The organism is Dyadobacter sp. 22481 (genome assembly GCF_052044875.1).
In the GTDB taxonomy this organism is placed as follows: domain Bacteria; phylum Bacteroidota; class Bacteroidia; order Cytophagales; family Spirosomataceae; genus Dyadobacter; species Dyadobacter endophyticus.
Genome location: NZ_JBQENV010000001.1, coordinates 288,358 through 346,028 on the forward strand (window position 1 = coordinate 288,358; position 57,671 = coordinate 346,028).

At 49.5% G+C, this 57,671-nt stretch carries 42 protein-coding genes (2 of these 42 only partly in view); 22 read left to right on the forward strand and 20 right to left on the reverse strand.

The window, feature by feature from the left end; translation table 11 throughout:
• Positions 1-747, reverse strand: partial view of a carboxylesterase/lipase family protein gene (locus ACTJJJ_RS01115; RefSeq protein ID WP_440701176.1) — the beginning only. 876 nt of this gene lie to the left of the window's left edge; 747 of the gene's 1,623 nt are visible here — the first part of the coding sequence; it begins with the start codon at positions 745-747; the stop codon falls past the left edge of the window.
• A gap of 62 nt (positions 748-809) precedes the next feature.
• On the opposite strand from ACTJJJ_RS01115, the gene ACTJJJ_RS01120 reads away from it, so the two are divergent.
• Positions 810-1,517 (forward strand): NUDIX hydrolase, encoded by a 708-nt coding sequence (locus tag ACTJJJ_RS01120; protein ID WP_426295165.1) that lies wholly within the window; start codon positions 810-812, stop codon positions 1,515-1,517.
• 110 nt (positions 1,518-1,627) lie between these two features.
• On the opposite strand, the gene ACTJJJ_RS01125 is transcribed toward ACTJJJ_RS01120, so the two are convergent.
• Both ACTJJJ_RS01125 and ACTJJJ_RS01130 read right to left on the reverse strand, forming a co-directional pair.
• Positions 1,628-2,857: a hypothetical protein gene (locus tag ACTJJJ_RS01125; RefSeq protein ID WP_426295164.1), complete on the reverse strand. Its 1,230-nt coding sequence runs from the start codon at positions 2,855-2,857 to the stop codon at positions 1,628-1,630.
• A 197-nt stretch (positions 2,858-3,054) separates the two neighbouring features.
• A complete protein-coding gene (locus ACTJJJ_RS01130) occupies positions 3,055-3,558 on the reverse strand; it encodes a cupin (protein WP_440701177.1) in 504 nt (167 codons plus the stop codon).
• A gap of 154 nt (positions 3,559-3,712) precedes the next feature.
• Between ACTJJJ_RS01130 and ACTJJJ_RS01135 the strand changes: the two genes are divergently transcribed.
• The 4 genes from ACTJJJ_RS01135 to ACTJJJ_RS01150 all read left to right on the forward strand — a co-directional run bounded on the left by ACTJJJ_RS01135 (position 3,713) and on the right by ACTJJJ_RS01150 (position 8,616).
• The gene (locus tag ACTJJJ_RS01135) at positions 3,713-6,070 is read left to right on the forward strand and encodes an ABC transporter permease (protein WP_440701178.1); all 2,358 of its coding nucleotides are present in this window, start codon (positions 3,713-3,715) and stop codon (positions 6,068-6,070) included.
• Positions 6,071-6,300: 230 nt separating this feature from the next.
• A complete protein-coding gene (locus ACTJJJ_RS01140; RefSeq protein WP_188931560.1) occupies positions 6,301-6,780 on the forward strand; it encodes a hypothetical protein in 480 nt (159 codons plus the stop codon).
• Between the two features lie 38 nt (positions 6,781-6,818).
• A complete protein-coding gene (locus tag ACTJJJ_RS01145) occupies positions 6,819-7,391 on the forward strand; it encodes an RNA polymerase sigma factor (protein ID WP_229221875.1) in 573 nt (190 codons plus the stop codon).
• Complete coding sequence (locus ACTJJJ_RS01150) at positions 7,381-8,616, forward strand: hypothetical protein (RefSeq protein WP_440701179.1); 1,236 nt, start codon at positions 7,381-7,383, stop codon at positions 8,614-8,616. Before ACTJJJ_RS01145 ends, ACTJJJ_RS01150 begins: the two co-directional genes overlap by 11 nt.
• A gap of 43 nt (positions 8,617-8,659) precedes the next feature.
• On the opposite strand, the gene ACTJJJ_RS01155 is transcribed toward ACTJJJ_RS01150, so the two are convergent.
• A complete protein-coding gene (locus tag ACTJJJ_RS01155; protein WP_188931556.1) occupies positions 8,660-9,682 on the reverse strand; it encodes an LLM class flavin-dependent oxidoreductase in 1,023 nt (340 codons plus the stop codon).
• 320 nt (positions 9,683-10,002) lie between these two features.
• Here ACTJJJ_RS01155 and ACTJJJ_RS01160 point away from each other — a divergent pair, with 320 nt between their 5' ends.
• The 4 genes from ACTJJJ_RS01160 to ACTJJJ_RS01175 all read left to right on the forward strand — a co-directional run bounded on the left by ACTJJJ_RS01160 (position 10,003) and on the right by ACTJJJ_RS01175 (position 17,006).
• A complete protein-coding gene (locus ACTJJJ_RS01160) occupies positions 10,003-10,617 on the forward strand; it encodes an RNA polymerase sigma factor (RefSeq protein ID WP_188931553.1) in 615 nt (204 codons plus the stop codon).
• A gap of 99 nt (positions 10,618-10,716) precedes the next feature.
• Positions 10,717-11,826 carry a FecR family protein gene (locus tag ACTJJJ_RS01165; protein ID WP_440701180.1) on the forward strand — a complete coding sequence of 370 codons (1,110 nt, stop codon included), beginning with the start codon at positions 10,717-10,719 and terminating at the stop codon, positions 11,824-11,826.
• A 202-nt stretch (positions 11,827-12,028) separates the two neighbouring features.
• On the forward strand, positions 12,029-15,355 hold the full coding sequence (locus ACTJJJ_RS01170) for a TonB-dependent receptor (RefSeq protein WP_440701181.1): 3,327 nt from the start codon (positions 12,029-12,031) through the stop codon (positions 15,353-15,355).
• Between the two features lie 22 nt (positions 15,356-15,377).
• Positions 15,378-17,006, forward strand: coding sequence for a RagB/SusD family nutrient uptake outer membrane protein (locus ACTJJJ_RS01175; RefSeq protein WP_440701182.1), 1,629 nt, complete (start codon positions 15,378-15,380; stop codon positions 17,004-17,006).
• A 79-nt stretch (positions 17,007-17,085) separates the two neighbouring features.
• On the opposite strand, the gene ACTJJJ_RS01180 is transcribed toward ACTJJJ_RS01175, so the two are convergent.
• On the reverse strand, positions 17,086-17,538 hold the full coding sequence (locus ACTJJJ_RS01180; RefSeq protein WP_440701183.1) for a VOC family protein: 453 nt from the start codon (positions 17,536-17,538) through the stop codon (positions 17,086-17,088).
• A 317-nt stretch (positions 17,539-17,855) separates the two neighbouring features.
• Between ACTJJJ_RS01180 and ACTJJJ_RS01185 the strand changes: the two genes are divergently transcribed.
• Positions 17,856-20,258 carry an FtsX-like permease family protein gene (locus ACTJJJ_RS01185; RefSeq protein ID WP_440701184.1) on the forward strand — a complete coding sequence of 801 codons (2,403 nt, stop codon included), beginning with the start codon at positions 17,856-17,858 and terminating at the stop codon, positions 20,256-20,258.
• Positions 20,259-20,292: 34 nt separating this feature from the next.
• Here ACTJJJ_RS01185 and ACTJJJ_RS01190 read toward each other — a convergent pair whose 3' ends face one another.
• The gene (locus ACTJJJ_RS01190; RefSeq protein ID WP_440701185.1) at positions 20,293-21,978 is read right to left on the reverse strand and encodes a sensor histidine kinase; all 1,686 of its coding nucleotides are present in this window, start codon (positions 21,976-21,978) and stop codon (positions 20,293-20,295) included.
• A 174-nt stretch (positions 21,979-22,152) separates the two neighbouring features.
• Complete coding sequence (locus ACTJJJ_RS01195) at positions 22,153-22,542, reverse strand: response regulator (protein WP_188931538.1); 390 nt, start codon at positions 22,540-22,542, stop codon at positions 22,153-22,155.
• 211 nt (positions 22,543-22,753) lie between these two features.
• Between ACTJJJ_RS01195 and ACTJJJ_RS01200 the strand changes: the two genes are divergently transcribed.
• The 3 genes from ACTJJJ_RS01200 (at position 22,754) to ACTJJJ_RS01210 (ending at position 26,111) form a co-directional block, all read left to right on the forward strand.
• Positions 22,754-24,040, forward strand: a complete 1,287-nt coding sequence (locus ACTJJJ_RS01200; protein WP_440701186.1) for a sensor histidine kinase — start codon at positions 22,754-22,756, stop codon at positions 24,038-24,040.
• A 115-nt stretch (positions 24,041-24,155) separates the two neighbouring features.
• Positions 24,156-25,244, forward strand: coding sequence for an MBL fold metallo-hydrolase (locus tag ACTJJJ_RS01205; protein ID WP_440701187.1), 1,089 nt, complete (start codon positions 24,156-24,158; stop codon positions 25,242-25,244).
• A gap of 219 nt (positions 25,245-25,463) precedes the next feature.
• The gene (locus ACTJJJ_RS01210) at positions 25,464-26,111 is read left to right on the forward strand and encodes an ankyrin repeat domain-containing protein (RefSeq protein ID WP_188931533.1); all 648 of its coding nucleotides are present in this window, start codon (positions 25,464-25,466) and stop codon (positions 26,109-26,111) included.
• A 43-nt stretch (positions 26,112-26,154) separates the two neighbouring features.
• On the opposite strand, the gene ACTJJJ_RS01215 is transcribed toward ACTJJJ_RS01210, so the two are convergent.
• The 6 genes from ACTJJJ_RS01215 to ACTJJJ_RS01240 all read right to left on the reverse strand — a co-directional run bounded on the left by ACTJJJ_RS01215 (position 26,155) and on the right by ACTJJJ_RS01240 (position 33,997).
• Positions 26,155-26,976 (reverse strand): hypothetical protein, encoded by an 822-nt coding sequence (locus ACTJJJ_RS01215; RefSeq protein WP_188931531.1) that lies wholly within the window; start codon positions 26,974-26,976, stop codon positions 26,155-26,157.
• A gap of 22 nt (positions 26,977-26,998) precedes the next feature.
• Complete coding sequence (locus ACTJJJ_RS01220; RefSeq protein ID WP_440701188.1) at positions 26,999-27,538, reverse strand: hypothetical protein; 540 nt, start codon at positions 27,536-27,538, stop codon at positions 26,999-27,001.
• 22 nt (positions 27,539-27,560) lie between these two features.
• The gene (locus tag ACTJJJ_RS01225) at positions 27,561-27,935 is read right to left on the reverse strand and encodes a hypothetical protein (RefSeq protein ID WP_440701189.1); all 375 of its coding nucleotides are present in this window, start codon (positions 27,933-27,935) and stop codon (positions 27,561-27,563) included.
• Positions 27,936-28,482: 547 nt separating this feature from the next.
• Positions 28,483-29,286 carry an SDR family NAD(P)-dependent oxidoreductase gene (locus ACTJJJ_RS01230; protein WP_440701190.1) on the reverse strand — a complete coding sequence of 268 codons (804 nt, stop codon included), beginning with the start codon at positions 29,284-29,286 and terminating at the stop codon, positions 28,483-28,485.
• An 18-nt stretch (positions 29,287-29,304) separates the two neighbouring features.
• Entirely contained in the window at positions 29,305-30,996 is a 1,692-nt protein-coding gene (locus ACTJJJ_RS01235; protein ID WP_440701191.1) for a TolB family protein, read from the reverse strand.
• A 112-nt stretch (positions 30,997-31,108) separates the two neighbouring features.
• On the reverse strand, positions 31,109-33,997 hold the full coding sequence (locus ACTJJJ_RS01240) for a TonB-dependent receptor domain-containing protein (RefSeq protein WP_440701192.1): 2,889 nt from the start codon (positions 33,995-33,997) through the stop codon (positions 31,109-31,111).
• Positions 33,998-34,488: 491 nt separating this feature from the next.
• Here ACTJJJ_RS01240 and ACTJJJ_RS01245 point away from each other — a divergent pair, with 491 nt between their 5' ends.
• The 7 genes from ACTJJJ_RS01245 (at position 34,489) to ACTJJJ_RS01275 (ending at position 47,107) form a co-directional block, all read left to right on the forward strand.
• Positions 34,489-35,268 carry an NUDIX hydrolase gene (locus tag ACTJJJ_RS01245; RefSeq protein ID WP_188931519.1) on the forward strand — a complete coding sequence of 260 codons (780 nt, stop codon included), beginning with the start codon at positions 34,489-34,491 and terminating at the stop codon, positions 35,266-35,268.
• A 142-nt stretch (positions 35,269-35,410) separates the two neighbouring features.
• Positions 35,411-35,986, forward strand: a complete 576-nt coding sequence (locus ACTJJJ_RS01250) for an RNA polymerase sigma factor (protein WP_188931517.1) — start codon at positions 35,411-35,413, stop codon at positions 35,984-35,986.
• A gap of 112 nt (positions 35,987-36,098) precedes the next feature.
• Positions 36,099-37,109 carry a FecR family protein gene (locus tag ACTJJJ_RS01255; RefSeq protein WP_188931515.1) on the forward strand — a complete coding sequence of 337 codons (1,011 nt, stop codon included), beginning with the start codon at positions 36,099-36,101 and terminating at the stop codon, positions 37,107-37,109.
• A gap of 238 nt (positions 37,110-37,347) precedes the next feature.
• Positions 37,348-40,746 carry a SusC/RagA family TonB-linked outer membrane protein gene (locus ACTJJJ_RS01260; protein WP_440701193.1) on the forward strand — a complete coding sequence of 1,133 codons (3,399 nt, stop codon included), beginning with the start codon at positions 37,348-37,350 and terminating at the stop codon, positions 40,744-40,746.
• An 11-nt stretch (positions 40,747-40,757) separates the two neighbouring features.
• On the forward strand, positions 40,758-42,224 hold the full coding sequence (locus ACTJJJ_RS01265; RefSeq protein ID WP_440701194.1) for a RagB/SusD family nutrient uptake outer membrane protein: 1,467 nt from the start codon (positions 40,758-40,760) through the stop codon (positions 42,222-42,224).
• Positions 42,225-42,230: 6 nt separating this feature from the next.
• Positions 42,231-44,114 carry a glycoside hydrolase family 97 catalytic domain-containing protein gene (locus ACTJJJ_RS01270; RefSeq protein ID WP_440701195.1) on the forward strand — a complete coding sequence of 628 codons (1,884 nt, stop codon included), beginning with the start codon at positions 42,231-42,233 and terminating at the stop codon, positions 44,112-44,114.
• Positions 44,111-47,107 (forward strand): ThuA domain-containing protein, encoded by a 2,997-nt coding sequence (locus ACTJJJ_RS01275; protein ID WP_440701196.1) that lies wholly within the window; start codon positions 44,111-44,113, stop codon positions 47,105-47,107. Before ACTJJJ_RS01270 ends, ACTJJJ_RS01275 begins: the two co-directional genes overlap by 4 nt.
• A 127-nt stretch (positions 47,108-47,234) precedes the next feature.
• Here the strand turns inward: ACTJJJ_RS01275 and ACTJJJ_RS01280 are convergent, their stop codons facing one another.
• From ACTJJJ_RS01280 to ACTJJJ_RS01295, 4 genes are all read right to left on the reverse strand, one after another.
• Positions 47,235-49,682, reverse strand: coding sequence for a TonB-dependent receptor domain-containing protein (locus tag ACTJJJ_RS01280; RefSeq protein WP_440701197.1), 2,448 nt, complete (start codon positions 49,680-49,682; stop codon positions 47,235-47,237).
• 97 nt (positions 49,683-49,779) lie between these two features.
• Positions 49,780-51,456, reverse strand: coding sequence for a M56 family metallopeptidase (locus ACTJJJ_RS01285; RefSeq protein WP_440701198.1), 1,677 nt, complete (start codon positions 51,454-51,456; stop codon positions 49,780-49,782).
• 12 nt (positions 51,457-51,468) lie between these two features.
• Positions 51,469-51,855 (reverse strand): BlaI/MecI/CopY family transcriptional regulator, encoded by a 387-nt coding sequence (locus ACTJJJ_RS01290; RefSeq protein WP_188931504.1) that lies wholly within the window; start codon positions 51,853-51,855, stop codon positions 51,469-51,471.
• A 66-nt stretch (positions 51,856-51,921) separates the two neighbouring features.
• Positions 51,922-52,926, reverse strand: coding sequence for a GlxA family transcriptional regulator (locus ACTJJJ_RS01295; RefSeq protein ID WP_440701199.1), 1,005 nt, complete (start codon positions 52,924-52,926; stop codon positions 51,922-51,924).
• 134 nt (positions 52,927-53,060) lie between these two features.
• On the opposite strand from ACTJJJ_RS01295, the gene ACTJJJ_RS01300 reads away from it, so the two are divergent.
• Positions 53,061-53,561: a DUF1569 domain-containing protein gene (locus tag ACTJJJ_RS01300; protein WP_440701200.1), complete on the forward strand. Its 501-nt coding sequence runs from the start codon at positions 53,061-53,063 to the stop codon at positions 53,559-53,561.
• A 100-nt stretch (positions 53,562-53,661) separates the two neighbouring features.
• A complete protein-coding gene (locus ACTJJJ_RS01305) occupies positions 53,662-54,201 on the forward strand; it encodes a hypothetical protein (RefSeq protein WP_188931501.1) in 540 nt (179 codons plus the stop codon).
• Between the two features lie 29 nt (positions 54,202-54,230).
• On the opposite strand, the gene ACTJJJ_RS01310 is transcribed toward ACTJJJ_RS01305, so the two are convergent.
• The 3 genes from ACTJJJ_RS01310 to ACTJJJ_RS01320 all read right to left on the reverse strand — a co-directional run.
• The gene (locus ACTJJJ_RS01310) at positions 54,231-55,250 is read right to left on the reverse strand and encodes a helix-turn-helix domain-containing protein (RefSeq protein ID WP_440701201.1); all 1,020 of its coding nucleotides are present in this window, start codon (positions 55,248-55,250) and stop codon (positions 54,231-54,233) included.
• Between the two features lie 145 nt (positions 55,251-55,395).
• Positions 55,396-57,570, reverse strand: a complete 2,175-nt coding sequence (locus ACTJJJ_RS01315) for a hypothetical protein (protein ID WP_440701202.1) — start codon at positions 57,568-57,570, stop codon at positions 55,396-55,398.
• Between the two features lie 19 nt (positions 57,571-57,589).
• Positions 57,590-57,671 carry the 3' portion of a TetR/AcrR family transcriptional regulator gene (locus tag ACTJJJ_RS01320; protein ID WP_440701203.1) on the reverse strand. 554 nt of this gene lie beyond the right edge of the window, so the window shows 82 of its 636 coding nt (coding positions 555-636); the start codon falls outside the window, past its right edge — the gene reads right to left on this strand; its stop codon occupies positions 57,590-57,592.

The following is a 57,671-nucleotide window of genomic DNA, read 5'->3' on the forward strand; positions in this document are numbered from 1 at the left end:
TCCGGAGCCACTCTCACCGATTGCACCGGCTATCAGGTTCCTCGATAATGGGGAGGCCATTTGCGCACTTACAGAAATTGACCCGGCGGACTCACCCGCAATGGTCACCTTCTTAGGATCGCCGCCAAATGCCGCAATGTTTTTGTTCACCCATTTCAATGCAAATGCCTGATCCAGCAAGCCATAGTTGCCGGATGCCTTGTAGGCGGCTTCTTTACTCAACTCCGGATGCGCCAGGAATCCGAACAATCCCAGGCGATAATTAACCGTAACAACCACAATTCCTTTCCTGGCCATAGCTGCTCCGTCATAACGGGGTTCGGAGCCATCGCCGGCAACGAATCCGCCACCATAGAAATAAACCAAAACGGGAAGCCCGGCTGTGTTGCGTTTAGCGGGGGTCCATACGTTCAGATACAAGCAATCTTCGCTGATACCGTTCGAACGGAAACCCATGTCGCCGAATACGGGTGCTTGTATGGCACGCGGGCCAAATGCTTTCGTTTGTTTTACGCCTGTCCAGTTGCTCGGCGCTTGCGGTGCTTTCCACCGGAGGTCCCCAACCGGCGGTTTGGCGAAAGGGATGCCCAGATAGTATTGCAGGCCGGTTTTAGTGTCAAACAGGCCCTCGATCGTGCCGGTTTCTACTTTTGTTTGCACCGCAAATCCATTGTTACCCTGTGCAAACAGGTTGGTGCTGTCAACGAGGCACAACAGTAGTGCCGCCAGGAAAAGGAATGTTTTCATTCTTATTGTCTCAGTTTGTGACAATAGTAATTGGTAATTATCAGAAGTGCTAACTATTTTTGATGAAAATTTTCAGAATGCCCAAAACGGCCTATTTACCCCATATTGCTTACGATTCAGTGATCTTTGGATTTTCAGAAGGTGACTTGAAAATCCTGATCATGGAATATCATAACACCGGCCTGTTCGCATTACCGGGCGGGTTTGTACAATTGCAGGAAAATCTGAACGACGCTGTGCTTCGTGGTTTGAATGAACGGACGGGCCTGACGGACATATACCTCGAACAATTCTATACATTTGGAGATTTTAGCCGTTTTGATCCCGAAGTCATGCGAACTTTGCTGGAAGCCAACGGTATTCTGCCTGGTGATGGATACCAATGGATGCTGGACCGGTTTATTTCCGTAGCCTATTACGCGTTGATCAATTACGAAGAGGTAACACCAAGGCCGGATGCACTTTCGGATTCCTGTGAGTGGTATCCGGTCAATGAACTTCCTGAACTTATTTTGGATCACCGGGATATCGTTGAGAAAGCCATTCAAACTTTACGGGATAATTTGGACAGAAAACTGGTGGGAGGGAACCTGCTTCCCAAAAAATTCACCATGAATGAACTTCAAAATGTGTACGAAGCCATTTTAGGAACCAAGCTTCGAAGAACAACTTTTCAGCGTAAAATGCTCGCGGCGGAGGTATTGACACGTCATGAGAAGCACTTTTCAGGAAAGGCACATATGGCTCCCTATTTGTATAGCTTTAAGTGAGGAGTAGCTCCGATAAAAATTTTGCTCATAGCGAGGCCATTAAAAAGCTGCCGCAAATGAGTTGCGGCAGCTTTTTAATGGCCTCTTATTTGCGTTATTTGAAATGCAATTTAAAGCGGCATAAACGAATTTTCGTACATCTGCGCGATAACCGTCGGATCTGAAATGTCGCTCTGAGGCGAATTGGCAAACACTGCTACCTGCACGGGGCCAAAGTCGATCAAGATCGTTTCGCAATTATAGCCGACTCCGCTTTTATAAAAATAGTTGCCTTTCGTGCCGGTAAGTTTACCATCGAAACCAAGCAGTTTGGATTTCATCAGGTTTAGCTCAGTAAGGGTGAGTAATTCATTTTTAGCAACTTTTGAGGAGAGTTTTCCGAATTGAGAAGCGCTCAGATATAAGCCGGTAGCGCCACAGTCCCAACGAACGATGGGCTTGTCGATTCCTGGCTCATCACCATTTCTGGACGGGTAGCCCTGCGTAGACAGCCCCGCACTGATGGGCCCCATTTGTCCCCAGGCATTTTGTCCCCAGGCTTGCCAATCGATTACTGTCGCATTTTCAAGCCCTGCCGGAACAAACACATTGGTGCGTACAATGTTGCGATAATGCTCGCCGTATAATGCGAAGTTTTCGGGTGTCGCATTCAATTCATTCCATTTAGCAGCATTGCCCTGTTTTTTTAGTTCAGTTGCTTCTACATAAGGAAGTATGATCCCCAGCAACAAATAGTTGATATTGTTATCCTGCTTTGTTTTTGAATTAAAGATGCTTTCATTGACCGGTCCTTCCACAGTCAGTTTAACTTTATCCCAATGATTCGGATAATAAATAAGGCCTGTTTTGTGTGCTAAAAATCGCTCAAAATCCAGCTCTTTAAATTTAGAACTGGGCACCCAGTTTTTAGGAAGATAGTTCCATACTTTTGTCGTAATGGGTAAATTGTATTTTTTAAGAATTTTTAATACCGTAATGGCAGTTACGTATTGTGTCGTGTTCAGTACCTCCTGTTTTACAATGGCACCGTGCAACTGAAAGTTTCCTTCGAAGTGCTTTCTGGCAAAGCCATCGCCTCCATTGGCGCGGTAAAATTCCTCTCCGTTATTGTAAATAGCATAGCCAAAACCAACCTCGCCTTCCAGGAGGTTTTCTATTCTGGTTGCAAATCCGTTGGCGTCAAATTTGGTCGGGATTCCCAGCTTGGCGTTGCGGTTATCTCCTTCTGTTTGTGCTGATAATTCCTCTGCCGGAATAAGGTCTTCTTTGCAGGAAGTAGTGAATAATGCCACTACTGCGAGAACGCCCAGGCTTAATGATTTAACGATGTGCTTTTTCATTGTTAACTGTCTTTGAGTATGGATAGTAGTTTAATTTATATCACAAATGTATAGTGAAGACTAAAACCCATTTTTTAACAGTTCTGTAAAAAGAATAAAAAATTATAAATGAAGATTCGGGATTGTGCCAGCACTGCCGGATTTCAAAATGACATGGTGGTAGCGATCAGGAAATTGCTCTTGCTCAACCCGGAACGCTACCAGTAACTTGTTAAACTACCATATTCACCATTGACTGGATCTGTGAAGGGAATTGGCACGCTCCTGATGCGGTCCAATGCCCTGTCTCTCCCTTCTTCATCACCTTTCAGGAGGTCCCACGCTCTGCCTTCCGGGTAGCCGCCGACTACTTCGTAATCGTGCGAAGTTGTCAACGCGCAATGGCCAACACCGGCTGGAAGTATGACGACATCGCCTGCGTTCAGGAGCAAGCGCTTCCCCAAACGTCCTCCGACTTGCAGCGTAACACTACCTTTGCCCATACCCAGCACTTCGTGTGTTGTGCTGTGGAAGTGATCATAGGGAAGAATGATGTCGCGCCAGTTATTGGTCCACCCGTTTTTAATAAAAGTAGATTCAAACCAGTCCGACTTATCTTCTACCATGCAAACTTGCCGGTAAACAAGGACAGGCAAGCTACTGTTAGGTATCAGCCCATCGTCTTCAAACCAATATTTCTCGACTTCAAAATCTTTTGACATAACCATCGAATGTTTATAACTACTTCTGGGAGAGTCGAATGAAAACTAGCGAAATTGACTTTATATAGCTTACATAAATCCAGTTTGCAGTCTGGATATTGCAACACAACGAGTATGGATTTAGTATTCACATAAATACTTCACTTCCTTCACTATGATCCGAAATTACTTAAAAATAGCCCTTCGCAATTTGCGCGCAGGCGGCTGGTATTCTGCATTGAACATCGGCGGTCTGGCGGTGGTGTTGGCTGTCAGCCTGCTTTTGTTCCGGTGGGTTCAGGATGAGCTGAGTTATGACAGCTTTCACGCCGATACAGAACGGATCTATCAGGTCAATGTTCATTTTGGTAAAGGCGAGGACGAATATACTTCTACCTCGACACCCGGCCCCATCGCAGTGGCGGCGCTCCGGGAAGTGCCGGAAGTAGAAAGCGCGGTGCGCATGGGTGATTATCCGTCGGCGACATTCCGCGCCAACAACAAAACATTTACGGAAAAGGATAACCTGGCTTATACGGACGCCAATTTTGTCGACATCTTCAACGGCTTCAAAGTGCTTTATGGCAACAAAAATGTACTTTTTCCTACCCCTAATGCCGTTGTATTGTCAGAGAAACTGGCTCGTAAGTTCTTCGGAACGGCTGATGCCATTGGAAAAACCTTCACCAATGTTGAAAGCAATGCCACCTTCACGGTAAGCGCAGTTTTGGAAAATGCGCCTGATAATTCATCGTTCAAAAATGATATCTATGTGAATCTGGCCATTCTGAAAACCCTTGATCCGGGAAAAGGAGGACGCCCGGTGGACGAGAATTGGGATGATTACGGGTTTGGAACCTATGTGAAGCTGGCAGCGAACGCAGATCCGTCGGCAGTTGCAAAAAAATTAACCTCGATACAAGCCAAAACGCGCGACGACGCGACTAATCCGTCAAACTTCCAATTACAGCCGCTTTCTGAAATCCATCTTTATGCTGTCGAAGGCAACGATTCGGCCGATAAGCAGGTGGGGATAATGGGAGCGGTTGCGCTGCTTTTGCTCAGCATTGGCTGCATTAATTATGTAAACCTGACCACAGCGCGGGCCACGAGGCGGGCCAGGGAAATCGGCATTCGCAAAGTCGCAGGCGCCGGCTCGCGGCAGCTGGCTATGCAATTGCTGGTGGAATCCTTGCTGACACTAAGCCTTTCCTTGTTTTTGTCAATCATGCTCCTACAAGGAATTCTACCTTTTTATGCGAGCATTACGGGCAAGTCGGGCCGCTTTTCCCTTTTCGATCCGCATACCTGGCAAATTCTGCTCGGCGCGCTCACATTCTGTTTTATTCTGGCAGGCGTTTACCCTGCGTTTTTGATTTCGGGTTTTAATCCCGTTCAGGCATTAAAAGGGCGTTCCAGCCACGTGAGTGGTGCTTTGCTGCGCAAATCGCTGGTAGTGGCGCAGTTCGCGCTGGCAACCATGCTCATTGTAGGCACCTTTGTTATCGGGAGTCAAATGCGTTTTATCAGAGATCGAGACCCGGGTTTCGACCGAAAACACACTTTTACATTCGACGGACGGACCTTTACGCCACAGATCAAGCAAGCGCTCAGCGGTGAGTCGAGCGTTCTGGGCGTAAGTACTTCAACAGATACGCCGGTTAATGTCTTGACAGGGACTTTATCAACGGATTGGGATGGAAAGGCTAAGGATAGGGCGCTTATTATGGCACAGCTGAATGTGGATCGGGATTTTATCCCGAATTTTAAATTAAAACTGCTCGCAGGGCGGAATTTCAGGGGTACCAAAGTAGATTCGACCTCTGTGATTTTGAATGAAACTGCCGTGAAGCAAACTGGAATTAAGGACCCGATCGGCAAGCGTTTTAAGCTGGATGCCACAGAAGGGATCATCATTGGTGTGGTGAAAGATTTCAATATAACCTCGGTCAGGATGCCTATCTTCCCTTTGGTTATATTTAGCCATCCGGGCCGAAATTTCCGTGTGCATGTACACACAACGGCAGAACTTGCGCCAGTCGCCATTAAAAAAACCGAACAGTTATGGAAGCGATACATGCCGGCCTATCCGTTCGAATATGCATTTCTGGATGCCGATTACAATGCGCTCTACCGCACGGAGGAGCAAACGGGTCGGCTGTTCAACTTTTTTGCAGGCGTGGCAATTGTAATATCATGCCTGGGACTACTGGGGTTAACATCATTTACCACCGAACAGCGTACCAAGGAAATTGGAATCCGGAAGGTGCTGGGTGCGACGGTTTTGAATATTACAACATTGCTGTCCAGGGACTTCATGAAATTGATCCTCATCGCCATCGTAATCGCGTCGCCCATTGCCTGGCTTGTAATGGATCATTGGCTGAATGATTTTGCCTATAAAGTGGAAATTCAATGGTGGATTTTCTTGCTGGCGGGGCTATTGGCCGTGATCACGGCGTTGCTTACCATTGGTTTCCAAAGTATCAAAGCGGCCATGGCCAACCCGGTTCAGTCAATCAAAGCGGAGTAACAAAAAACATTCAATCGCCCGGGTTACCGCCCTTGCCCGACTTTCAGCGGTGTGGCCTTTGCCGGAGTGCACGCCGCTGCATATGCCGAAAGTATTTCTCCCAATATATATTCAGCTACGGGAATTGTTCCCGGAAATGAAAACCCGGATTCCCGACCGGGCTTGCCTCCCCACTGTAGCGTTTGCTTCCGCTGATACGTCATGTGTTTGAAATCAAATCACTTAGAACCATGAAAAAAATCAGACTAGTTGGAACAGGAATGCTGTTGCTGTCATTGCTCTCATTCGTCGCCTGTGATCATAATAACCAAAATGTAAAGCCCGATCCGGGAAGCGAACTAAATGGTGATTACGAACGGATCATGAAGAGCAGGGCAGACTCCCGCGGTGTCCCTTTCGAAATCCCGAACATCGTACTTACCGGCAATACGCTGGCCATCGATGTGAAGGGCGGCTGTTCGGCGGATGACTTCAAAACAATCTGGAATGGAGAGATACTTGAATCTTATCCGCAGCAGATCAACCTGGTGGTAGCAAATGAGAGCAACAACGACGGCTGCGATCCCAAAGGATCCTACACGTTGCAGGTTGATCTTAAAAAGTTAATAGGTGATTCCTTCAATCCAACCGACTTCGTAGTGAGAGTGTCCAATGGGTCGAAAGTGGCCGACAAAGTGGTGGATGAAAAAGGGAGCGTGTCGAATTTGTAAACAAAACAAGGTAATCTCTATTAACCTATTCTTCTACTTTGAATACCCTTGTTCTGCAACATTTTCTGGAATCGGAATGGATTGAAGGCTGTCGACGCGGAGACGCGCGTTGCCAGGAAAAGGTGTTCAGGCATTTTTATGGGTTTGTGATGGGTATATGTCTGAGGTATTCCAATTCCGATCAGCAAGCCCAGGAAATTCTGAACGACAGTTTCCTGAAAGTCTTTGAAAATATCCTGATCACCCGGGAAATCTTAGTTTTCAGGGCCTGGCTGCGAAGAATCGTCGTGAATACCGCGCTTGACCACTACCGCAAAGAGCGGCGACGAATGGAAAGGATCACCACCGATTATGCCGAAGAGGATATGACGATCGCGGAGGATGTGATCGACAAACTTTCGGCTGAGGAGATTATCAAATTGTTGCAGGAGCTTCCGGAGAGCCAAAGATTGGTGTTTAACCTGTACGAAATCGAAGGATATAACCACCAGGAGATAGGAGAGATGCTTGGGTTTCCCGCAGCCACCAGCAGGACCTATTTGACGCGGGCAAAGCAACGGATAAAGTCGTTGATGTTACAACGAAAATTTGGAAGCCGATATGGGGAATGACGAAGGGTTTCGGAAAATAAGGGACAAATTGGCCGGGTTCGAAAGCGACCCCAGAGATGATTCCTGGCAGCTATTTGAAAAACACCGGCGCAGGAAGGATAGGAACCGAAAACTTGCCGGTGCCGCAGGCATCGGCATGTTGGTCCTATTCATTTTGAGCGTTTTGATTGGTTTCCGGGTCTTTTTAGAAAATGGAAAAAGGGCTGTTCAACAATCGAATAGCGTTAAGGGTGCCATTCAAAAGCATCGTGCGCAGGTTGAGAAGGGTAAGACCGATAGAAGCATCGATCTGCAATCCCGGGGAGTCGGTTATCAAAGAAATGCCCACGAAAAGGCAGTTTCGGGAAAAACACCTGCAACATTTCGGGTTAAAACAGGTACCGGATTAGCGGGCACCGCCTCCACAATTCCTCATTTAATGCCGTCGCACAACAATTCTCCATTCGTTATTTCCGGGTCGGAAGCCAATTTGCCCCGGAATCCGGGAGCGTTGCTCAGCAGAGGACCTTCATTATATGCCGTAAAATTGGGGCTACCGTCCATCCGGCTTAGCGAAATGAATGCGACCAGGGATACCGGAAATATCGGTCGTGGCTTTCACCTAAGCCTGGGGCCGGCCATGAGGGCAAACTATACCAGACCTTCCGAAAACAGACTTACATTAGGACCCGCCGTTTTTGCTACATTTCCTATTGCATCCAAACTGTCGCTGCGCGGCGGGCTCGCCCTACTGCGCGAACACGCGTACGTGAGCAACCCGGATCCGGAATTTAAGAAAGATGCGGTCAGATGGCTCACCACGGGCGATTACCGCTGGTGGGACCTGGATATTCCGGTAGATATCCAGGTAGCGCTTCATAACAGCCCAAAATTTAGCTTATCCGGTCTTTTCGGGGTGTCGTCGTCCTTAAATTGGGGTGAGCATTTCAAAGAATTGTATCGGAAAGATAAAATCGTTACGAATACGCTGGCGCTTTCCAACGGAGAAGTCAGGGAAGTTCAAGAACTGGTTTCAAAGCAAGAAAAGCCGTTGACCGGTGGGAACAGCGGGGTTGTTTTTGCTCCGGCGTCGTATTTAAGTGCCTCAATCCTGCTAGAAAAGAAGGTAACGACACGGAGCTCCCTGTTAATCGAACCGCAGCTTCGTTATCCCATTGGCGGTGTCACGAGCCGTAATCTGAGGTTCACATCCATAGGCCTTCAGATCAGAATACTGTATAAGTAAGAAAACGAGCCCGATGAATACAATTCACCATTTGAACAAGGATTTAGCGCCACCCCAATCCGGGGGCCACGTGCTCTAAAATAGAAGACAATACGTGTACGTTGTAGTCAACTCCCAGCGTATTAGGTATTGTCAAAAGGAGCGTATCCGCTTCCTGGATAGCCTCGTCCTGTGCCAGTTCCTTTATCAGCTGATCCGGTTCTGCGGCGTAACTTCTACCGAAAATCGCGCGTTTGTTCTGTTCGATCATGCCAATTTTATCGCTCCGATTGGATTCCTGTCCAAATAAATAGCGATCCTGATCGGATACCAATGCGAAAATAGACCGACTCACGGAAACCCTCGGTTCACGCTGGTGCCCCGCTTTTTTCCACGCCTCTTTGTACAATCTGATCTGCTCGGCTTGCTGCACATGAAAAGGCTTACCGCTTTCATCAAATTTCAAGGTTGAACTTTGAAGATACATTCCGTTTTCGGCCGCCCAAACAGCAGTGGCGTTGGAGCCTGCTCCCCACCAGATACGTTCCCGCAATCCTTCCGAGTAAGGTTCCAAACGCAGCAGGCCCGGCGGGTTCGGAAACATCGGGTATGGATTTGGTTGCGCAAATCCTACACCATTGAGCTTATCCAGGAATTCCAATGCCTTGCGGCGTCCCATATCTGCATCGGTTTCACCCTCAGCCGGTTCATACCCGAAATAGCGCCAACCGTCAATTACCTGTTCCGGCGATCCTCTGCTGATTCCCAATTGCAGTCGGCCCTCCGAAATCAAATCCGCGGCGCCGGCATCTTCTATCATGTAAAGCGGATTTTCGTACCGCATGTCAATGACACCCGTTCCAATCTCTATTTTACGCGTTTTGGCGCCGATAGCCGAAAGCAAAGGAAAGGGCGATGCCAACTGCGCTGCAAAATGATGAACCCGAAAGTAAGCGCCGTCCAAACCGATCTCTTCGGCAGCGACAGCCAGGTCGATAGATTGAAGCAACGTGTCGCTTGCTGTCCGGGCCCGGTAAGCCGGATGGTTTGACCAATGTCCGAACGATAAAAATCCGATTTTCTTCATAATGCATCTTTCAGGCCGTTTTCCGGGCCGGTTTAACAAGAGACAGATTATTCAGCTTTAAAAGTTCCTGATTTGGGATAAGTCGGGGAGCAATGGGCTTCGTGAGCGGAGATTTCTTCGATTAATCAGCTCTTTCGGCATACCACCACGTTGATGGAATACTGAAAGTAATAATTGTATATATTACAATTATTGTGAAAATAATTACAATATTTGTGGTGTTAGTCTTAATTAGTAGCTCCTGCATGCCGATTTGTCGCTGTGTTTAACAGGCCCGGCAATGCCAGTTCGCTAAGTAGTCGTGGCCAGCATTGAGCAAAATGGATAAACTGATCGAAATCCAGCAGGTAAATATCACAGACACCGTGGCCTGGGCTCTTTTTAAGAGTGGGGATGATCAATCCTTGAATATACTTCTGTCGCGCTATTTTCGTCCCCTGCTTCACTATGGAAGCAAATTCAGCAAAGATCGTTCGCTGGTGGAGGACGTTATTCAGGACCTTTTCCTGGATTTTCTTGAAAGAAGAACCCATCTTGGCAACCCTGTTTCAATTAAAAATTACCTTTTCAAATGCCTGAGGAATAACCTCATCAGGGCTATGAACGACAACATGGTTAACATCGAAATGCCCGAAAAGGAGGATCTTTTTGCGGATTTCGAAAACATCGAAAAATTTCTTGTCAGCCTCGACGAGTCAACAGAGCTTACTTCAAAAATCACCCGCTTCTTTTCTTTCCTTACCAAACGACAAAAGGAGGTCCTTTTTCTTCGTTACTACGAAAATCTGGACAATGATGAAATTGCCGAAATGATGGGCATCAGCAAACAGTCCGTTTCGAACCTGCTGTTGAAAAGCATCAATGTTTTGAGGGAAAATTGGATATTTGCACCTTTTCTTTTTCTTCACAAGTTATTGTTAATCAATTGGTTTTAGTAGACTAGTCGAAATTTTTCAAAAAACTTTTTGTGAAATAGGGTATAAATGATGCGATTCTTTCTAATCGTATCAGGAAATCAACAATACTTCAATTTCATGAATGAGTATGAAAATTTCAAGACGATAGACTTTGTGAATGATCCGGGATTTCGCGACTGGATCTTTCACAGGAAGCAGGAGTCTGGTCTATTTTGGAATGCATTGTCCGACAAGCACCCTCATCTCCGGGGGGAGATGGAAGTAGCCAGGTTGTTTTTGCTCAACATCGCCGACGGGCAACCAGCGGTGACCGACGATTATATTGAGCAATTCGCGAACAAAATTTTATCAAAACACCAGAAACGCCATGACAGGCAGGTGGTGAAACCGTTCTGGCAGAGATACTCCGTAAGTACATTCTCTGTGGCCGCTTCTGTTTTGCTGATACTGGGCTTTGCCTGGTTCTATTCCGCAGGAAGCAAATTCGCATTCGTTTCAGATCCGGAAACATCACAGGTTCCCGGGCAGGGCGAGCTGATTAAAGAACACAATAACTCCGACGTGGCCAAAATAATCAGCCTGGCCGACGGTAGTAAAGTTACCCTTCATCCCCACAGTTCGCTCACCTATCCCGCGGCATTCGACAAAAGTATCCGCGTTGTACGACTGGATGGGCAGGCATTTTTTGATGTCGCAAGGAACCCTGACCAACCTTTTCTGGTGCATTTCAATAAGCTGGTGGTGAAAGTCCTTGGTACGAGTTTTACGATCCGGTCCTTCGATAGTGAAGAAAAGGTACTCGTAACGGTGAAAACGGGGAAAGTGTCGGTGTTTGACAATGAGGAGTTAACCAAAACTAAGGAGGAGCCCAATCCTTCGCTCAATGGGATCGTGCTGACGGCCAATCAGGAGATTTATTACAAAAAAGACGAAAAGCAATTTCAGAAAAGCCTGATCGCCAATCCAGTCATTGTGGACCGTACGGTAAGGGAAGAGGACTTTGTTTTTGAAGAAACGCCGCTGATTGAAGTTTTCAGAAAGTTTGAAAAAGCTTACGGCATTCCAATCATCGTGGACGAAAACCAGGTGCAAAACTGTACCCTGACGGCTTCCATGGCCGACGAACCGCTGATAGAAAAATTAAACCTGATGTGCAAGGCCATTCATGCGAGTTACGAAATGATCGACGGACAGATCGTGATGAATGTAAGAAGTTGCAGGAAGTAAACCAACCATCTCAACCCAGAATCTCAGCTATATGAAAACATAAGCTCTACCCAATAAAAAAGACCAGCAGTGTTTGCGGCACTGCGGGTCTTCCATAATCCTCCCCCTTTTTCTACTTACGTATAAGGCTTTCTTGCAAAAAGCCCGGGGGATCGCTTTGTCCAAAATTTTCCCAAAAATTGACACAAAACAAATCAAATGTATGAAAGTTAACCCAGTCCTCCAACGCTTACTACTGCTTTCTATGAAGGTGACGTTGATACAATTCTGCACCATTGCATTGTTTGCGACCATTGTGGTTGCCCGGCCCGGACATGCACAGGAAATCCTTGAACAGCGGGTTACATTGAAGATTGAAAACCAGGATATTAAGACCGCTTTATTGAAAATAGAAGCTATCGCACATGTAAAGTTCATGTACAGCCCGGAGCTGATCCGGTCGAGGCGAAAGGTAACGCTGGAAGTCAAAAACGAAAGGCTCGCCCAGGTACTTGCCCGGTTTTTCAAACCCCTGGAGATATCATTCCAGGTCAACAAAAAGCATATAATTTTAAGCGATAACGAATTTGAAAACTCGGGCGCTGTCGAAGAACCCGCGGAGATCCCGAAACCGGAGGACTTGACGCAGTTTATGGTCAGCGGAAAAGTTACCGATGAAAAGGGGGACGGATTGCCGGGCGTAAATGTCGTCTTGAAAGGAACACAAACCGGGACGGCAACAGACGTTAATGGGAAGTATAGCCTGAATATCCCGGACGAAAAGGGCACGCTTGTTTATAGTTTTCTTGGCTACGTGACCCAGGAGAAAGCAATAGGCAACCAGAGCGTGGTGGACATCAAATTGGTGGTGGACGACAAGGCGCTGGAGGAAGTGGTAGTGGTAGGTTATGGAAGCCAGCGGAAGGCGGATGTTACCAGTGCCGTGGTGCGCGTAACCCCCGAAAATTTCATCAAAGGTCCAACCCTCGATGCAGGGCAGCTTTTGCAGGGAAAAGTAGCCGGGCTTACCATTTCGGCACCGAGCGGCGACCCTACGCAAGGCTCGCAGATCCTGCTTCGCGGAAACACGACGCTACTCGGTGCCAATTCCAACCCACTGGTTCTGATCGATGGCGTGCCGGGAGATCTTAAGACGATTGCCCCCGAAGATATCGAGGCCATTGATGTGTTGAAAGATGGTTCCGCTGCGGCCATTTACGGCACACGCGGTACCAACGGGGTGATTATCGTGACCACCAAAAGAGCCAGCGGGGACTACAACAGTGCAGTTGAATACAATACTTCGTTCAGTACCCAGACGATCGCCAGGAAGCTGGACCTGCTTACCGCTGCCGATTACCGGGGGCATATTTCGCAGGGTATCAGGGATAAATCCTGGGACCTGGGCGGGAATACCGACTGGATGAAAGAGGTGACGAAAAAGACGCTCAGTCAGATACACAACCTGACGTTCCGCGGTGGCAACCACAAAACCAATTACCTGGTCAACCTCAATTACCGCTTTCTGGATGGGATTTTTATTAAGTCGGAAAACACCACTTTCAATGGGCGCGCTGACGTAAACCATACCATGTTCAATGATAAACTGAACATCAATATCGGGTTTCTTAACTCCTACAATACTTATCCGACGACCGGCGACGGCGTGAGCTTCAATGGTTATGCATACCGCCAGGCGCTGATACAAAATCCAACTGCCCCTACCAAAAACCCGGATGGAACATGGTTTCAGCAAACCGGTATCTTTAATTACGACAACCCCCTGGCACGTCTGTATGAAAGCGATGGGAAAAACGATTCGCAAAACAGCCGCATCACCGGTAACCTGACTTATAATCCAATCAGCGGCCTGAAACTATCGGCTTTGCTCTCCTACAACCGCTACAATCAAACCCGCGGTTATTCCGAGACGAAGAACCACATTTCCACCTTGCGCGACGGCCGCAATGGCTATGCTTCTAACGGGTCCACTTCGTCTGTGGACAAATTGATGGAATTGACCGCGCAGTTTTCCAAAAACTTTGGGCAGCACAAGGCATCTGTTTTGGGCGGTTACAGCTATCAGGACAACTCGAACCGGAATTTTTGGATGCAAAACTGGGATTTCCCGACCGACAAATTCACTTACAACAACATAGGTATAGGAAACGCCATCAAAACGGGCCTTGCGCCGATGGGCAGTGGAAAAGCGGAAACCAATCTGATCGGCTTTTTCGCACGGGCTACCTATAACTATGATGACCGCTACCTGCTACTCGCCAGCGTAAGGCATGAAGGAGCTAGCCAACTCGTAGGCAGTAAGCATCCCTGGGGGACATTTCCGGCCGTTTCGCTCGGGTGGCGCATTAGCAATGAGGCTTTTATGAAAGGCCAACATCTGTTTGACGATCTGAAACTTCGTGCGGGCTATGGTGTAACGGGTACCCAGCCCAGCAACCTGTTTCTGGGGGTAGCGATCCTGAACTATCAAAAATATTTTTACTCGAACGGGAAGTGGATACAAACCCTGGTACCAGCGCAGAACCCCAATCCGGACCTTCGGTGGGAAGAAAAGCACGAGTCCAATATCGGTCTTGACTTCTCGATCCTGAAAGCAAGGATCAGCGGTAGCATAGACTATTATAACAGGCGGATTAATGGATTGCTATACGATTTTCAGGTACCCAGCCCGCCGAACCTGTATACTTCCACCCGCGCGAATGTGGGGGTGATGGAGAACAAGGGGCTTGAAGTGCTTGTCAATTTTGTTCCGGTTCAGACGAAAGACCTGGTGTGGAATTCGAGCGTCAATTATTCCACCAATACCAATAAGCTTGTGAGTCTTTCGAACGAAATTTATAAGTCCACAAATGACTATTTCGTAACGGGAGCAACCGGCGATCCGGTGCAGACCTTTACCCATATTGTGAGAATCGGTGATAAGGTCGGTGACTTCTACGGGTTCAAGGTGGTCGATATTTCGGAAGACGGGAAATGGATTTACGAGGGAAGGGATGGAAAACCGCAGGCTTATGCGGACTATCAGCATGCATTTGAAGATAAGCGGGTGCTCGGAAACGGCCTTCCCAAGTTCTACCTGAACTGGAACAACAACATCCGTTACAAGAAGTTTGATCTGGGGGTGACCATGCGGGGCGCATTCAAATATCAGATCCTGAACTTCCAGCGCATGTTCTTCGAAAGCACCGGATTGCAGCAGTACAACAATATCAAGTCCGCTTACGACAAAATATTCGACAAGGCCGTGCTAAGCCCCAGTATGCCGCAGGAATTTAACAGCTATTATGTAGAAAACGGCGATTTCTGGAAAATCGACAACATTACGCTGGGCTACGATATCAATGGGTTCAAGAATAAGTTCATCAAGTCCATCCGTATTTACGGATCTACATTGAACACTTTCACTTTTACAAAGTACAAGGGCATCGACCCGGAAGTGGACCGGCTGGGGCTCTCACCAGGGAATGACAACCGTGACAAGTACCCAACCACGCGCACATTCACCCTGGGGCTAAACCTTGTTTTGTAAAATTCTTAAACTATCTCCGATCATGAAGAACATACAGTTAATCATAAAAAGTAAGATTGCACTACTTCTTTTGCTTTGGGCTACCGCCTGCACCGAATTAAAGGACGAGAGTTTTGACAGGATCATTGCAAGCCAGTTCACGCCTGCGTCGGGAGACGTGGCCTCACTCGTTGGCGCAGCGTATACCAACTGGCGTGACGTGTTGCAACAATGGAACGGGCTCTTCAGGACACAGGAGGTTTCCGGCGACCAACTCGTGATGCCCGCGCGGCCCAACGGCTGGGTGGATGGTGGTGTTTATCGCCGGATACACGACCATAAATGGACAGCCGATGACGACATTGCCGTCAACAACTGGAACCGGTCCTATGCGGGGATTGCCAATTGCAACCGCATCATTTATCAGATCGAATCGGGCAGCATCCCATTCACCGACGGGAAAGAAGCGGTTATTGCCGAACTGAAAGTACTGCGGGCTTCGTACTACTACGTGCTTTGCGACATCTTCGGCAATGTACCCATCATTACCCAGTTTGATGTACCCGCCGGCTTTTTACCGGAGCAAAGTACCCGTAAGCAGGTCTTTGAGTTTATCGTAAAGGATATTACCGATAACCTGCCGCTTCTTTCCGACAAGAATGACCCTACTACTTACGGACGGTTCAACAAATGGGCAGCACATACTTTGCTTGCCAAGATGTACCTGAATGCAGAGGTATTTACAGGTACCGCAGCCTGGGATAAGTGTATTGAACATTGCAATGCGGTTATCAATTCCGGTGCGGGTTATGCACTGGAAGCTACCCAAAAAGAGGTTTTTAAAACAAACAATGAATCATCGAAGGAGATTATTTTTGCGATCCCCTTTGACATTAAATATGTGACGGACTGGAATGGTTTTTCAATACACATGGAAACACTTCAACCGGCCAACCAGGCTACGTATAATCTGCTGAATACACCTTGGGGAGGAATTTGTGCTATCCCGCAGTTTATCAATTCATTCGACAAAAACGATGAAAGGTTGACAAGTAACTGGATCCAGGGGCCTCAGTTTTCTGCCGGCGGAACACCGCTTAACTGCACATTGGGCGCTTTTGCAGGCAAGCCTCTGAGTTATATCAACGAACTGCCGGGTGTCGATCAGTCCGAAGAGATTCACGGTTTCAGGCTTGGGAAGTTCGAAATTGAAAAAGGTACCACCGTCAATCTGAGTAACGACTGGCCACTTTTGCGTTATGCCGATGTGCTTATGATGAAAGCGGAATCGCTTCTCAGAAGTGGTAAAGCCGATGAAGCCGCTACGCTTGTCACAACCGTCAGACAACGCAATTTCAAAGCCAACCCTACCAAAGCTACTGTCACCGGCGCCGATCTGATGAAGGGTAGCGCATACGATTACGGGCTCCGCAACACCACCACATCGACGCAGGAAGGTGGGGCAGACATTAAGTACGGACGCTTTTTGGATGAATTGGGCTGGGAGTTTGCACAGGAAGGCCGCCGCCGCCAGGATTTGATCCGGTTCGGAGTTTTCACTACCAAGTCGTGGCTTTCCCATAAGCCAAACGGAGCTTACCGGAGTTTGCTGCCGATCCCGCGTCCGGAACTTAATAAAAACTCAAATCTGAAACAGAACGACGGCTATTAAAGCGAAGGTCGAATAGCGCTGTTTTTCCAAATCCCGGCGCCCCGCTTATGTGATTTTTACATAGCCGGGGCGCTTTTTGTTACTTGTGCCCGATTTCTTCTGCCAATCCAATAAGAATCCCTTCGGTTCCGCGCATATAGCAGAGCCGATACGAGTTCTCATACTGAACCACTTCTCCAACCAGCTGAGCGCCGTGTGCAGAGAGCCGGGCTACCGTGTCGTCAATGTTTTCAACCGTGAACATGGCCCGTAGATACCCTAATGCATTCACAGGGGCAGTCCGGTGGTCCGATTTAACTGGTGGGGTAAGAAATCTGGAAAGTTCGAGCCGGCTGTGACCATCCGGCGTAACCATCATAGCAACCTCTACGTGCTGAGAGCCCAGTCCGGTTACACGGCCAGCCCACTCGCCTTCAATGGTGGCTCGTCCCTCAAGACTCAGTCCGAGTTCTGTGAAAAACGAAACGGCGTCGTCAAGGGATTCTACGACGATGCCGATATTGTCCATTCTTACTAAATTATTTTTTGCCATAGTTTTATTTGTTAGTCAGTTGAAATTATGTTTTCTGTTTTAACTTCTCTTGATGAAGCCGTTCTACTTGTCGGGAAAAAGGGAAGTCACTCGTTTGATATACCCAAACAAAATTCATTAAAGGAAATTCGAAAAGAATATACAAGTCAATTGGGTTGCAGCAGTACCGGACACAGGTTGTCCGAAATCGTACATTTTAAGCGATTAGGAAGCCTCTCCTTAATCAAAATGCAGGTTCAACTTCGTGGTATGATAATTGACTCAATAGGGCAGGGGGAAGCCTTTTTAGATTGAACAAAGCATCACGATCCATCAATATGCTACAGAACTATTTCAAAATTGCCTGGCGTAACTTACGCAAAAACCAAGCTTATGCATTCATTAATATATCAGGTCTGGCACTTGGTATGGGTTGTGCCCTGCTGATTTTCGCGCTTGTTCGCTTCCACTACCAAACCGACCGTCACCATCGGAACTACGACCGGATTTATCAATTCACTTCCCGGTTTACATCGCCAACCAACGAATTCAACATTCAGGGTATCCCTTACCCGTTCGGTCAGGCAGTTCGCAACGATTACCCCGGGATTGAGCGCATTGCAATGCTGGATGAGTGGTATTCGCCACTGATAGCGGTGCCCGTCGCCAACCAGGCCGATAAGAAAATTAAAGAGAAGAGTCACAACGGCGCGTTTGTTGAACCGGCTTATTTCAGCATCTTCGACTACACCTGGATCGCAGGTGGGCCCGACGACCTCAGCCAGCCAGGTACAGTCGTAATGAGCGCTGAGCTGGCCCGCAAATGCTTCGGTACCACCACCAACGTCATAGGCCGGACGGTCCGGCTCGAGGCGCGCATTCCCGCGCGCGTGGTGGGCGTGTTTGCCGACTACCGCGAGGATACCGATCTGGATTACTCGATCATGGCCTCTTGGGGGTCGCTGAAAGAGCAGTTCAATGGACGTCCCGAAGATGAACCCTTTGACAACACGAACGGCAGCACCCACTGTTTTGCCCTGTTTAACGACCGCTTTACGGTCGCGGATTGGAACCAGCAAATGCTTCCGTTCGTCAAGAAGTATAATCTGAGGAAAATCAAGGAAACATCCTACCCGGCTATACCTTTTAGCAGTATGCACCTGTCGCCCGAGTATGGGGGCGTTAGTCGCGGCTTGTTACTGTCGCTGGTGTTGATCGGCATACTGCTGATCGGTACGGCGAGCATCAATTTTGTGAACCTGGCTACGGCACAGGCGCTCAACCGCGCGCGGGAGGTGGGCGTTCGTAAGGTATTGGGCAGTACAAAAACGCAGCTATTCTGGCAATTCATGGGCGAAACTACGCTCATAGTACTATCTGCCCTTGCCTTGGGGATCGTCCTATCTCAGTATGGGCAAACATTGGCTCATTCGTATCTGAGTGGTCCTTTCCGGTTTACATTTTACTTTTCACCGTCGGTGCTGGCATGGCTGGCCCTTATGGTGGCCGCGGTCATTCTGCTGGCGGGCCTCTACCCGGCGTTGATCGTGGCGGGTTTCCGTCCGGTGGTGGCATTAGCCGGACGTCTCACCACGCAGCAGACAGGTGGCTTTTCCCTCAGGCGGGGACTGGTGGTGGCGCAGTTTGCCATTTCGCAAATGCTGATTATCGGGTTAATCGTAGTGACCAATCAGCTCAGTTACGTTCAGACAAAAGATTTGGGCTTTCGAAAGGATGCTATCCTGACTGTGAGCCTACCAAACCTTCCGGCGCAGGACATCAGCAAAATGAGCGCGTTTCGTAACCTGGCTTCCTCGGTACCCAATGTGAGCAGTTTCAGTTACTCGATGAGTGGGCCCCCTCAGTCAGGCTCCACCAGTCAAACGAACGTCCGTTTCGACACCCGCCCGAATGAAGAGCCTTATACCCCGCAGCAGGCTTGGATTGATGCCGATTATGTGGGTTTGTATGGATTGAAACTGATAACCGGCCGCAACCTCCAACGTTCCGACACTGCCCGCGAAGCACTCATTAACGAAACCTTCATGCGGCAGTTGGGTTTCAGCCGACCGGAGGAGGTGTTGGGCAAAATCCTGCATAAACAGTCGGTATCCCTGGAAATCGTCGGCGTTTTAAAAGATTACAATCAGTCTGATCTCAGGCAGCGGATCAAGCCCATGTTCCTTACCACGATGGCTAGCGGGTACTATTCGGCCAACATCCAGTTGCGTTCGGCTGACTTCGGCCGGGCGTTGAAACAATTGGAAAAGGCCTACAATCAAGTTTATGCCGATAGTTTTTTCGATCCCCAGTTTGTAGATGATCAGATTCAGGAGGCTTATCAGCAGGAGCAGACGATGGGTAAGTTGATCAACTTCTTCACCGGGATAGCCCTGGTTATTGGTTGTATGGGCTTGTATGGGCTTGTCTTGTTCATGGTCAACCAGCGAACTAAGGAGGTTGGCGTCCGTAAAGTACTCGGGGCTAGTGTACGGAGCATTCTTTGGTTGTTTAGCAAAGAGTTTATACAATTAATCGCTATTGCTTTTGTACTGTCTGCGCCTGTCGCTTGGTGGGCGATGGAGAGCTGGCTAAAGAATTTTGAGTACAAGATTTCGCTTAATCCGGCTATTTTCCTGCTGGCACTTTTGGCTACTGTGGTGGTAGCGCTATTGACAGTCAGTTTTCAGAGTGTGAAAGCAGCTCTGACGAACCCGGTAAAGTCATTACGAAGTGAATAACAGCATAACCCTTGCATTGGAAAAAGCCGCGCGATCAGAAATGGCTCACTTCGATGTTTGGCGCACTATTTGGTAGAAAAATTTTGAATAGCGCGCCGTTGCCGGGTTGGCTCTCAGCTCTGACGATTCCCTTGTGGTTATCGACGACCCGTTTGACGGTAGAGAGCCCGATGCCGCTGCCTGCTTGCATACTGGTATGTTGCAGGCGGGTGAAAAGCTGGAAAATATTCTCGGCAAACTGCTGTTCAAATCCCAGACCGTTGTCGCGTACTTCCAGCTGGTGATAGTTTATTCCGTTCTCGGTGCAAGGGGCTGCGGAGATTTCAATGTTCAGCGGAGTTGCGGGGTCCCGGTATTTCAGCGAATTGCTGATCAGATTTTGAAACATTTGGTACAACTGCCTTTTGTAGCCATTTATGACGGGTAGTTCCTTCAATATCAAAGACGCGTTGCTTTCCTGAATCCGAACTTCCAGATCTTCTATTACCTGGCGGACATTCTCATTGAGGTCAACCGGTTCCATTAAAGGCGGCAAAAGACTAAATTGCGAGTACTGCAGCAAGTCGTCGATCAGCTTACCCATCCTTTCAGCTGCGGATATGATCTTGCTGAATGACATTCGGTTTTGCTCGGATAATTTATCCCCGAGTTGCCCTTGGAGGATGTTGGCGAACATTTGTATTTTCCTTACAGGCTCCTTCAAATCGTGTGACGCGGCATGTGCGAAGGCTTCAAGGTTTTGATTCGAGTTTTCAAGCTCTGTGATCTTATTGAGCAGCTCAAATTCGAGGTATTTCAGCTTCGTATAATCTGCGAAATGAAGTATCACTTCGTCTCCCATTTTAATCGCAGTCATTTCATTATACAAATCCAGCCCGTCCTGATCATAATGGATCATCCACGTGTCCGTTTCCCCCGACAGGAAAGTCCGTGCCACATTGGTAAAACTGGTTGTTTTCAGGTAACCCGGGAATATCTCGCTTACTCTGCTGCCGCTGATCGCATCCGGTGTCGTGTTGGCATAGGACGCATAGGCCTGATTCGTCAGTTTGAAACGAAAATCAACGATCTCGCCCCCTTCATAGACGGGCACGAGCACCTGAAGAGGTTGTTTGAATGAGTTAATGATATCCTGAAGGTACGCGTTGGCCTGACTGATCGAGGCGTTGGCTTGTTCCAGCTCCCGCGTACGTTTTAAGACCGTTTCCTTGATCTTCTGCTGGGCTATCACCGTCGGCGTTGTTTCCAGCGAGGTAACCAGCACACCGGCTATGGTACCATTGTCCCCGTATACCGGGCTGTGGCTGAATGTCCAATAGACGTCTTCAAGCCGGCCGTTGCGTTCAATGGGGATCAACTTGTTCTCAAACCACAGCGCGTTTCCTGTTAAATATACCTCATTGATCAGCGCAGCAGTTATTTCCCAGATCTCCGGCCATACCTCGATTGCCGGCTTGCCAATGGCGGGATGCTTCCCCGGTAGACCTAAACTGGGGCGATAGGCGTCGTTGTAAAAGCAAATATTGTCAGGTCCCCAAAACAGGAACATAGGGAACGCCGAATGCAATACAATGCCCAGTGTCGTACGCAGACTAGACGGCCACTGAGAAAGGGGGCCCAGGGAGGAATTGTCCCAGTCATATTGAAGAATCAATTGCCCTGATTCGCCTGTGTTCCTTAAAAAATTGGCTTCTGTGCCAATGCTGTGCTGTTCCAACACAAAAGATCGTTATGTTATCGTCAGATACAAATATCGCTTTCCCGCACTTTAAATATACTGTTTTTAGGTGTACAGGTGACATCCTTTAAGATCAAATCCAGAGAGCACTTGCACTTTTGATCGGGTATATCCAGTGTAAATGCTCCGGCGGCCAGGATCATGGCTTCGCTTTTGCTAACGGTAGTATTGTGTTCTAATGTCGATGGCAACTTCAAGATAGCCCTCGGGTGATGTTGGCTTTGAGTAGAAACCATCTGCACCAGCCCGGTAGGCGAGTTCCAGATTATACTTATCACCCGACATGATGACCAGCGGTACCTGCTTCAGATGTTGCTGGTCGCGCAGTTTGCAGAGAATATCCGTTCCCGAAATAAACGGCATTTGCATATCGATAATGATGAGCTCCGGTCGAAATGTTGGGCTTTTGGCGAGTGCGAGTAATTCGCGGCCATTCGGAACCTGTATCACTTGTTTGTCCTGGCCAAAGACCGAAATCAGGGCCGTGCGCATGTATTCGCTATCATCGGCGTCGTCGTCGGCAATTATAATGGGTTGGTCGTTCATGGAACTTCGTTGAGCTTCAAACAATTCAAAAGCCTGCTATCGGGTGCGAGCTCTCGCGCTCACCGACCAGCCGTGGCTTTGTATCGCCAAATATAAAACTTTATAGGCGAGACCAATGCAATGAAATCCGGCTGCTCCGCATTGAGGCTCAAATTGGCAACAGGCTATCTACCTGCTATATTGCAAGGATTATTGCTCCTATATTATTTCCATGAAGAAATACAATTCGCGACTTGGTGCGCTGATGGCTACCGTGGTAACCGTCTCCATCCTGCCAGTCAGGCTTTCTGAGGGCCAGGCTGCTAACCCCGTAAATCTGATCGGGTCGGAAACTGTTATCTGGCTGATGTGTATGTCAATCTGGCTGGTGAGCTATTACACTTACTACCGGCCTGGTTTAGTTACCTGGCAGAAACTCGTTGTTTCATTGATATTTTGCGCTATTCTGTCCAATTTGTTCTATTACGGATCAAACCCCTTTTTCGAGGACTATCCGCTTAAACCAATCCGTGAACTTCCATTTTGGATAGCAGCAATTCGCCTTTCCTTGCGCGGCCTCTTAATAGGACTTATTATGGTTCCCATTATTTTTCTGCTTGAAATCGAACGTCAGCGGCAAAAAGAGGCGTTACAAAGAGCCACAGATCGTGCTATTGCTGCCGAGCGGCAAAAATACTTGCTGGAAATACGCGTTTCGGAGCGGACCGCGGAATTAGAGCAAACACTTTCCGTTTTGAGCAAGTCGCAGGACGAGCTGGACCATCAGGTATACCTTCTCACGCGCATCATTGCATCGATCGCCCATGATGTCAATGCACCACTGAAATTTATCATCACCGGAACTAAACTTACCGGCGATCTCATCAGGGACAACCAGTTGCAGCGGGCAGATGAATATAATCAGCAACTGGAACGAGCGTTGAGCAATATGGGGACATTTATGCAAAATCTGCTGGAATTTGCAAAAGGCCAGATCCGTAAAGGGGCGCTGCATTTAGGTAATGTGAACCTGGTAGCTTTGATCCACGAAAAGGCAGGTTTGTTTGAACAGATTCTACATTCAAGGGGCAACACATTACGCTACTCTTTGGACGAAAACCTGACTGTGATCAGCAATTCTAACCTTCTCGGCGTGATCCTGCATAATCTGCTGGACAACGCGATAAAAAATACCCTGGACGGTGAAATCGAAATATCAGGCACCGTTATCGACGACCGGCTGCACCTTTGTATTCAAAACCCAGTTCCGGGCGAAGACCGGGATGAAATTCCGCGAACAGATCAGGGGTACCAGTTTGAAGCAGATGCTGGCAGTTCAGGTAGAGATAGTTACGGGTTAGGCTTAATATTGGTAAAGGATATTTCGGCGCTGTTAAATGTTGACTTCTCGTTGGAGACGGCAGGTGGAAAAGTAGTTGCCATGATAATCTTTGCTGAGTTTTACGATTCTGAGCATGGTTCGGACATTGATTTGAGCACGACTGCTATTGCGCGCTAAAACCCGCTGGCGGCACGATAGCTTCATCTTACCAGGAGCAAACATTTCCGGCTTGGAGGGGTATCAAATGGAGGGTCTTGAGTAATTAGACCAGTTATTCTTTAAAACCCAACCGATGATACGCACTTGCTTTCTTTGTGTAATACTGTTCTCTTCATCATTATGTATTGCGCAGAACAAGCCCACCGATACGGCGACGCTCACCGACCCCTGCCTTGATGCCAAAGGCAACGCATATATGGACCGGCAGGCCAGGGCATTTCTTGCGGAAGTCAACGCAACCCTCAAAAAATATCCTCCCGGGCTGTCGCATCAGGCGCACAGGCAGCCCCATTTACTATTGCTCGATGCCGTATTGCACGACAAGTATGCTGCGTACAGAAAGCCTGTGCAGGATTTTTTTCATGAAAGAATAGCAAATACCCTCGCGGAAATCGAAAATACGAAAGTCCAAAAAGGGGCCGTCATATGGAAACTGTATAATATGGGTTTCATCATCCGCACGAAAACGGTAACGCTTGCATTCGATCTTGTGGATGGGAAAAGCTCCCGTTCCGACTCATTTGCTCTTTCCGGGAACATCATGACCCGGCTCATTCGCCAATGCGATGTACTTTTCGTAAGCCATTACCACCGCGACCATGCTGATGAAGCGATTGCGAGGCAGTTTATCGACAATGGAAAACCGGTAATCGCGCCGCCTCAAATCTGGGCTGGACAACCGGTCCACAATGCAGTAACGCATTTGAAGCGGCAGGCCGACACCTTGCAGGAACTGACGCTCAAAAGTGGTCGGAAATTAAAAATCGTGTTGTATCCCGGACACCAGATGGGAGAAACTGAAAATAATGTTCCGCTCGTGTTCACACCCGAAGGCCTTTCGTTTTCGCATATGGGCGACCAGATCAACGAGGGAAAATTCATGATCGATTACGACTGGATTGACCATGTGACAAGGAAGTACCACGTTGACGTGCTGATCCCCCCAAGCTGGACCAACGAAATCCACAGGATCGTAAAAGGGTTCAATCCTGAACTTGTGATTCCCGGACACGAAAATGAATTGGGACATCCGCTGGACGACCGGGTACCGTTCTGGGGCGATTCCGAATTTCTCCAATTAACTTACCCCGAGCTCAAAGCCTCATCCTTCAAAACACTGAATATGACGTGGGGAGAATCTTTCCACTACGTCCGGCCATGAAAAGTCCTTTTCACGCGTCCCACGGCTACCTTTCATTGACGAAATAGCGGCAAGTTTTACGGAACGACGCCAAAACCAGCGAATGGGATGGTGGAGTTTTGACGACAGCGTCGAAAATCCGGTTATATTTAATAGATGACAAACTCATAGGTAGCTGCGGCCTCAAACCACGCAGGGTGAGCCATGTGACATCTGGGCCTTAAAATAAACCGGGAACTTATGGATGACTTGAACAAACAAATGTTATCGGCAGCTTTCGATGGCCATCTGGCGACAGTCGAAAAAATGGTGAGCCTCGGGGCAGATATCAACTATACCGATCAGTGGGGCAATTTTGCGATGTTTACAGCCGCCTGGGATGGTAATATAGCGGCGTTGGACCTGTTCTACAGCTTAGGAGCCAAAATCACGTTTGAGGGTGCCAACCTCCTGTGCAACGCGGCTTACAATGGAAAGGTGAATTCTGTAAAATGGCTGTTGGATAAAGGGGAGGACGCCAATTTCGCATTCACAGAGACTGGCGAGAATGCTTTGCACTACACGATTTCTAAAACCAGCGAAATGAAGGAGAGGGAAGAAATTGTCAGGATCTTAATAGCCGCAGGCATTGATGTGAATAAGAAAACATTCCCCGGTGTGTCGACCCTTTGCTTCATGCGCGATGCTTACCTCAAAGGGGAAACTCCGCTGCACAGGGCCGCCGCGTACGCGAGCACGACGATTATCAAAAGTTTACTGGAAGCCGGAGCCGACCCGTCGGTGAAAGACGCGAACGGTGATACGCCCATATCGTGGGGAAGCTGGCATTTGCGAGACGCCGACGCATTGCGGTTACTGGTTTATAGCGGGGTTCCCGGTATTCATTAGGCACTATCGGTGGCTTTACCGCGGGCCGCATCTGACGATGTGATCAAATCAAGTTTTTAATATCCAGCATAATAAAAATCAGGGCGGGGTAGGTGGCTGTAAATGCCCAGAAAAATGAATTCAGGCCCATCACAATCACATTCAGTAAATGAAAAGTGAATCCCCACAGGAGTATGGCAAACGATACATAAATCGGACCGATCAAACATAAAGGAAATATTATTTCCATGATGATTACTGCCCAGCACAAAAATAGGTTGATGTATTTTTTATTTTTCAGCAAATTTGATATGGTTTTATTTCCATACGATCCGGTATTGAAAATCTCATAGACCGCATCGCCGCTGCGCCATTTTTTTGAGAGTATTTTTGCGATACCTGATGTTGAATAGGCCAGACATGATTGTAAACCAATAAAATAAAAGCAATACTTTTGAATGACTGGCGACGAAACCATGCTTAATCCAAAAAAGATGGACACCGCAAGAATGAGTGACATCTGATCTGAACCATCTCCCCCGTACATGCTCCTGAATTGTATCAGAAGCATGCATAATACGAGCGTTGCGCTAGCGAATGTGAAAAGATAGGAGTACGGAGCGGCAGCCACCAGAATAATCAGGCAAGCTAACTTCATGAACACCAGTTTAACAAAACCACGGGCATCTAAAAGATTATCCAGAATATTCCCGATTCGAGAGTCTCCGGTCAAGGTGTTGATGTCGAGCCTTATGATTTTCCAGGAGAAAAAACCGTTGCTGCTGTATTCCCCTTTGAGGTGCAGGAACAGCAACTCTGAGGTCGTGAAAACCTGGCCTATTACGAATAATAGTAAAATGACGTATAAATATTCATAGTAATACATATTGTCATGATTTTAAGTGTATTTACCTGACACGATGAAACGGAGAACTGATAATAGGCTTCGCTGCTTCGGTTGACCCTATCCCAAAACTCTCCACAAGGGTGAACTGCAAATGCGTAGCGTTTTTATCCATGTTATTTTGATGGAATTTTGTTACCGCATTAAGTATTAGTAAATATGGAACACTTGTGCATAGATTTTGTGTCATGTAAAGATCACTCATGTTTTCTTTACGACATTTTTGCACGGTCTTGATCAGTGCATTGATGCAATCTATCAGTAGTTTTACCTTCCTTTTTTCCGGATTCCAGACGGAATTTGAATAGGTCCTGTAAGAAATCAGGGGGATTTCCGTCCATTCGGTTATAACGGTATCATTTTGCGCTAATCGATATACAATATGATAGTCGCTGGTTCCTGGATTGGGGGCGAAAAAGGTCCAGTTGGGGAAAATACCAATAAAGTCGAACTCCTTGATGGTTGTTAAGCTTTTGAATTGGAATTGCCAAACAATTGAAATCAAAAGCCACACACCGAATATGAAAGCTACACAAATGTCCATATTTACTAATTGATTTGTTCGATTACCTATTTAACATCGTGTTGATTTCTCCCCTGGCATCTATTAACTGTTCGAGGGAAAAGTCGTGCTCAATCTTGAATCTTTGAAGCAACTCGGTAGGCAATACCCGGGTGTTCGCGAGAGCCCCTGATTTATATGCTTTATAAACGGCAATAGTCAGGGCCACCACCGCAACCGCAACTTCAACATAGGGTGTTGTGGCTACCAAATCCCGACCGGGAACGGCTACACCCCGCTCGTTAATGTCTTTCAGCCGGGTAAGATCGTCGACTTTCTTAACATTATTGTTTCTTAAAATTTCAATACCCAAATCTATTAAATTTAGATCTGTCGTGGTAAGCGTAAGTTTTTCCGGAATTTTTCTACCCTTTGCCATTTGCTTACAGTTTAGATTTGAAAAAAAATATGTTAACGAATCGAATTTATATGAATACTTAATTCGATCATATTTTATATTATTAAACGGCAATATGAATAATGGCCTTTCCTTTGGGTAAAATGGATTGTTCCGTTAAACTTGTTTTCTATTTTGAAATTTCATTTTGATGGATATTAATATTTATATAATTGTTATTCGAATTTGTTTTCAACTAATATAATTAATGGTTTTGTGGTATGAATGGGTGATGAAGTATCGACAACTGAATTTTGTGACTGTTTCTGATGATTTTGTAAATGAGTTTCGTGAGTAAATGCAAAATGAGATTCAGGTAGGACATACCACTACGGGAAAACGATTAATTGAATTGTTTGATAATTGGATTTTTAAATGTTGAAAATAAATATTAAGTAATTGCAATTGGAGCGCGTTCGAAATAGTAACTTTAACTAAAAAGCGGACAATGCGGCTAGTATCGCGCTAGCCGCATTGTCCGCTTTATTCAATCTGTATTCAGGATTACCGGTTGCTTGAAACCCCCTGCCTAGCCTAGCAAGGAACGCATTTTGCGCTGGATCAGGTCAGCCGCATATTTTGGATTGAGACGGTAAAGTTTGTCCATAGCACGCGCATCCCGGCCAATCACCACACGAAATTGGTCCTTCTCAATGGCCCGAAGAATCTGCCCCGCGGCTTCCCGCGGTGATATGGGCTTGAACTCAGACGCACCGGCCGTGTCCGCCTTAGGGACGTTCAGCCCCGAGTTCTGCATTATATTGGTCGCAACGGCACCGGGAAACACGACCGTAACCTTCACATGCGTATCCTTCAATTCTGCATAAAGTCCCTCGGTAAACAGCTTCACAGCCGCCTTTGCTGCGCCATAGAGCGTTTGGCCCGGCACCGGAAGAAAGCCGCCCATGCTCGACACATTGGCGATATGCGCCTCCGGCCGGGCTAAAAGAAGCGGTAAAAAAGCTTTCGTAAGGTAGAGCGTACCGTAGAAATTAACAGCCATTACGCGGTTGATATCCTCGATCGTCAGATCGAGAACGCGCCGGAAAGGTTGGATAATACCGGCATTGTTAATGATTCCGTCGACCGTACCGAAATGCGCGAGCACTTCGGCCGGTAACGAGTTTACTTTGTTGGGATCGGTAATGTCTGCCTGGAAGCCTTTGAATTCGCCCGGCGCTGAACTTGCCAGCCGCCCCGTTTCGTCAAGCGTAGCTGCATTGATATCGATGCCCGCGACGTTGGCTCCCCGCTGCAACAGTTGCAGGCTCAGTTGCTGACCGATACCGCTTCCGGCACCGGTCACAACAATGGTCTTTTTCGCTAATTGCATGGAAATTTTGGTTGTGTATTACCGAAGTTCGCCAGGTACGCCCGTTGGCAGGCCTTTCGAGAGATCAACTTCAATTTTGTGGCCGTCCAGTTGTGTCCGGATAGTGCCCGACCCATGGCTTCTTCCGCTAAACTTCGCGTTATCAACTTTGAGAAAGCCCTTGTGTTTGCCGGTTACAGTAATATCCGCATTCCAGGTTGCTTCCCAAAAGGTTTTTTGACCGATCGTTTCTGAGCCATTCAGGACATATTGCCCATCATCGGAGAAATTCACATACTCGATTTTGAATAGCGTTTCTTCGGAAGGCGACGCAGGTTTTTGGGTGCTTATATTGGCATGGCCGGAAACAAGCCCGACCAGCTTTCCTTCGGTTGGTTGTGAGGAATCCAGCGGTTTAAGATCTGCCAGGTTCACTGCCCAGTCCATGGTTGGGGTCACGATCGGGAGGGGAGTGGTCGGCTTTCTCGATGTAAAAGTAATCATCCGCAGGCGGCCCATCGCTTCGCCCTTTTTTACCTTCCGGGGATCCTTTTGCTCCCAGAAAATACCGCGGGTGCTGCTTGGGTGCCAGGTCAGGTTACCGAAGTGATTGTACTCGGTCAGGTTGTCCGATGCCGTCGTCAGGTTCTGCCCGGTGTATCCGTCCTCCGGTAGCCGTGCACGGTCGCCGTACTGGTCCGTCATCGTCAGGCCGTAATACCGCCTGGCATCCCTGAACCCTTCAACTTCTTCGTTCCGCCATTCCGCGACTCCCGGTGCCAGGGCATTGTTGACAATGAGCGGGCGGGGGATCAGGCTAAACGCGTCCATTCGGGTTGTATGCCGGTGCGACTGGAAAATCAGCCACTTGCCGTCCGGCGAAGGATAAACGCCCTCATCATAGCTGAAATGCCTTGTGAAGCGGCTGACGTCGCCGGTGGTCAGGTCGATTTTGGCAATATCGAAATTACCTGCTTCAAAGGCACTGATAGTCGTCAGATATTTCCCCATCCCGGTAAAGCTTTTTACCTCGCCTCCTCCGTAGAAGAAGGGCCGGAAGATAGGAGCACCGGGTAGCGCTGTCTTGTCTCCTGAAATTACCTTCGTTTTGGCGAGTTCGTAGCGCTCTCCTTTCTCATCTGAAACGCGGGTCAGTTCGCTCACCAGCACCAGGGCGCTCGGTAATGGCCTCGCTACCAGCAGGGTGTAAGCGACGTGAATGCCGTCCTGAGACATATTGCTGGCAATGCGGGCCAGTGTTTTAGCTCCCGGAACAGCTGGGTACACCAGCGGTAGGATTCGGGCTTGCTTGCAATCCACGATAGAGGGGCTGCATTCAAGAATGCCGGTCGGCGTGTAAACGCGCTTTCCATCCGCGAGGGGTACCGGCATTTCTCCGCCGATGTTCTCCGGCAAATCACAGGTCAGGCATTTGAAACCGGTGCCATCGTCCTTCATGACGGCAAGGTTCGATTTTTTCGCACCGGCCATTGTGACCTCCATAATCAGATGTTGGGCATCGGGTAAGTAGTTGACCAGCACCGCATCCAGAACGTTGTCCGGCAGAGGGATGGTGGACACTTTGAAAGGCTCGGGCTTCGGCGGGGGCGGGAGTTTTGGGGTAAGCGCGTAATTGGTTTGATTGACCGCGGCCTTTTGCCCTTGGGTCACAGGAGAATGCAGTAGGCAGGCCACACCGCAAGCCCACATCAGGTAACTTAACTTTTTCATTTTAAACATTTGATTTGATGAATGACATGATGGTAAGGTGGATGGTCAATCGGCACCGGTCCGGTAGTATGGACCTTGCGCGGTTATCATCGGTGAATGCATTGGTACTCGGTCAGAAGGTGTAAGTTGCCGTCAGGAAATAGGCTCTCGGAGGTAGGCTTAGCGTGAAAAATACCGCATTGGGATTGCCTTCCATTTGGGCCTTCGTGAAGCCCTGCGTATTGAGCGACGCCGGAAACCCGCCCGGTGCCGACCAGCCCATGATGCCGTTTTGATTGAACACGTTGTTGACATTGGCCTGAATCTGTAACCTGCGTGAAACGTTATAGCCCAGGTTCAGGTTGGTCTGGTCAAAACCGGGGAGGTAAAATACGTTGGCCACATTACCTGCCCGCCTGCCTGTATACGACCAGTCGATCGAACCGTAGACTTTATCGGAGGTGTAGGTTGGGGAAATGCGCAGGATCTGGCGGGGCGAATAATCGGTTTCGTTGCCCGAGTAGCTTTGAATCTGATCATCGGCCTTGCCATTACCGTTCAGCACCCAGGTATTGAAATCGACAGCTGTTGATTTCTGGAATGTCGCGACTGCGCGGACACTCAGTTGTTTGGTCAGATTATAAGTCCCTTCCACTTCAACTCCGACCGTTTTGAACTTGTTGTAGAGAACAGCAGTCGTGTAGGTGGAGGTGAGCTCGGCCGATTCCTGGCCGAGGGCCTGCTGCGGGACTTTGCCCAGCAGACTGTAAAACGGGGTAACGAAAAGCGAGAACCGATCCTGTTTTGCTTTGAAACCCACTTCATATTGCTGTGTGCTTTGCGCAATCGGATTGAGGTAACTGGCGTTGACCGACGACTGAACGTTGAGATAAATGCCAAGATCAGGCGCTTTGCGGCCCTGTGAATAGCGGGCGTATACGGCCAGCTGGTCATTGAACTTGTAATTAAGGCCGGTTGAGTAGGAAATGGTCTTGACCGTTTTGTTATAATCCAATGTCGAAGTCACGGCTCCGCCCATGTTGTCGTATAATGTCAGGGGATTTTTGTCCGTTCCGCCGTCGGTGGAGGTCGTCGCGGACGCGATCTGGTTGCTACCTCTAACCCTTATACGTTCAAAGCGAATCCCCCAGTCAAAATTCAGTTTGCCGGATATTTCCCATGTATGTCCGAAGAAACCGGCGAGTTGATTTTGCGTGAGATCAAAGATATTGGTAGCTACGCTCCTGCCGGAACCGCCTGTTGTACCCTCGGGGTTGGTAACCTGGTATACTTTTCCTTGGAGGTCGGTGTAGACAATCGCCGTTGGTTGCGGACGGGCGCTTCCCATGAGCCCAAACATGCTGCCTACGCCATTAGGATTAAGCCGCTTTACACCGGCATGCGCGTAGTAAAGGCCGCCTGTAAAACTCATGTGGCTCAGCCGTTTGGTCAGCGTGACCTGGTCGATGGTTTCCTTTACCCGGTTATCAAACACGATCAAAGGGTTGAACAGCAGGGAGTTCTTCTGAACCTCCGCCCCGGGTAAATTGCTGCGGTTAACGGTGAATTTGAGGCCCGCCGGCGCCCCGTTTACGAAATTGATGCCTTGCGTAACATTGGCCAGTTCGGTGCCGGTGGCCAGATCACGGAACGAATAAGTGCCCAATTTACCCGCCAGGCTATTTACCCCGTAGAACGTCACATTGTCGATTGCAAATGGGTAGGGGATCGATGTCGTGTTCCAATAGGACGTTTTGTAGGCGTAGCGAACCTTGTTTTCAAGCGTCCATCCCTTCCCGAAGCTGTGGTCGAAATTGAGCCCGATTGCCAGGTCTTTAGAGTGGATCTTGTCCCGCGAATCGAAGGTGCCCTGCTCGCCGCTGTCATTGATGGTGTATTGGGCCGATACCGGCGGGATCAATACCGAGCTGGTTTGCTTGACGCCCGGTGCCAGATGAGGGTTTTTGAAATCAACTGTCGGCAACTGTTCAAACCAGGAATTGTGGTCGTTCAGGTATTTGGCGTATAATTTCATGGAGCCTTTTTTGAAGTGTTTCGCGACATTGGCTTTGATCTGCCCGCCGTTGTTCATGGGATATCCGGGGTAGCGGGCACCATTATTTTGCCGCCAGAACCCGCCCATATTAAAGGTGAGCGTTTTATCGCTCGTCAGCGGGCCGCCGATATTAGCGTCTGCCCGGTAATAGGGATTCCGGCCGTTGCCTTCCAGCCCGAACTTCACCCGCGCCTGCGCTTCGAATGTCTGGCCACCTGTTTTGGAAACATAGTTAAAGATGCCTCCCGGAGCATTGTTGCCCAGAATCGACGCCGTACCGCCCCGAACCGCTTCCAGTTTGCCCAGGGTAAGGTCGGGCCGCAGAAAGAAATCCGGGCCATAGTTGCCGTAAGTTGCATTTGTTACCGGCAGTCCGTCCTCCTGCATCGAAACATAGTAATAGCCATTGGAGACGTCGTTCCCGCCTACGTTTACGCCTCTGGAACTGACCGTGTTACGGATTTCGCCCAGCGATGAGTTGACATATACACCGGGTACATTTTTCAAAAGATCGGCTGCACTCAGGGGCACCTGCAACTGAATAAGCTTGGCAGGAAGCACCGATATCGCCACCGAGGACTCCATCCGGCTTCGCTTATCGAATACGCCGGTAACAATCACTTCTTCCAGATTAGCCGGGCTTTCCATGAGCTGTACATTGATAACGGCCTGAGAACCAATGACTACCTCTTTGGGTAAGAAACCAATAAAACTGAATACAAGCGTCGCGGACGGGTCGAGGTTAGAAAGCTCGTAATTCCCCGAGCCATCGGTAACCGTACCCTGGACCGAACCTTTCACCTTTACACTGACGCCCAACAGGGACTCTCCCTTTCCATCTGCCACCTTTCCGTGGACCGACGACTGGGCTAACGCAATCTGGCAACTGATCATGAATAGGAGCACAAGTCCAAAGAGCGGCCGAAATACATTTTCAGGCCGGGGAAGGTAGAATTGTCTGTTCATCTGTTAATCGGTTATAATGTACAAATCGGGCAAGCCGGTACCAGGCACAGTACCCCTTGGCGCTGGCGGCTTTTCAAACAAAAATTCAATGGCGTTTAAAAACACCAGCCACTCTGTAATGGAGTGACTGGTAGCTGATTACTTCAATGCGTCAATATGTGATCATATATAACTCCACAAATGTAAAAGAAAAATATTATTATTATCTACATGAATAGATAATAAATTTTTTGACTGTGTTTCGGATTTGAACGCGGCGCATCGCGATCCGTCTTAGTTACTTGTCGTCTACATAATATCTTGATAGTCTTCGTTTTATTGGTTTGAAGGGGCCGCTGCCGGGACATCCGTTTAGCAACATTGGGCCGCTGAACCGAAAATCGGCAGTTATTCTCTACATGATCAGATAATAAATTAAATCTGTATCTTTCGGTCGTTCCCGGCGGCACCCTTTGTGAGCAGACTGCCTGTATCAAGAAATGAAAAACAATATGGAATCAGTAAGTGATAAAAATTACATCGAACAGGTTTCTGTCGAATGTGTCATCCTGGGGTACCAGGACCGGCAGCTGAGGGTTTTGGTGCCAAAGCTTGCTTTTAAAGGAGATTTTTGGGGCTTGCCCGGCGGGTTTGTGTACCAGGACGAGGACACGGACGACGCGGCCAGGCGCATCCTTTACGAACGTACGGGCATAAAGGACGTGTACCTGGAACAGTTTCAGGTAATGGGAAAGGCGAACCGGAACAGCCGGGAGTTCCTCGACCGGATGATCGGTCAGAATAGCGACTTGTTTAGTGACCCGCTAGCCGAAGGGCAACGTAGCCGGATGGATTATGATTGGTTCACCCGTCGTTTTATATCCATCGGTTATTACGCCCTGGTAGACATGAATCAGGTAATTCCGCAAAAGACGGACCTCGACGTGTCTATTGAGTGGTATCCCATTGGGGAGTTGCCGCCTATGATCATGGACCATAACCAGATCGTGGCCAATGCGCTGGCAACGCTCAGGCTCACGATCGACCAGAAATTGAATGCATTCAATCTGCTTCCTGAAACCTTTACCATGCAGGAAATCCAGGACCTCTATGAAGCCATATTTGAAAAGCGCTTCGCTCAAAACAACTTTCCCAAACGCATTTTGCGCCTGAACGTTCTCGACCGGCTGGAAAAGAAGTACACCGGCGCTGCCAACAAAGCGCCTTACTTATACCGTTTCGATAGAGCGCGCAGCAGCCAGTTGCCCACGGAGGATTTGTTTACCGAGTAAAACGTATATTGTGAATCGGTAGTAATTGGGGCGTATTTTCTATTCCGGCTATTCCGTCGGCGGAGTTTCGTGACAAAAGAAAATAGGATATTACTTCTTTATTTTTTTGTTATTTTTGCTTCTGTATCTGGACATACCTGGCATGAATACCCTCGAGAAGGCAACGGATGATGAGTTGGCGACCCTGTTGACAGACGGATCCGAAGCTGCATTTGATTCGATTTATGAGCGTTACTGGAGAAAACTTTATAATGAAGCGTTCAAAAGGATCAATGACTCTTCGGACAGTGAGGAGATTGTACAGGACATATTCGTTGATCTATGGCACAAAAGGGCCAGCAGACGGATCGAAAACCTCCGGGGATATTTGCTGGGGGCGGTACGGTACCAGGTATTTGCTGTTTATCACAAACGGAAGAATTTACCGGCTTTCGAGGAGCCGCTCGATTATATGGCGTTTTCTACCGATAATGCCGATTCCAATTTTCTGAGGGATGAGCTGCTCACAAGCATCCATCAATGGCTGGAAACACAGCCCGAAAAGCGCCGGGAAATTTTCAGATTACGGTTTCTTGAAGGACTTTCCACAATCGAAATTGCCGAGCAGCTCGATATATCGAGAAAAACCGTACAAAACCAGCTTAATACTTCCCAACAAAGCCTTCGCGAGAGTATCGGAAGGCTCCTTATCGTCATCATTTTGTTGCTTCGCCCATAGCCTTTCCACGAGCCGGGTCTGCCTGCATTAAAATTTTTTGTAAAAAATCTGAGGTCGGCCTGGGACTTTTCAGGGACATTCTTCACTGGTAAATAAACAGCGTTTTATAAACATGTCAAGCGGAAATAGGAATAAGTTCAGGTCGATCGTCGCGAAGTACCTCAAAGGGGGTGCCGATGAGGAAGAAACGGACATGATCGAGAAATACTATGAGCTCTTTGCAGGCAAACCGGATCATTTATCCGAAGTGTCGGCAGAAGAGCTCGCCGGCGTGCATGAAAGAATGAAAGGAAACATAGCCAAACGCATTAATTCTCAACCAGCCAGGTCTCGGCCGCTCTGGTCCGGGATATTCTGGCGTATGGCGGCGGCAGTTGTGATCCTGATTGGGTTGGGCTGGATTTTCTTCGTTCTAAGGGAACAACAGCATCCCGGAGTCAAGCTTTCAATCGCCAGAATGGTAACGCACCGGTCGGTGAAAGGCCAGACGAAATTTGTCGTACTCCCGGATGGCAGCCGGGTCGTGCTGCATGGCGACACGCGGATTGAATACGGTCGGGATTTTAACAACAAAACCCGGGAGGTGTCGCTGACAGGGGAGGCTTATTTTGATGTGGTGCATCTAAATGCCAGTGGCCGCAAGCCTGTTCCTTTTGTGATCAAGACGGGGAAAATCAGTACTACGGTTCTCGGGACTGCATTTAGCATTAAATCCCTGCCCTCCGAAAGTGAGGTGGTGGTAACGGTCACCAGGGGGAAAGTAAGGGTGGACGACGGAGGTAAGCACACGAGTTTGCTGACTGCGAACGAGCAGATGACCTACAACACCCACACGACCATTGCGGACGAAAAAGTTGTGAAGTCGCAAGAGCTTACCGCCTGGGTGCAGGCCGATATGGTGTTTCAGGAAATGCCTTTCGGGGAGCTGGCGGAAATGCTGGCAAAACGTTATGGTGTAAGAATATCTTTTCAAAATACGCAATTACAAAACTGCCTGATAACCGGCCGGTTTTCAGGGACGGAAACCCTGGAAGAAGTCTTTAAGGTACTGACCCTGACCAGCAATACAAAATATGCCCTGGAAGGCGGCGAACTGGTGTTAAGTGGAGAAGGCTGCCGCTGAATTGACTGATAACTAAACTCTTATGAAACAAAACGCCAACCATCCCGGCCGGGCTCCGTAGCTGCCCGGTGATCCCATAAAAAAGCTCCCCGGCCTTGGACAGCAATAGGGAGCTTTGAATAGAAAATTCGCAAAACAAATTTCTAGACAATACAAATATATGAAAAAACCTATATCCGTAGGCAGAAGAACTGTGCCCGGCCGGCAAGGTATCTTGTGCCGATATCTTTGCAATTTAATGAAGATCAGCGTTTATGGTATCGGCCTTCTCATCATAGCAAGCCAACTGCTGCTGGCGGGTGTGAGCGGTGCGCAAGATATTAGGGAAGCCAATGTAACAATTGGTTTGGAAAAGTCTTCTTTAAGGGAAGCGCTTCAAAAGCTGCAACAGGAATCGGGGTACAATATCTTCTACCTTTCGAAGGCCGTCTCGCCATTCGACAACATAACGCTCCGAAGGGAGCCGAGGACGGTTCAGAAAACGCTGGAATTGATCCTCGACCGAACCCATATCGTGTTCCGGCAGGAGGGCAGAAATATTATCCTGACCGAACGTGAGGTACTGATCCCCGAGCCCAAAACGAAGGTTCCGGTCAGGGGCAAGGTGGCCGACAAGGATGGAGTGGGCTTGCCGGGCGTAAGCGTGATCATCAAGGGGACCAGTCACGGGACGATTACGGATCAGAACGGGAATTATAATCTGGATTTCCAGGAAGATAATCCGGTGCTCATATTCAGCTTTGTGGGCTACGTGGCCCAGGAGCTGGAAGTTGGCAAGCGCGAAGTGCTCGACGTCGTGCTGGCGACGGACGAAAAGGCTTTGGAAGAGGTAGTGGTGGTGGGCTACGGTACCCAGAAAAAAGTGAATCTGACCGGCGCCGTTAGCAATGTGACAGGCTCCGAGCTGACCACCCGGCAAGCGCCCAATACCACTTCGCTGTTACAGGGAAGAATGCCCGGCGTACAGGTGACGCAGAACTCGGGGCAGCCGGGCGCTGAAAACGCCAGTATACAAATCCGCGGGCAGGGTACTTTCAGCGGAGCGGGGAACGATCCGCTCATATTGATCGATGGGGTGGAGGGTAACCTTAACAACGTCAACCCTAATCAGATCGAAAGCATTTCTGTATTAAAAGATGCGGCGTCGGCGGCTATTTACGGTTCGCGCGCCGCGAACGGGGTTATACTGGTAACCACCAAAACCGGTACGGCCGGAAGGTTAAACGTCGATTACAGCTACAACTTCGGCAGCCAAAAAGCCACTTCCGTCTATGACAGGATAACAAACTCGGTGCAGTTTATGGAGCTGCTCAACAAGGCCATCGCCCACACGGGAACGAATGCGAACCAGCTCTATACGCCCGCGCAAATTGAAGAATACCGCCAGGGAAGCATTACAAACCCTGCCCAGTACCCGAGCTATGACTGGATGGATGCCATTTTCCGGACTTCCCCCATGCAGCAGCATTACCTGAGCGTAAACGGCGGAAAGGAAAATACGACCTATAATTTCGGCGCAGGTTACCTCAATCAGGACGGGATCCTGATCGCTACCGGCTACAAGCGCTACGATGCGCAGTTCAATTTCAAGACAAGTCTTAACAAAAAAATTACGTTTGGGACCAACCTGGCCTTTTCGAAAGGAGATCGGAATGAAACTGCATTGAATACCGTTTTCGACGGGAATTCGACCGAAGACCAGATTCTCAGTGCATTGGCAGCGCACCCTACATTTACGCCGAAGCTGCCCGATGGAAGTGGCCGTTATGCTGCCAAAGCCTATATACAGGAAGGCGGTAACAAAAACCCGGTCGCGCTCGCGGAAAACGGCGGCAGGTATGTCAGGAATTATTATGCGCTGGCATCGGCATTTTTAGATGTGAATATTTTCCCGGGTTTAAAAGGGCAGATCAAAGGCGCTGTGAAATTCAACGACCGGCAAACCAAAGTGCACGTAGTGGGGATTCCGGCCTATATGTTTTTGCCGGACGCCAGCGGCCAGTACTTGTACAACACGCAGTGGAACGGTACAGTGGGCGAAAACAACCTGACGGTCCGGAAAGAAAATGACGTGCAGTACACCTTGTTTGGTACTTTGAATTACACGAAGAAAATCAGGGAAAATCACGACCTGAATGCATTGTTGGGCGTGAGCCAGGAAACCTTCCGGTACGACCGCTTGCAGGCATTCAAAAGGAATGCGCCGTCGAATGACCTGCTGGAACTGGGCGCATACTCCCCAGGCGGGCAGCTGGCCGACGGCCTGGCTTATCAATGGGCGCTTCAATCGGTATTCGGGCGGGTGAGTTACAATTACAGAGAGAAATACCTGCTTGAAGGAAATTTCCGTTACGATGGTTCGTCGCGCTTCCCGGAAGGTAATAAATGGGGCTTTTTCCCGTCGGCCTCGGCAGGATGGAGGATTTCTGAAGAGCAGTTTTTGAAACAGGTTAACTGGCTGGAAAGCCTGAAAGCGCGCGTATCCTGGGGACAGGTCGGTAACCAGAATGTAAACCGGAACCTGGGCGGCGAATCCATGCCCTACCCGTATCAGCAGGTGCTCAACCCCGTGGTGTACAATATCGGCGGCTCATTGCAGCAAGGCGTAACGCAGACAGACCTCATCAACCGCAACATTACCTGGGAAACCACGACGGTAACCGACGTCGGGATCGATTTTGGCCTGTTCAGGGCATCGGTGTTCGGAAGCATCGACTGGTATTCCAAAAAGACCACGAACATCCTGAGGCCTTTGCAGGTGCCCGACTTTATTGGTGTAGCCGGTCCGACGGTCAATCTGGGAGAAATGAGCAATACAGGTGTTGAAATTTCACTGGGCTACCAAAGCAGGGTTAAGGATTTCCGCTACAAGGTTCAGGGAAATTTTGAAACCTACAAAAACAAGGTTGTGAAGTTCGGTGCCCGTGAAGTGAACAACGGCAACGGCACGGTAACGCAGGAAGGCCTGCCTTACAACTCCTATTTTATGTACGTTTTTGACGGCATTTACCAAAACCAGGGCGAAATTGACAATGGGCCGACCCCGCTCGTGAAACCAAAGCCCGGTGACATGAAGTATCGCGACATCAGCGGGCCCAACGGCGTACCGGATGGGAAGATTACAACGGACGACCGCATGGTGGTCGGCGGCGCCTTCCCCAAGTTCAACTATGGGTTGACTTTTAACGCAGACTACAAAAACTTTGACATCGGCATTTTCCTGCAAGGCGTGGAAGGGCGTAAAATATACATCAAGGAGTGGGGGATAGCACCTTTCAGGCAGGCGGGGCCGCCTCCTACATTCTGGGAAAAAGCCTGGGACGGTGAAGGAACGTCTAATACGATACCGCACATCTTTAACGAAAATTACGCGCCTAACACCCAGGTATCCGACTGGTGGCTCCAAGATGCTTCCTATCTGAGGTTGAAGAACTTTCAGCTGGGTTACAGCTTCCCAACCAAACTGATCAACCGCGTGAAGATCCAGATGCTCAGACTATACGTGTCGGGAGATAACCTGGTGACATTCACCAAGTTTTTCAAGGGTATAGATCCCGAGCGGGCGGCGGCAAGCGGCAGGGCGGCTATTTATCCGCAGGCCAGGATCTATTCATTTGGTGTTAAAGTCACATTTTAATCAGTAATGCTATGACAACCAGATATTTAAATAATATAATTCTATTACTTTTAACTACGCTGGTGTTCGCCTGTCAGGACACGCTGGACACCAATCCGCTCGGCAGTCCCAACTCCGAAAACTTCTGGAAGACGGAGACGGAAGCCAACAAGGCTTTGATCGCCTGCTATGCCAAGCTCAAAGAGCCGATTATTTCAAACGGTCCGGCCCAGAGCGGCAACTCTCTTTTTTGGGAGGCATTATCGGACAATGCTTCCAATACCTCCAATTACGAGTCGTTCGATATCGTGATGCGAGGGGAACACAATTCGGCCACTACGGGAATTGTCAGCAAGTCGTTTACCATCGGATTTCAGGGCATAGCCGCGTGCAATTATTTCTTGGCCAATATCGATCGCGTGACGGCTACTACCGACGCTGTGCGCAACCGTATGAAAGGAGAAGCATTGTTCCTGAGGGCTTTTTATTACAATGACCTCACCCAACTCTACGGGGACCTGCCGCTGATTCTGAAACCGGCGGAGCTCGACGATAATCTCCGTGCAACGCCCAGGGCGCCAAAAACAGAGATAGTAGCACAGATCCTCAAAGATCTCGATCTCGCCATCTCGTATCTGCCCGCGGTTGCGTATACCGACGGGCGTGCGGTAAAAGGATCGGCCATTGCTTTAAAGACGAGGGTATTGCTGAACAATGAGCTGTACAGCGAGGCAGCCGATGCGGCATGGAGCCTGATCGGGGATGCCGCCAATCCATTCAAACTCTCAGATAACTATGCCGGTATCTTCTTCGGAAACCAGATCGGCAACCGCGAAATCATGTTTTCGGTGCAGTTCAAAGCCCCGGACGATTACCATTCGCTTGATCAGATTATCGGGGCGAGGATGTCGGTATTCCCCACACTCGAACTCCGGGATGCTTATGAACCCAACGACCCGCGCAGGAAAATGACCATTTTTGAAGCAGGAGACCCTTGGGCCTACAATCCGGCTGGCTTTAAGCAAACCGGAAGTCTTGCGGAAGGACAAATCCCGTACACCGGCATGGCTTTCAGGAAATGGGTTAACACGGCGATCAACAACGGATCGGGCTCGACGCTGAGCGAGCAGCATATGGTGAAGATCCGTTACGCCGACTTGCTCCTGATGTACGCCGAGGCCATGTTCGAAAGCGGAAAAGGGAGCGACGCACGTGCGTTGAAAGCATTGAATGATGTAAGAGCGAGGCCAGGGGTCGAAATGCCCGCCAAACCGGCCCTCACGCGCGATGTGATTCGGAACGAGCGAAGGGTCGAGCTTGCCTTCGAAGGATTGCGTTATAACGACCTGGTACGCTGGAAAGTGGCCGAGAAGGTTATTCCGCAGGTTGCATATGACGCGAAAGGAACCAAGAGAAAATTCAAGGCCTATCTTTTGCCAATCCCCTTAGGGCAAATGGATATCATGAAGGGGGTGTGGACTCAAAACGAAAATTACTAAGGACTGATGTTTGGTATAAAAAGATTAATGGTGCTGATACTTTCAGCGTCCGGCAGCCTATTGGCCGCAGACCAACTGGCCGTGAAAAGCCCTGATAGCAAGATTTCGTTTCATGTTTTTACGAAAAGTGATTCCCTGTTCTACCGCATTTCCTACGAAAATGGAGACGTGATAGAAGCTTCGCCCATTCGGATGTCTCTGGATGCGAAGGCTATTACCGGTAAGGTGACGATTGGTAAAGCAGACAGCTATCAGCTGAACGAAGAATATCCCTGGTACGGAGCCCACTCTGTTGCCAGGAGCCATTCCAACGGCTCGAAAATCAGCATTAACAGCGGCGGATTGCATTACACGCTCGATGTACGGGTGTTCAACAATGGCGCGTCATTCCGGCTGATCGTTCCGGGCAAATCGGACGTAAAACGGATTCCGGACGAATCTACCGTTTTCAGATTGCCCGTTGGCACTACCGCCTGGTTCCACGACCTGAATATGCATTATGAAGGCGAATATGCCCGGAAAAACATGGATACCGTAAAAGCAGGGCAATGGGCCGCTCCATCTGTTACATTCCGGTTACCCGGCAGTGAGATTTATCTGTCGGTGACCGAGGCCGACCTCAAAAACTATGGCGGGATGGCCCTGCAAACGGACGGTAGCCGGGGTATGGTTTTAAGGTTGCCGCAAAGCCAGCCCACTTCCTACCCGTTTAAGCTGCGATACAGCGCTGAGGATGTGCTCAGGCTTTCGCAACCTGCCGCCGTCACGGGCACCATCACTACCCCGTGGCGGGTGGTCATGATCGCCAACGGGCTGAATGCATTGGTAAACAACGACCTCGTACATAACCTTTGCCCGCCACCGGACAAAAAGCTGTTCCCTCAGGGTATCAAAACCGACTGGATTCAGCCGGGGGCGGCAGTGTGGAAGTACCTTGACGGCGGAGGAGAAGGCACGCTGGAAACGATGAAGGAATACTCCCGGCAGGCATCCGAGCTCGGTTTCAAGCATAATATACTGGAAGGTTTCTGGAAAAAATGGTCGGATGGCGACCTGAAATCCCTCGTCGATTATTCCCGCGAAAAAGGTGTTCACATCTGGTTGTGGGAGCATTCAAAAAACCTCAGGGAGGCGAAAACACGTCAGGCGTTTTTCAAGCATTGTCATGAACTGGGCGTTAGCGGCTTGAAAATCGATTTCTTCGACCATGAAGCAAAAGAGGAAATCGATTTGTACCAATCGATCCTCAGGGAAACCGCGGAACTGAAAATCATGGTGGATTTTCACGGAGCCAACAAACCGACCGGCCAGGAACGTACCTGGCCCAATGAACTGACCCGCGAGGCAGTGAAGGGAATGGAAGCCAGTAAACTGAAAGACAGGGCCGGGCATAATGTAACATTGCCGTTTACCCGGTTTGCAACGGGCCATGCGGAATACACGCCCGTACACTTCGGCGAGCGCCGGAAAAACACGACCTGGACGCACCAGATCGCCAGCGCCGCCATTTTCTCGGCCCCGTTGCTTACCTACTCTGCCAGCCCCGAGCATTTGCTGACCAACCCCGCCGCAGGGATGATCAAAAGCATTCCGTCCGTGTGGGATGAGACGATCGTGCTATCCGGCTCTGCGATCGGGGAGGCAGCCGTGTACGCGCGTCGGAGCGGAAAGAGCTGGTTTCTGGCTGTGATGAATGGGGCAATGCCGAGGAGCTTTGAGATTCCGCTGGCTTTTCTGGGCGAAGGCACTTTTGGCGCTTCGGAAGTAAGGGACGTGGACGGAAACCCCGCGGCTGTGGAGCTTGGAAAAGGGAACTACGATAAAAACGGTACCATACGGCTGAACCTCGCCGAAGGCGGTGGATTCATCGCAAAATTCGATCGCCCATGAATCATATTTTTCGGACAATAACTATCCAAGGAGCCTGCCTGTTGATGGCTATCCTGCTTTGTTTTCTGCAAGAGGTGAATGCCCAGGAAATATATGCCGGACGCTATAGGGCCGTCTTTACGAGCCCGCCAGGCAAGGTGCCGACAGCTAAAACGCCGGATGGGCCATTGGCGGGAAATGGGGACATTGGCCTGACGCTCGGTGGCAAGCCGGATAAACTGCTGTTTTACCTGGGGAAAAACGATTTCTGGCGGGCATATCCTGTTTATCCCGGCGGTGGAATTGCATTACCCGGTTGGTTGGAAATGCGCATTCCGGCACTTTCCGGCGCAGACTATTATGCGGAGCAAATACAGGACAAAGCCGAGATCGCTGCAAGGTTTACGAAGGATAGTCTTTCTGTTTGGGTTAAAACCTGGGTATCCGCAACGGCTAACACGGTTGTTATAGAACTCGGGTCCGACAAGGCCTGCTCTATGAATTTTGCCCTAAAAGCGGCGGAAGGGAATACTTCCGTCAATGCAAAGGGTGTGGACGCAGGCACCTATTGGGTAACGCGCTCTTTTGAAAATACGCCCTTGCTTGCATGGCCATCGCACGTGGCGATGGCCGTTAAAGTGCTGGGAGCAAAGCCCGATGAGCATGGAGCTATCGCATTGAAGCCCAACAGCAAGGTGACAATGGTGGTAACGATGTATACCAATTTCGACTCCAAAACTTGGAAACAAAAGACGATATCGGTAGCGAAGGCCACGACGCCAGCGACTGTAAACCAGTTGCGGAAGGACCATTATACCTGGTGGGAGCGGTTTTGGAAGCAGTCGACGGTGCAAATAGGGGACCCGTTTTTGGAAAAATATTACTATGCTTCTCAATACCTTTTCGGCGCGACCTCGCGGGGAAATAAGTTTGCGCCGGGTATTTGGGGGCCATTTATAACCAAAGATTCTGCTGCGTGGGGCGGGGACTACCATCTGAATTACAACTACCAGGCACCTTATTGGGCTGCCTATTCGTCGAACCATATCGACGAGACCGACAATTTTGACAAGCCCCTGCTCGATTACATGGAAAGCGGGAAGCGGCATGCAAAGGAGCTTCTAGGCATCGGCGGTATCTATTATCCGGTCGGGATCGGCCCAATGGGGCTAGTTACGACCCGCTGGCCATTGACCCCCGATGAAATGGAGAAGCGGTATGCCTCCCGTGAAAATACGATTGACGGAGGTTACAAGTTTCTGGGACAAAAAATCAACGCGGTATTCAGCGTCGGAAATATGCTCATGCGCTTTTACAGCACCTATGATGCTGCCTACGCACGTAAGGTGTACCCATACATGCGCGAATGCGCCAACTTCTGGGAGGATTATCTGAAGTTTGAAAACGGCCGCTACGTCATTCACATGGATCACTATAATGAGGTGATGCCGAACCTGAAAAATAAGGGGCAATGGCGGCAGCTTTTAGGTGATTTTAATTCCACATTATCGGTGGGATTGGTAAAAATGCTTTTCAAAGGCATTATCGACGTAAGCAAGTTTCTAAAGGTCGATGAGGAAAGAGTGCAAAAGTGGGAACATATTGTGACACATATGAGCCAATTTACCGTAGTCGAGGTTGATGGTCACCCGAGCCTTAAAGGCGTAGAATCCAGCCCATCTCCGGCACAAAACCGGGTTGAGGGCCTGGCCAGGGTTTCGATACACGGCTTACTGCTGCCCGCAGGCGTGTGCGGGCCTAAAACCGACTCCGCATTCAATCAGGTCCTGCTGGGCGACGTAAGCCGTTGGAAAGACAAAATGAAAGCTCCGGGCGAATGGGCGAATACCCTTGGCAACGGGATCGAAACCTGTATTCCGGCTGCCGTCAGGGTTGGGTATGATGCGGATGAAATCATGCGGCAGCTCACCGACCGCATCAAAAGGCAGTCGCTGCCCAATCTTTGGATTACGGCGGAAGGCGGCGGGATCGAGACGCTGGCGGCAGTTCCGCTGACGATCAACGAAATGATGATGCAAAGTTATGAAGGGGTCGTCAGGATATTCCCGAACTGGAACAAAACCAAAGATGCCAGTTTTGACCAGCTCCGGGCCTATGGGGCTTTCTTAGTAAGCAGCCGTTTGGAGCGAGGGGAAATTAAATATGTCAAGCTCCTGAGTGAAGCCGGGAGGCTCTGTCTCATCGAAAATCCCTGGCCGGGACATGCCGTACAGCTGTTACGAAATGGCTGGAAAGCGGAACGGCTGACCGGCAGCACATTCTCTTTTCCTACCGGGCGGGGAGAGCGGTTGGAGATGGTTAAGATCTTTACGCATAAACCTCATTTGCTCATCATCACCGGAGGCCATGGATTCAAAAAGGTACCATTTTACAATATGATGGATTCATTAGGCAATTTCAGTTACGACAAAATAGAACAGCCGAAAGCCAACGAGCTCATCGCCTCGCCTGCGGTTGACAAATACGACGCCCTGGTTTTTTATGACATGAACGACTCGATTACGGCGTCGCAAAAACAGGCCTATTTGCAGCAGCTGCAAAAAGGCAAGGCGATGATCTTCCTGCATCATGCGTTGGTTTCCTATCAAAATTGGGATACGTTCCAGCAAATTATCGGCGGCAAGTATTACGCAAAGGCTACGTTAGTCGATGGCGATACGTTGAAATCCAGTTACCAACATGATGTTGTGATCCCGGTTAAAATTGAAAACCGGGCGCATCCTGTGACCACGGGACTCTCGGATTTTGAGATTTTTGACGAAGTATACGGGAACTTTGGGACCCAGCCAACGATCCGGCCTCTCCTGAGCACAACGCACCCGGGAAGTTCGAAATACATTGCCTGGACCAATCCCTTTGGCCGGAGCGAGGTACTTTTCATACAACTCGGTCACGGGCCGGAGGCATTTGGAAACCCCAATTACAGGCAATTGCTGCGACAGGGGATAGCGTGGTCGATAAAGAACAATAGCCCAACGCTCAACCGAAAGTAGATTTGAACGAGCTTCGTGTTCGTTTCGGGTTTAGCTAAGTAGCAAAGGCAATCAGAACATTTAAAGGGTCATTTTAGTGTAAAGCGCTAATATTTAGCAAATTACTCTAAGTGACAACTTAGCCTTTCTAGTTCTTTACCCGCTGCTCTTCGCTTCCCGAGCCACCTACATTGCGTTTTTGCTTCCCGGAAGCGCCTTTGGCAAAATTGTAGGTGAAGGATGCCACGAGCACCCGTGTGTCGGCATCGTTATAATACGTCGCCTGGGCATTGGGAATGTTGAGAATGCGGCCATTCGGTTCGAGCGAGCTGAAAATGTCCCGAAGCGACAGCTTGACTATACCCTTATCCTTCATAACTTTTTTCTGAACGGCTGTATTGACAAGAAACAGGTCGTTCTTATCGAACTGCGCGCTCTGGCTTCTGGTGATATAGAACCCGCTCAGTTCGGCGCTCCACCCGTTTTTGAATAGAAACTGATTGTTCGGACTAATGTAGCCATAGGTTGAGCCGGTCGTGCGGCTAGGATCGCCGGGCATGCCCCGGAAGTTGTTGCGGATCAGTTCGGCGTAAAAGTTGCAGGTCCACCAACTGCCGGCTTTAAGCTGCGCCGACAATGTGATACCACCCCAGATCAACCTGCTGATGTTGCCCGTTCTGCTGATGAAAATGTTCCCGGCCTGCTCGATTACTTCACCATGCATATTCCGGGTGTAATTGTAAAGTAACGACAGGTTGAACCGGCGCTTATAGTTGAGTGAAAGCTGGAACCTGTTGCCCAGCTCAGGTTTCAGGTAGGGATTACCGGCGAAGTAGGAAAATTTGTCCAGCAAAAAAACGAATGGGTTCAAGTCCTGATAATAGGGACGGCCAATCCTGCGGCCATAGGAGAAATTCAGGTGCGTCTGGTTGGTGTCGAGTTTGTAACTCAGGAAAAGGGTAGGGAAGAGACTGGTATAATGCAGGGAAAACGACGAATCGGGCTTGACTGCATTGCCCAGCTGGTGACCATAACTATTCGTGTTTTCTGCCCGGAGGCCGGTTTGCAACGAGAGCCTTTTGAACTCGCGGCTGAAATTCAGATAGGCCGCATTGATATTTTCGGAATAACGAAAGCGGTTGGTTTTGTCATAATCCGTCGATACGTTTTCGCCCTGATGCATAAAGTAATTGGCCGCATTGTCGGTTAGGACAAGACTTGTTTTAAATCCGCTTCCGAGTTTTCCCTTTCGCAGCGGATGTTCGTAATCGGTTTTGGCTGAGTAAATAGCAATCGACGAAGGCAGGTCGGTGGTAATTTTTTCCCGCTTTTTGAAGTTCTGATCGCCGTCGAAGAAATCGTTGACGAATGTCTGCCTGGCGCGGATGCGGTAGCTGATATAATCGAGGTCGAAGGTCAGTAACTTTCCGGTGCTGTCGTATTGATGGCTGAAATTAAGGTTGATACCATGCTGCCGGAAGCGGTTTTTGTCGCTGTTGTCGGCGCGTATGACCGAATCGATATCGCCGGTAGCGTTCCTGACCGAGCTACTTACAGGCCGCCGCTCGCGCGAGCGTGTGAATGCGCCTGTGTACACGAGGCCCCAGGTAGTCTTTTCATTGGCATAAAAATCGATACCGGCTTTCAGGTTGGAGGTCCTGCTTTTGGGGTAAAAAAGCGTGGTTTGGTCGAACGATGACCGTAATACATCATTTTCGCCATAATACCTTCGCCGGATATCGAGCCGGCGCCACTGATCGGTGCTGTTGAAGCTGGCATTGGTAAAGAAATTAATGCGGTTGCTCCGGTAATTGAGGTTGATGTTTTCATTATGTCGCCAGTACCTAGATCTTGCCGGACTGAGCGTAATGCTGCCATTCAGGCCATGGACCTTGTTTTTACGCATTTTAATATGAATGATCCCCGCGCTCCCGGCTGCGTCATAGCGAGCGGGAGGATTTGTGATCAGCTCGATTTTCTCAACTGAGTTGGCAGGCAATGACCGCAGGTAGGCTGCCAATGCGGCCGGAGAGAGGTACGTGGGGCGGTTATCGATCAACACCAGTACGCCCGGCTGGCCCTTAAGGCTGATGCTGCCGCTCTGATCGACCATTACGCCGGGAGCTTTTTCCAGTACTTCCAGCACATTGGCACCTGCATTCGAAATCAGCGCATCGACGTTGAGTACCGTGCGGTCGATCTGGTATTCCACGAAGTTCTTCTGCCCGGTCACTTTCACCTCGTGGAGCCGGATGTCGGCGACGCTCAACGTAATGGTCCCCAAATCGATATCCGGCTTTCCGTCGGCGAGGTCAAACTTGCCGCCGGTGAAATTTTTAAAACCCAGCATCGCGACAGACGTGAAATAGGTGCCCTTTTGCAGGCCGGAAACGGAAAAAGTCCCGTCCCGGGCGGTAAGCACTGTTTGGACCAGACTCGAATCGGCGGCTTGAAGCATTGTAACGGCCGCACCTTCCAGCGGCTTGTTGTCTTGCGTTACCACTTTCCCTTTTATTTGGGCATAAGCATTCCCTAATGCCGCCAGCATGGCAACGGCAATCCAAAGGGTGGTTCCCACCCGGCCATTGGTTTTCATGATGTAATGTTAAGGTTAGTGTTTTTGTGACCGGCAGAGCCGTAGTTTGTCTGCCTTACCGGAAGTAAGTTATTGGTTATGAATGCACTGTTTTGAACTATTGGTGGCTTCCGTAGGTGAAGTCGATGACGTCGTCCGGGTTGGTAAGCACCGCGTCGAGCACGTTTTTGTGAACTGCTTCCGGCTGCCTGATACCATTGACGATCAGTTCTTTATTGGTAATCCTGAAATCGATCTCGTTCCTGGAAATCGCGACTCCCTGCTGTTCGATCGCGTCCATGATTTTCTCGTTGATCGCCTGGCGCTTGATGCGAATCGGATTGGGCTGATATTCGTGCTTATAGGTTTGCAGCGGCTGCATTTTATATTTCTGCTGATAAGGCTGCCATTGCACAGGGGCCAGCCGTACGCCGCCGGAAGAATCGGCATAGAGGGGAGCCACAGGCTGATAGAGAGGGGCGATCGGTTTTTGCAGTGGTTGGAGCGTATCCGCTGATGTCACATTCCGGCGCTGTGCATGCTGTACGGGATTTTGGAGTCCTTGTTTATTCGCTGTGTTCAGACTGTTAATGCTTTGATTTTGAGCGTTGTTTGGTTGTGCGTCAGTCTCATTTTGTGGAGAGCTGGCATTGACTTTAGTTTTCCCTGAACGTCCTGCTTGCTTTACATTGCCCTTTTGCGGTACTATTTGCGTATTTCCGGATTGCCGGCCACCGGACTGTCGGCCACCGGACTGCCGGCCACCGGACTGAGCAAAAAGGACTGAAAATGTGAAGAATGCGAACATGGCCATGAGCAGTATCGTTTTTTCGGCCGCTCCCAATGTCGAGTTCGTGCGTGAGGCGATGCGTTTGGCGCGTTGTACAATGCCACTTTTCCCGGAGAACGCTAGTTCATATACGTTTTCGCCCAGCTGGTATTCGCGAAACGCAAGCAGGGCACGAATATAGGTCGTCTGGTTCCCCGAATGCCGCAGGGCCATGTCATCGCAGCAATTTTCCCGCTCTTCGCGAATGAGCCCGGAAATCCAGAGAATGCCCGGGTTGAAGAAAAACAGCAACTCGGTAAGCCGTTGCAGGAAATTGACGAAAAAGTCCAGACGACGGATATGGGCGAGTTCATGCAGCAGCACCATTTCGATCTGATCTGCCGGAATGGAGGCGATCACGCCCAGCGGGACGAGTATCACCGGTTTGAAATGGCCCAGCACGGTCGGGACTTTCACCAGGCCGGACTGAAATAGCTTCACGGGCTGCGTTATGCTCATGGCTTTGGCAAACTCGCCCACACGCTGCTCCCAATGGCTGCCTATGCTGTAAATCTGCTGCGTTTTAAGCTGGTACAAACGGTAAAGCCCGAGCATGAGGCCGGTGATTTTGGCAACTACAATGACAAGCCAGGCCAGCGTGATCGTGTAGATGTTCCGGGTTAAAAAGTCCGCTGCAATGCTGACAATACTTTGCCTTTGGGATGGTATTTGACCGGAAACCATTGGCTCATTTGCAATGCCGGCGGCCGAAAAGCCGCGGGCCGGTACGCCGCCCGGCAACGAGGGGCCCGATTGAAAAAACGCAACGCCGGTGGCCAAGATGAACAGCAAAAGCAGGGCGGTCAGCAAGTTATAGCGGATCTCCGGACGGCTGCGGCGCGTGCAGACGACGACGGCTGCCGCCAGAAGTGAAGCAACAGCGCCAATCCAGAGCGAATGGCCAAGTGCAACCCCGATCTGCCGGATCAGGGCGTAGGTGGTTTCGGAAGTAAGAAGATTTTTCATGGCTGGTTTGATTTAGGAATTTCCTTTTTCCAATTGGTCCAAAACTGCCCGGATTTCGTCCAGCTCTGCTTTGGAGGTTTTTTTGTTGTCCAACAATTGCATGACCAGGTTACTGGCCGAGCCGCCGTACAAATGGTCCACAAAGCGGTCGAGCAGGAGGCTTTTCGTTTTTTGCTCCTCTTCAACGGCTTCATAAATATGCTTCATGCTGCGCTCGTCACGCGATAGCATACCTTTTTCGGCCATCAATTGCATTTGTTTGAGGGTCGTGGTGTAATTCACTTCCTTAAATGAATTCAGCTGGTCGTGAACAGCACGGACGGTGGACGGGCCGTGTTTCCAGAGGATTGTCAGGATATCGAGCTCGGCTTTCGTCGGTTCGGTTTTTTCGGAACTCATGGCTATGAAAATTAAGTACATGGCAAAGGTACGATTTTAATCGTACGATGCAAGTAGTAGGTGTAATTAATTTGAATAGGTCAGCAATGTCTCCGTATTGTACCGGTTCCGGTATTCGATGGGGGTCAGGCCTGTAATTCGTTTGAATATGGTCCGGAAGGTTTTCAAGTCGTTGTAACCGACCTCGTAGGTAACATAGGCGATGTTTGATTCGCCCGCTTCGAGGGATTTCTTGGCGGCCTCGATCTTTATCCGCTGGATGTATTCGATCGGGTTCAGGGAAGTTGCGCTTTTAAAACGACGTATAAAATTCCGCTTGCTCATATTTACGCGTCCGGCAATCTGGTCAACCGAAATGTCTGTCTTGAATTCGTCTTCGATATAGGTTTGCGCGCGGTGGATATCTTCGTCTTTGTGGCCGCGGTGTCCGGAGAATATCGTAAAGATGCTCTGGGAGGTCCGGCCGTAATCGAGGGCATAGTACTTGCTCAGGGTAATGGCGGTTTCTTTCCCGCAGTTCTTTTCGATAAAATACAACACCGCATTCAACGCCGAAAAGCCCCCGCCGCCCGTAATGATCGCCTCCGACTGGGTGATGACCTTTTCGGGCCTGAAATTGACAAGCGGGTACCTCTTGCGCATGTCGTCGATTGCGCCCCAGTGTGATGTAGCCGGCATGCCGTTCAGCAAACCGCATTCGGCGACAAAATAGGAGCCTGTGCAAAGGCTGATGATCTGCGCTTTCCGATGGTATTTTTCGGCCATCCATTGCGTCAGTTTACGGTTTTTCGACAGCATCTTGTCAATGTCGACATCTTCCGTGTTCATAGGAGGTACCACGATCACATCTGTTTGAAAATCGTCGGATATCGTTTTCCCGCAATGAAATTGGACAGGCAGCTGTAACTGTACATCATGAAGGTCGACGCCGACCAGCTCGATTTCAAACGGAGCCGGTTTGCCGCTTCTGACGACCGCCTTTTTTGCTCCGGTGAGCAACGCCACCGTGCTGGAAAGTGCCGTCAAAAGTACTTCTTCATACACGATCACCGAAATGTGTCTGGTACGCATCGATCAATGGGTTTGTTTAAAGCAAGCTAACACAAAGATGGCACAAAATACACCCTTGATTGTCATTTTTACACGCGGGACAACTCTGAGGGCCCCGGTAATTTTACATCATCAACCAAAACAAAAAACAAACTATGAAAACGATCTTTGATGAAGCCACCAGAGAAGAATTGATCAGAAGAATCCAGTCGCTCGAAAAAAGCCATCCGGCGCAATGGGGTAAAATGAATGTGTATCAAATGGCGAAGCACTGCACCATTTGGGACGAATGGGTTTTGGGTGTCCATAAGCCGAAGTATAAACAGGGATTTCTGGGACTGATTTTTGGTAAAATGGTTTTGAAAGCCTCCGTGAAAGACGACCGGCCGATTAAGAAAAACGCCCCGGCGGGCCTGGCGTTTATCGTAAAAGAGCAGGATGGAGACCTGGAACTACAAAAGAAAATCTGGATCGGTCGCATCGCGGCATATAAGAACTTTTCCAACCCGGATTTCATTCACGATTTTTTCGGCAAGATGACGCGGGACGAAATCGGGATATTCGCCTACAAGCATTCTGACCACCATTTACGGCAGTTCGGTGCCGTTGACCGGGCCGAAAATTCCAGCCGGAAAACCACTGCCGCTAACCCCTGACATGCACGGCAAAATATTGAACCGGATTAAGATCTGTAAAATGTAACTCCTGATATAATTACGAGTATACTTCAACCGTTAAAAGGCAAAGCCCGTCTGTGTGTTGCCGAGATATTTTATAATCCTGTTCTTCTTTTCCCAGTATGCCGCCGCGCAGCCTTATTATACCCGGGTACGGGGTGCATTTGGTGTCGAATTGTATGGCATAACACCCAAAGGCGCCGTTACAGCCGAGGCGGCATTCGGTTATCTCAAAAGGTCATTCTGGAATGCGCAGGCGGGACTTGGCGCCATTAACAGGAAGGAGTTCCGTAGTCCTACACTCTCTGCAGCATTGACCCATTGTTTTATTTTAAATCCTTACAAACGTAATTCCTGCATTCCGCAACCGGGGAACTACCTTATTGAAAGTTACTTTGAGGCAGGACTAGGCGGTTTTTTAGTGGATCGATACGACAATGGCATTTATGGCAGGACCGACCACCAGCGGCTTCTGACGCCATCCGGTCTGGCCGGTTTTCGCTTTAACTTCGTGACCCGAAGATGGATTTATATCCTAAAACTACGCTATACCCCGCCGCTATTGCCTAATAACCTCGCTTCACACGCGGGTGTGGGAGTAGGGGTGGGCTGGCGTTGATGGGACAATTATTGGCGCTGCCCGTTTTTTTACCGGCGACCCGTGTACCGGCAGGTGGCAAATGACCGGAAGTTTGAAGGGGTCGTTCCATGGTAGCGTTTGAAAGCTGTGGAGAAATGCTGGGGGTGTTCGTAGCCCAGGATCTCCGAGATATCTTCGATGCTTTTGAGGGAATCCAGGAGCAAATTTCCCGCAAAATCCATTCTTAGCTTACGCAAATAAGCAAACACCGTTGTGCCAAACAGTTCCTTAAATCCCTTTTTAAGCTTAAAATCATTGAGCAGGCAAATGCGGCTGAGGTGTGGCAAACTGAAATCTTCGAGGAAATGCGACTCCATGTAATTTTTTAGCTCATGCAGGCGCCCTGTTTCCGCCACGCTCAGACCGGGCGAGCCAGACCGGCTGTCCTGCATCTGGCCAATCTGCAATGCCAGAAGCTCCAAAACCTTCGACTGGATCAGCAGGTTACGCATTGCCCCCGATTCCTGGCATTGCTTGATATCCCGGATTAGCTTGTGCATGTGGGGTGTCAGATCCGGATTCACGTCCTTTCCCGCAAATGGCCTGTCTTTTAAAAGATTATTCTGAGCACATTCACTCCAATAGTCGTCGCAACCGATCAGATCGGAGAAGTATCCCTTCCCCATACTGATATGGAACATTTCGACTTGCTCGCCTGACTTTACGCCGTTCTGAAAGCCGCCTTCGGGAGAAAAAATGAGGTTATGCTTCCGGGGCTTCATCGCAAGCTCGCTGCGGATGCCCGTAAACCGGGTGTTCATGTGCCCCGACATCTGGAAATTGATGTTCACAGTATCGGCACGGCTGTTTTCAACGATACTAACGTCCCTGTCGACCTGCCAATGCAGGTTCATGACATGCATGCCTGGGAAAAGCAGGCTTTTGAATTTCAGGGTACCCACTGCCGTATTATAGCAAGTACTGAATTCGCTTTCACCCACCCCAGCCGTTCGTGGCCGGAGTAATTGCGGGTTCGGGAAGGAATCAATATTGAAAACATCGGCCGAGTTGATAAGGGTTGTCGCCATCGCTGTTTGTCTGTACTGATTAAAGCAGCAAAAAAACTGGTATGGCGAAAGAAAACCTTATTCCATCGACAGAAAGCCGGATTTGTCGACAAAAGAGTGCGACCGGGTTGCTGTTGCGGTGAGACGCGATTGCTGATTCGGGGTACTATTTAACCACAACCCGCACCCGGCCCAGATTTTGGATGCGGGTATAGGGTGTCTTAGCATTTCCCTGCCTTTGAGAAGCCACCCGCAACGTTGGAAAGTAAGTGCCCGGTTTTGTGAATGTGTAAGTTGTTTTCAAAGTAACACGGGAACCCTTTTTGTCAACCGGCGTGAAGCTGCCGGCTACCGGGAAAGCTTCCGATTTTTCAAAATCCCATCCCGACTGCTTGCCGACCTCTTTCTGTAATCCCTCGAAGTTCCACGCAGCGGCAACGACTTTGCCCATATTTTCAGGTACATCCACTTCTGCCGTAAACGTAACTGCCTGGCCTGCATTCGCCTCGGCCCGTTCGTTGCCATTGGCCTTTAATGTGACAACAGGCTGGATACCTTTGCGTTCATCGGCGGTTTCCGGCACGATTACCTGTCCTTTTTCGATTTTATACCGCGTTGTTGCAGCGGGAGCTACGCCTTTTTCGACCCACGCGCTGAGATCGAGCAGGGCCTGTTGTAAAACGCCTAGATAGCCCACAGTACGGGTCGGGTCGTCTTCGATGGACACATCCCCATGCAGGGCGCGGTCGGTGTACCAGAGCCGGAAGTTGTCGTCGAGTTTGTCGCCGAGGTGTGCCTGGACCTTTGAACGGTACCAGTCGGCCTGCCATGGAAATGCCTCGCGGTCCCATAGCGACTCCAGTAGTATCATTTTACCATTGAACTTACCCGTAGGCAGTACGCCTGCGGCTCCGCGTGTGAACATAGGTCCCAGCAGCATGGGCCGCTGCGGGTAAACGGGTTTGCCGTCCTGATCGCGGAAATAGTCGTAAACTTTATATTCATTACCCGGGGTTTGGTGGCGGTGATAGGTTTGGACCGCCAGAAAATTGGAGTTATCTACCTGTACTTCATCCCCTGGTTTTACCTGCGCAAGCACTGCGGCGTCGGCAGGGCCCAGCACTACTTTATCTCCGGCAATTTTGGTGATCTGCAACGCTTTGCCTGCCGCCGCGCCACTTTTGATGAGCAGGTCGCCGCCCAGAAAATCCACATCGGGCAGCATATCCGTGAGCTGAAATGCAACGGGCATTGCGCCCTGCGCTCCACCAATGGCTTTCCAGGCCGCGTCGGCCGTTCCCCGCTCGGAAGGCGAGACTGGCTGTGTTAACCCCAAACGCACCGCCTGATCAACGGAAATACCCTCTTTGATCTTGGCGGGCTGCTGAATGCGGGCTTTGAGTAAAGAAACAGGCGGATTAGCCCCCAAATACCCGGGCGTTTTCCAGAAATCATTTTCGAAATAGCTTTTATCTGCCCCGACTACCCCCTGGTAGAGCACCAAAAAGCCATGAATGCCCATGCGCAGATAGCCAAACCAGGCCTTCGGTGGAAAACCCATGCGGGTAACTTCTTCCAGGGCTTGCTTTTCCTCGTCGTTCAGGCCGGCATACATATTGCCGCTGCCGCCTGGTTCCAGCGCATCGATAATCTGGGGAAACTTGTCTTTTAGCACACGCATGGCATGCATGCGTACGGTGAAAACGTTGGGGATCGCCATCGGGGAGCCGAGTACATAAGGTACCACACCATCCCAAACACCCTCCGTATTTTCGATGCTGCCGACCGTCCGGTAGGCACCACCACTGCCTCCGAACGCATATCCGTACGTGCGACTGCCGCCATAAATCCGGGCCGCGACGATCCTGGAAAACTGCGCAGCCGCGGCATTCACGCGGAAAGCCCCGATCGTAGGGTCTCTGGACTCCGGTTTGGCGAAGTCTACGCGCCCGCCGCCATTCGTTTCAATGAAATAGGAGCCGTGCGTAACGGAAAAACCTATCTTGTCCTCCTCGCCGGAAGCTCCCTGCGACAGGGTCTCACTGTCGGGAAAAGGTGTAATGTATTGGAAAAAGCGGCCCAGGTACTGCTCTTTTGGGGGAAAGTAGAAGGAGAATCTGGCGCCTGTTCCTTTGAACCCACCGTGCACGTACCGGTGGCGCACCGGCTTGTCGCGCCATTCATCGGCATCGATATACGGCTCTCTGAACAGCGTGTCTGCGGTAGTGAATTTTTGGGCCAGGTCGCCGCTCAGTTTTTGCAACCCGGTTTGCGCACGGCCGACATTTGCATAAATGAATGGCAAGCACAGAAGAAAGGCACGGCAGGTACGAACAAGCATTTGTTGCTACTTTTAAATGTTAAATATTTTCGTGCTGTTTTTCAGTCGCCTCCAAGGCTTTCAGCAATTGGACGCGTGCTTCCAGCGCCTTCCGGCCTTCT

Bases quoted from the DNA above. Each gene is read 5' to 3' on its own strand.
- ACTJJJ_RS01120 (WP_426295165.1), top strand. From the start codon at position 810: ATGAAAATTTTCAGAATGCCCAAAACGGCCTATTTACCCCATATTGCT.
- ACTJJJ_RS01125 (WP_426295164.1), bottom strand. From the start codon at position 2,857: ATGAAAAAGCACATCGTTAAATCATTAAGCCTGGGCGTTCTCGCAGTA.
- ACTJJJ_RS01130 (WP_440701177.1), bottom strand. From the start codon at position 3,558: ATGTCAAAAGATTTTGAAGTCGAGAAATATTGGTTTGAAGACGATGGG.
- ACTJJJ_RS01135 (WP_440701178.1), top strand. From the start codon at position 3,713: ATGATCCGAAATTACTTAAAAATAGCCCTTCGCAATTTGCGCGCAGGC.
- ACTJJJ_RS01140 (WP_188931560.1), top strand. From the start codon at position 6,301: ATGAAAAAAATCAGACTAGTTGGAACAGGAATGCTGTTGCTGTCATTG.
- ACTJJJ_RS01150 (WP_440701179.1), top strand. From the start codon at position 7,381: ATGGGGAATGACGAAGGGTTTCGGAAAATAAGGGACAAATTGGCCGGG.
- ACTJJJ_RS01155 (WP_188931556.1), bottom strand. From the start codon at position 9,682: ATGAAGAAAATCGGATTTTTATCGTTCGGACATTGGTCAAACCATCCG.
- ACTJJJ_RS01160 (WP_188931553.1), top strand. From the start codon at position 10,003: ATGGATAAACTGATCGAAATCCAGCAGGTAAATATCACAGACACCGTG.
- ACTJJJ_RS01165 (WP_440701180.1), top strand. From the start codon at position 10,717: ATGAATGAGTATGAAAATTTCAAGACGATAGACTTTGTGAATGATCCG.
- ACTJJJ_RS01170 (WP_440701181.1), top strand. From the start codon at position 12,029: ATGAAAGTTAACCCAGTCCTCCAACGCTTACTACTGCTTTCTATGAAG.
- ACTJJJ_RS01175 (WP_440701182.1), top strand. From the start codon at position 15,378: ATGAAGAACATACAGTTAATCATAAAAAGTAAGATTGCACTACTTCTT.
- ACTJJJ_RS01180 (WP_440701183.1), bottom strand. From the start codon at position 17,538: ATGGCAAAAAATAATTTAGTAAGAATGGACAATATCGGCATCGTCGTA.
- ACTJJJ_RS01185 (WP_440701184.1), top strand. From the start codon at position 17,856: ATGCTACAGAACTATTTCAAAATTGCCTGGCGTAACTTACGCAAAAAC.
- ACTJJJ_RS01195 (WP_188931538.1), bottom strand. From the start codon at position 22,542: ATGAACGACCAACCCATTATAATTGCCGACGACGACGCCGATGATAGC.
- ACTJJJ_RS01200 (WP_440701186.1), top strand. From the start codon at position 22,754: ATGAAGAAATACAATTCGCGACTTGGTGCGCTGATGGCTACCGTGGTA.
- ACTJJJ_RS01205 (WP_440701187.1), top strand. From the start codon at position 24,156: ATGATACGCACTTGCTTTCTTTGTGTAATACTGTTCTCTTCATCATTA.
- ACTJJJ_RS01210 (WP_188931533.1), top strand. From the start codon at position 25,464: ATGGATGACTTGAACAAACAAATGTTATCGGCAGCTTTCGATGGCCAT.
- ACTJJJ_RS01215 (WP_188931531.1), bottom strand. From the start codon at position 26,976: ATGTATTACTATGAATATTTATACGTCATTTTACTATTATTCGTAATA.
- ACTJJJ_RS01220 (WP_440701188.1), bottom strand. From the start codon at position 27,538: ATGGACATTTGTGTAGCTTTCATATTCGGTGTGTGGCTTTTGATTTCA.
- ACTJJJ_RS01225 (WP_440701189.1), bottom strand. From the start codon at position 27,935: ATGGCAAAGGGTAGAAAAATTCCGGAAAAACTTACGCTTACCACGACA.
- ACTJJJ_RS01230 (WP_440701190.1), bottom strand. From the start codon at position 29,286: ATGCAATTAGCGAAAAAGACCATTGTTGTGACCGGTGCCGGAAGCGGT.
- ACTJJJ_RS01235 (WP_440701191.1), bottom strand. From the start codon at position 30,996: ATGAAAAAGTTAAGTTACCTGATGTGGGCTTGCGGTGTGGCCTGCCTA.
- ACTJJJ_RS01240 (WP_440701192.1), bottom strand. From the start codon at position 33,997: ATGAACAGACAATTCTACCTTCCCCGGCCTGAAAATGTATTTCGGCCG.
- ACTJJJ_RS01245 (WP_188931519.1), top strand. From the start codon at position 34,489: ATGGAATCAGTAAGTGATAAAAATTACATCGAACAGGTTTCTGTCGAA.
- ACTJJJ_RS01250 (WP_188931517.1), top strand. From the start codon at position 35,411: ATGAATACCCTCGAGAAGGCAACGGATGATGAGTTGGCGACCCTGTTG.
- ACTJJJ_RS01255 (WP_188931515.1), top strand. From the start codon at position 36,099: ATGTCAAGCGGAAATAGGAATAAGTTCAGGTCGATCGTCGCGAAGTAC.
- ACTJJJ_RS01260 (WP_440701193.1), top strand. From the start codon at position 37,348: ATGAAGATCAGCGTTTATGGTATCGGCCTTCTCATCATAGCAAGCCAA.
- ACTJJJ_RS01265 (WP_440701194.1), top strand. From the start codon at position 40,758: ATGACAACCAGATATTTAAATAATATAATTCTATTACTTTTAACTACG.
- ACTJJJ_RS01270 (WP_440701195.1), top strand. From the start codon at position 42,231: ATGTTTGGTATAAAAAGATTAATGGTGCTGATACTTTCAGCGTCCGGC.
- ACTJJJ_RS01275 (WP_440701196.1), top strand. From the start codon at position 44,111: ATGAATCATATTTTTCGGACAATAACTATCCAAGGAGCCTGCCTGTTG.
- ACTJJJ_RS01280 (WP_440701197.1), bottom strand. From the start codon at position 49,682: ATGAAAACCAATGGCCGGGTGGGAACCACCCTTTGGATTGCCGTTGCC.
- ACTJJJ_RS01285 (WP_440701198.1), bottom strand. From the start codon at position 51,456: ATGAAAAATCTTCTTACTTCCGAAACCACCTACGCCCTGATCCGGCAG.
- ACTJJJ_RS01290 (WP_188931504.1), bottom strand. From the start codon at position 51,855: ATGAGTTCCGAAAAAACCGAACCGACGAAAGCCGAGCTCGATATCCTG.
- ACTJJJ_RS01295 (WP_440701199.1), bottom strand. From the start codon at position 52,926: ATGCGTACCAGACACATTTCGGTGATCGTGTATGAAGAAGTACTTTTG.
- ACTJJJ_RS01300 (WP_440701200.1), top strand. From the start codon at position 53,061: ATGAAAACGATCTTTGATGAAGCCACCAGAGAAGAATTGATCAGAAGA.
- ACTJJJ_RS01310 (WP_440701201.1), bottom strand. From the start codon at position 55,250: ATGGCGACAACCCTTATCAACTCGGCCGATGTTTTCAATATTGATTCC.
- ACTJJJ_RS01315 (WP_440701202.1), bottom strand. From the start codon at position 57,570: ATGCTTGTTCGTACCTGCCGTGCCTTTCTTCTGTGCTTGCCATTCATT.